The 57,671-nt window shown below is 70.1% G+C and carries 43 protein-coding genes (2 of these 43 only partly in view); 11 read left to right on the top strand and 32 right to left on the bottom strand.

The genetic code is table 11. The annotated features are described in order from the left end of the window. The 8 genes from ABZ906_RS25390 to ABZ906_RS25355 all read right to left on the bottom strand — a co-directional run. Nucleotides 1-19, bottom strand: the 5' portion of a protein-coding gene (locus tag ABZ906_RS25390; protein ID WP_361386235.1) for a response regulator transcription factor. It extends 611 nt beyond the left edge of the window; 19 of the gene's 630 nt are visible here — the first part of the coding sequence; its start codon is at nt 17-19; its stop codon lies beyond the left edge, outside the window. After that, on the bottom strand, nt 16-1,236 hold the full coding sequence (locus ABZ906_RS25385; protein ID WP_361386788.1) for a sensor histidine kinase: 1,221 nt from the start codon (nt 1,234-1,236) through the stop codon (nt 16-18). The genes ABZ906_RS25390 and ABZ906_RS25385 overlap by 4 nt, the downstream gene beginning before the upstream one ends. Nucleotides 1,237-1,268: 32 nt before the next feature. Beyond that, nucleotides 1,269-2,003, bottom strand: a complete 735-nt coding sequence (locus ABZ906_RS25380; RefSeq protein WP_361181754.1) for an ABC transporter permease — start codon at nt 2,001-2,003, stop codon at nt 1,269-1,271. After that, nucleotides 1,997-2,965: an ABC transporter ATP-binding protein gene (locus tag ABZ906_RS25375; RefSeq protein ID WP_361386232.1), complete on the bottom strand. Its 969-nt coding sequence runs from the start codon at nt 2,963-2,965 to the stop codon at nt 1,997-1,999. The genes ABZ906_RS25380 and ABZ906_RS25375 overlap by 7 nt, the downstream gene beginning before the upstream one ends. Nucleotides 2,966-3,118: 153 nt before the next feature. Further along, on the bottom strand, nt 3,119-5,332 hold the full coding sequence (locus tag ABZ906_RS25370; protein WP_361386229.1) for a hypothetical protein: 2,214 nt from the start codon (nt 5,330-5,332) through the stop codon (nt 3,119-3,121). A 170-nt stretch (nt 5,333-5,502) separates the two neighbouring features. Then, entirely contained in the window at nt 5,503-5,871 is a 369-nt protein-coding gene (locus ABZ906_RS25365; protein ID WP_361386785.1) for a DUF6113 family protein, read from the bottom strand. 113 nt (nt 5,872-5,984) lie between these two features. Beyond that, on the bottom strand, nt 5,985-6,905 hold the full coding sequence (mshB, locus tag ABZ906_RS25360) for an N-acetyl-1-D-myo-inositol-2-amino-2-deoxy-alpha-D-glucopyranoside deacetylase (RefSeq protein ID WP_361386226.1): 921 nt from the start codon (nt 6,903-6,905) through the stop codon (nt 5,985-5,987). Nucleotides 6,906-6,936: 31 nt separating this feature from the next. Further along, complete coding sequence (locus tag ABZ906_RS25355; RefSeq protein ID WP_190082113.1) at nt 6,937-7,131, bottom strand: hypothetical protein; 195 nt, start codon at nt 7,129-7,131, stop codon at nt 6,937-6,939. 150 nt (nt 7,132-7,281) lie between these two features. On the opposite strand from ABZ906_RS25355, the gene ABZ906_RS25350 reads away from it, so the two are divergent. Next, entirely contained in the window at nt 7,282-9,465 is a 2,184-nt protein-coding gene (locus ABZ906_RS25350; RefSeq protein WP_361386223.1) for a prolyl oligopeptidase family serine peptidase, read from the top strand. Between the two features lie 124 nt (nt 9,466-9,589). Here the strand turns inward: ABZ906_RS25350 and ABZ906_RS25345 are convergent, their stop codons facing one another. From ABZ906_RS25345 to ABZ906_RS25290, 12 genes are all read right to left on the bottom strand, one after another. Next, a complete protein-coding gene (locus ABZ906_RS25345) occupies nt 9,590-10,663 on the bottom strand; it encodes a dipeptide ABC transporter ATP-binding protein (RefSeq protein WP_361182472.1) in 1,074 nt (357 codons plus the stop codon). A 52-nt stretch (nt 10,664-10,715) separates the two neighbouring features. Then, nucleotides 10,716-11,762 carry an ABC transporter ATP-binding protein gene (locus ABZ906_RS25340; protein ID WP_361386220.1) on the bottom strand — a complete coding sequence of 349 codons (1,047 nt, stop codon included), beginning with the start codon at nt 11,760-11,762 and terminating at the stop codon, nt 10,716-10,718. Nucleotides 11,763-11,768: 6 nt separating this feature from the next. Next, on the bottom strand, nt 11,769-12,755 hold the full coding sequence (locus ABZ906_RS25335) for an ABC transporter permease (protein WP_361181764.1): 987 nt from the start codon (nt 12,753-12,755) through the stop codon (nt 11,769-11,771). Beyond that, nucleotides 12,748-13,671, bottom strand: coding sequence for an ABC transporter permease (locus tag ABZ906_RS25330; RefSeq protein ID WP_361181765.1), 924 nt, complete (start codon nt 13,669-13,671; stop codon nt 12,748-12,750). Before ABZ906_RS25330 ends, ABZ906_RS25335 begins: the two co-directional genes overlap by 8 nt. A gap of 72 nt (nt 13,672-13,743) precedes the next feature. After that, nucleotides 13,744-15,375: an ABC transporter substrate-binding protein gene (locus ABZ906_RS25325; RefSeq protein ID WP_361181767.1), complete on the bottom strand. Its 1,632-nt coding sequence runs from the start codon at nt 15,373-15,375 to the stop codon at nt 13,744-13,746. Between the two features lie 210 nt (nt 15,376-15,585). Continuing rightward, a complete protein-coding gene (locus ABZ906_RS25320; RefSeq protein ID WP_361181775.1) occupies nt 15,586-16,734 on the bottom strand; it encodes a dipeptide ABC transporter ATP-binding protein in 1,149 nt (382 codons plus the stop codon). Continuing rightward, nucleotides 16,727-17,788 carry an ABC transporter ATP-binding protein gene (locus ABZ906_RS25315; RefSeq protein ID WP_361181776.1) on the bottom strand — a complete coding sequence of 354 codons (1,062 nt, stop codon included), beginning with the start codon at nt 17,786-17,788 and terminating at the stop codon, nt 16,727-16,729. Before ABZ906_RS25315 ends, ABZ906_RS25320 begins: the two co-directional genes overlap by 8 nt. An 11-nt stretch (nt 17,789-17,799) precedes the next feature. After that, entirely contained in the window at nt 17,800-18,768 is a 969-nt protein-coding gene (locus tag ABZ906_RS25310) for an ABC transporter permease (RefSeq protein WP_361181778.1), read from the bottom strand. After that, nucleotides 18,761-19,690: an ABC transporter permease gene (locus ABZ906_RS25305; protein ID WP_266870514.1), complete on the bottom strand. Its 930-nt coding sequence runs from the start codon at nt 19,688-19,690 to the stop codon at nt 18,761-18,763. Before ABZ906_RS25305 ends, ABZ906_RS25310 begins: the two co-directional genes overlap by 8 nt. Nucleotides 19,691-19,771: 81 nt before the next feature. After that, a complete protein-coding gene (locus ABZ906_RS25300; protein ID WP_361181780.1) occupies nt 19,772-21,397 on the bottom strand; it encodes an ABC transporter substrate-binding protein in 1,626 nt (541 codons plus the stop codon). A gap of 573 nt (nt 21,398-21,970) precedes the next feature. After that, a complete protein-coding gene (typA, locus tag ABZ906_RS25295) occupies nt 21,971-23,845 on the bottom strand; it encodes a translational GTPase TypA (RefSeq protein WP_361181781.1) in 1,875 nt (624 codons plus the stop codon). Nucleotides 23,846-24,204: 359 nt separating this feature from the next. Continuing rightward, nucleotides 24,205-26,550, bottom strand: coding sequence for an ABC transporter family substrate-binding protein (locus ABZ906_RS25290; RefSeq protein WP_361386217.1), 2,346 nt, complete (start codon nt 26,548-26,550; stop codon nt 24,205-24,207). A gap of 377 nt (nt 26,551-26,927) precedes the next feature. Between ABZ906_RS25290 and ABZ906_RS25285 the strand changes: the two genes are divergently transcribed. The 7 genes from ABZ906_RS25285 (at nt 26,928) to ABZ906_RS25255 (ending at nt 35,280) form a co-directional block, all read left to right on the top strand. Beyond that, the gene (locus ABZ906_RS25285; RefSeq protein WP_361386214.1) at nt 26,928-27,242 is read left to right on the top strand and encodes a hypothetical protein; all 315 of its coding nucleotides are present in this window, start codon (nt 26,928-26,930) and stop codon (nt 27,240-27,242) included. A gap of 58 nt (nt 27,243-27,300) precedes the next feature. Continuing rightward, nucleotides 27,301-28,134: a hypothetical protein gene (locus ABZ906_RS25280; protein WP_361386212.1), complete on the top strand. Its 834-nt coding sequence runs from the start codon at nt 27,301-27,303 to the stop codon at nt 28,132-28,134. Further along, nucleotides 28,134-30,071, top strand: coding sequence for a fumarate reductase/succinate dehydrogenase flavoprotein subunit (locus ABZ906_RS25275; protein ID WP_361386210.1), 1,938 nt, complete (start codon nt 28,134-28,136; stop codon nt 30,069-30,071). Before ABZ906_RS25280 ends, ABZ906_RS25275 begins: the two co-directional genes overlap by 1 nt. After that, entirely contained in the window at nt 30,068-30,868 is an 801-nt protein-coding gene (locus tag ABZ906_RS25270; RefSeq protein ID WP_361181788.1) for a succinate dehydrogenase/fumarate reductase iron-sulfur subunit, read from the top strand. Before ABZ906_RS25275 ends, ABZ906_RS25270 begins: the two co-directional genes overlap by 4 nt. Before the next feature lie 107 nt (nt 30,869-30,975). After that, nucleotides 30,976-32,304: a hydrolase gene (locus ABZ906_RS25265; protein ID WP_361386207.1), complete on the top strand. Its 1,329-nt coding sequence runs from the start codon at nt 30,976-30,978 to the stop codon at nt 32,302-32,304. 127 nt (nt 32,305-32,431) lie between these two features. Beyond that, a complete protein-coding gene (locus tag ABZ906_RS25260) occupies nt 32,432-34,480 on the top strand; it encodes a TPM domain-containing protein (RefSeq protein ID WP_361386782.1) in 2,049 nt (682 codons plus the stop codon). An 86-nt stretch (nt 34,481-34,566) separates the two neighbouring features. Beyond that, nucleotides 34,567-35,280, top strand: a complete 714-nt coding sequence (locus ABZ906_RS25255; protein WP_361386204.1) for a PspA/IM30 family protein — start codon at nt 34,567-34,569, stop codon at nt 35,278-35,280. 5 nt (nt 35,281-35,285) lie between these two features. Here ABZ906_RS25255 and ABZ906_RS25250 read toward each other — a convergent pair whose 3' ends face one another. From ABZ906_RS25250 to ABZ906_RS25210, 9 genes are all read right to left on the bottom strand, one after another. Beyond that, nucleotides 35,286-37,949, bottom strand: a complete 2,664-nt coding sequence (locus ABZ906_RS25250) for a SpoIIE family protein phosphatase (protein WP_361386201.1) — start codon at nt 37,947-37,949, stop codon at nt 35,286-35,288. A gap of 166 nt (nt 37,950-38,115) precedes the next feature. Beyond that, nucleotides 38,116-38,532: an ATP-binding protein gene (locus ABZ906_RS25245; protein WP_361181795.1), complete on the bottom strand. Its 417-nt coding sequence runs from the start codon at nt 38,530-38,532 to the stop codon at nt 38,116-38,118. Nucleotides 38,533-38,751: 219 nt separating this feature from the next. Then, the gene (locus tag ABZ906_RS25240) at nt 38,752-39,138 is read right to left on the bottom strand and encodes a (deoxy)nucleoside triphosphate pyrophosphohydrolase (RefSeq protein WP_361386198.1); all 387 of its coding nucleotides are present in this window, start codon (nt 39,136-39,138) and stop codon (nt 38,752-38,754) included. A 70-nt stretch (nt 39,139-39,208) separates the two neighbouring features. Next, entirely contained in the window at nt 39,209-39,394 is a 186-nt protein-coding gene (locus tag ABZ906_RS25235; protein ID WP_361181797.1) for an SPOR domain-containing protein, read from the bottom strand. 193 nt (nt 39,395-39,587) lie between these two features. Beyond that, a complete protein-coding gene (locus ABZ906_RS25230) occupies nt 39,588-41,351 on the bottom strand; it encodes a hypothetical protein (RefSeq protein ID WP_361386195.1) in 1,764 nt (587 codons plus the stop codon). A 179-nt stretch (nt 41,352-41,530) separates the two neighbouring features. Beyond that, the gene (locus ABZ906_RS25225) at nt 41,531-42,283 is read right to left on the bottom strand and encodes a GntR family transcriptional regulator (protein WP_361386192.1); all 753 of its coding nucleotides are present in this window, start codon (nt 42,281-42,283) and stop codon (nt 41,531-41,533) included. A gap of 194 nt (nt 42,284-42,477) precedes the next feature. Continuing rightward, a complete protein-coding gene (locus ABZ906_RS25220; RefSeq protein ID WP_361386189.1) occupies nt 42,478-43,743 on the bottom strand; it encodes an alpha/beta hydrolase in 1,266 nt (421 codons plus the stop codon). A gap of 120 nt (nt 43,744-43,863) precedes the next feature. Then, nucleotides 43,864-45,183: a DUF4190 domain-containing protein gene (locus tag ABZ906_RS25215; RefSeq protein ID WP_361386187.1), complete on the bottom strand. Its 1,320-nt coding sequence runs from the start codon at nt 45,181-45,183 to the stop codon at nt 43,864-43,866. Between the two features lie 88 nt (nt 45,184-45,271). Then, nucleotides 45,272-46,846, bottom strand: coding sequence for a S8 family peptidase (locus ABZ906_RS25210; RefSeq protein WP_361386184.1), 1,575 nt, complete (start codon nt 46,844-46,846; stop codon nt 45,272-45,274). Between the two features lie 320 nt (nt 46,847-47,166). Between ABZ906_RS25210 and ABZ906_RS25205 the strand changes: the two genes are divergently transcribed. The 3 genes from ABZ906_RS25205 to fxsT all read left to right on the top strand — a co-directional run bounded on the left by ABZ906_RS25205 (nt 47,167) and on the right by fxsT (nt 54,249). Then, a complete protein-coding gene (locus ABZ906_RS25205) occupies nt 47,167-48,273 on the top strand; it encodes a threonine synthase (protein ID WP_361386181.1) in 1,107 nt (368 codons plus the stop codon). A gap of 133 nt (nt 48,274-48,406) precedes the next feature. Continuing rightward, complete coding sequence (locus tag ABZ906_RS25200) at nt 48,407-49,939, top strand: hypothetical protein (RefSeq protein WP_361181809.1); 1,533 nt, start codon at nt 48,407-48,409, stop codon at nt 49,937-49,939. 404 nt (nt 49,940-50,343) lie between these two features. Next, a complete protein-coding gene (gene fxsT, locus ABZ906_RS25195) occupies nt 50,344-54,249 on the top strand; it encodes an FxSxx-COOH system tetratricopeptide repeat protein (RefSeq protein WP_361386178.1) in 3,906 nt (1,301 codons plus the stop codon). 66 nt (nt 54,250-54,315) lie between these two features. On the opposite strand, the gene ABZ906_RS25190 is transcribed toward fxsT, so the two are convergent. The 3 genes from ABZ906_RS25190 to ABZ906_RS25180 all read right to left on the bottom strand — a co-directional run. Next, a complete protein-coding gene (locus tag ABZ906_RS25190) occupies nt 54,316-56,169 on the bottom strand; it encodes an HEXXH motif domain-containing protein (protein ID WP_361386175.1) in 1,854 nt (617 codons plus the stop codon). A 324-nt stretch (nt 56,170-56,493) separates the two neighbouring features. After that, complete coding sequence (locus ABZ906_RS25185; RefSeq protein WP_361386172.1) at nt 56,494-57,588, bottom strand: trypsin-like peptidase domain-containing protein; 1,095 nt, start codon at nt 57,586-57,588, stop codon at nt 56,494-56,496. Nucleotides 57,589-57,599: 11 nt separating this feature from the next. Continuing rightward, a protein-coding gene (locus tag ABZ906_RS25180) for a trypco2 family protein (protein ID WP_361386169.1) crosses the window boundary here: on the bottom strand, nt 57,600-57,671 show its 3' end. 228 nt of this gene lie beyond the right edge of the window; 72 of the gene's 300 nt are visible here — the last part of the coding sequence; its start codon lies off the right edge, out of view; it ends in the stop codon at nt 57,600-57,602.

Below are 57,671 nucleotides of genomic sequence, written 5' to 3'. Positions count from 1 at the left end.
CCCCACTGTTCGTACTCATGCGGAGGATCCTAGAGCCGAAGATCCCGGAGCGGTTTCGCCGTTCCCGTCCTCCGCGTCCTCGCCCTTGTCCTTGCCGTCTCCTTCGCCCAGCGGTACCCGCGCCGTGAGCCTGAAGCCGCGCCGGGTGCCGGGGCCCACGTCCAGGACGCCGCCCACCGCCTCCACGCGCTCGGTCAGGCCCGTCAGGCCGTTTCCGGGGGCCGTGGCGGAGCCGCCCCTGCCGTCGTCCTCCACGGACAGCTCGACGACCGGGCCGTCCAGGGTGTGCCGGGACGTGAACGCCACCGTGCAGCGGCGCGCACCGCTGTGCCGCACGACGTTGGTCACCGCCTCGCGCAGCGCCCAGGCAAGGGCCGTCTCGCCCTCCTCGCCGGGCAGCACCACGGGCGCCTCAAGGGGCACGTCCGCCTCGACACCGGCGGCGGTGAGCGCCGTGCGGGCGCCCGCGAGCTCCCCGGCGAGGGTGCGCCTGCGGTAGCCGGAGACCGCCTCGCGCACGTCCACCAGGGCCTGGCGGCTGACCTGCTCGATGTCCGCGACCTGCTGCGCGGCCTTGTCGGGGTGGGCCGGGAGCATCCGCCCCGCGAGCTCGCTCTTCAGCGTGATCAGGGAGAGCGAGTGGCCCAGGAGATCGTGCAGATCGCGGGCGAGCCGCAACCGCTCTTCGTTGGCGGCGAGTTGGGCGACGGTGGCCCTGGCCTGGCGCAGCTGGATCGTCGTACGGACCAGCTCCCGCACCCCGGTCATCGCGAAGCCGACCAGGACGGTGAGGACGGCGAGGCTGCCGAGCAGGTCCGCCACGCTGTCGGTGCGCAGGCCGATCAGGATCATCACGCCGGTGACGGCCGGGATGGCCCACGCCGCGTGCCGCAGCGGCAGCACGGCCCCCGCGGACACCGCCACGTACACGAAGAGCCCCAGCCAGGGCGTGCCGAAGGCGAACGAGAGGGCGACGGCGAGCGCGAGCAGCGCCCCGAACGACACGTGCACCACACGCCAGTCGAACACCTTGGAGGTGTAGCGGAAGACCAGGGTCAGGTAGCAGAACACGAAGGCCCCGAGGCCCAGCCAGCCGAACACCTTGGCCGCGTCGCCGTGGCCCTCCCCCAGCAGGTCCTGCACCGGACTGGCGAGGAAGACCAGCCAGATCCCGATCCACAGCGACTTGGTGAGCAGTTGGCGGCGGTCCGCCACCGGGCGGCCGAAACTTTTCAGGGGGTGGCCGGGTTCGGCGCGGTCGGTGTCATTCACGCCTTCGATGTGTCCTTCCGGTACAGCCATGCGGCGCCGCCCGCGAAGAGGACGAAGTACCCGACGAGGAGCGCGATGTCCTTGGCGTGCGGGGCGTCGCCCAATTCGATGGCCTGTCCGAGGGCAGCGTACGCATGGGTGGGCAGCCAGGTGGCGGCGGAGCTCAGCCAGTCGGGGAAAGTGGCCGTGGGCATCCACAGGCCGCCGAGCACCGAGAGCCCGAAGTACACGATCATCGTGATCGGGCGTACGGCGTCGCCGGTCGCGAGATAGCCGATGGCCACGCCGAGCGCGGCGAAGCAGAGGCTGCCCGCCCAGATCGCCCCGGTCAGGGCCAGCCACTGCCAGGCCTCCAGGCGTACGTCCTTGACGGCGGCGGCGACCACGAACACCACGACGATCGACGGCAGGCTGACCACGGCGGCGCTGGCGGTCTTGGCGATGACATAGCCGCGCCCCGGCAGGCTGGTGAGGCGCAACTGCCGGACCCAGCCGCTCTCGCGCTCCTTGGCGATGCGCTCGCTGTTGCCCATGAGGACGGCGGTGAGGGCGCCGAAGGAGGCCATCGACACCATGAAGAAGGCGGGCAGCGCGAGCCCCGTGTCGCCGACCATGTCCGTGCTGTCCTGGCCGCCCGCGATGATCAGGAAGAGCATCGACGGATAGATCACCGAGAAGAACAGGAACTTCTTGTTGCGCAGGGCGCGGACGATCTCCAGCTTGATCAGCATGTCCCCGCCTCCTTCCCGGCCTTCCCGGCCTTCCCGGCCTCTTCGGTCTCTTCGGCCGCGGTGATCGCCACGAAGGCCTGCTCCAGGCCGAGCCCCGCGACTTCGAGGTTGCGGGGGTAAAGACCGAGCCCGTACAGCGCGTGCACGGTGGCGTCGGCGTCCGTCGACTGGAGCCGTACGGTGCGGCCCGACACGTCGACCGCGGTGAGGAACGGCAGCGCGCGGAGCTTCTCGCCGAGTTCCGCGTCCAGCTCCCGGAGGTCGAACGAGATCTTCCGCGCCCCGGCCTTCGCCTTGATCTCGGCGGCCGTGCCGTCCGCGAGGAGACGGCCTCGGTGCAGGACGAGGACCCGGTCCGCGATCGCGTCGGCCTCCTCCAGGTAGTGCGTGGCGAACAGGACCGTGCGGCCCTGCTCCGCCTGCTCGCGCATGGTCGCCCAGAAGGCCTGGCGCACGGTGACGTCCATGCCGGTGGTCGGCTCGTCCAGGACGATCAGGTCGTTGGCTCCGGCGGTCGCGAGTGCGAAGCGGACGCGCTGTTCCTGCCCGCCGGAGAGCTTGTCGACCTTGCGGTCGGCGAGCTGGGTGAGGCCCGCGGCGGCCAGTACGTCGTCCGCGCGGTAGGGCCGGGGGTGCAGATCGCAGGCGAGCCGCACCAGTTCGCGGACGGTGACCTCCGCCATCAGGCCGCCGCTCTGCAGCATCGCGCCGACCCGGCCCGCGGTGATCGCCTCGCGCGGACTCGTGCCGAAGACCCGCACGGTGCCGCTGTCCGGGGACCGCAGGCCCAGGAGCAGGTCGAGCGCGGACGACTTGCCCGCGCCGTTCGGGCCGAGGAGCGCGACGGTCTCGCCGGGGTGGAGATCGAGCGTGAGGGAGTCCACCGCGCGGACGTCCCCGTAGCTCTTGGTCACCTTCTCGAAGCTCACCGCGGTGACGGGCGGTGCTGCGGTCGTCGTCATGCGCCCATCGTCGCCGGGGGCTGGGCTACGGCGGCAGTGTCGTGTGTGCCGGGTCCGGGATGACAGATGTCATGCCGTGCGGTCATGCCATGCAAAGGCCGGACGGTTCGAGTCACGAACCGTCCGGCCTCCGCCTTTCCGTACGTACCTGAATCAGCTGGCGTTCGTCTCGATCACGCCGACCCGCTCGGCCGGCGTCTTGCCGAGCAGCGCCTTGTTCATCGCGGCGGCCACGTCCGTCGGCTGGACGGGCGTCTTGTCGCCGTTGCCGCGCTGGATCAGGATGCCGTCGAAGACGTTGCCGTAGAGCTTCTTGAGCTCCACGAGGTTGTAGTGCGGCTGCAGCGTGCCGTTCTTGAGCACCTGCGTTTCCAGCACCTTCGGCAGCGACTTCGCCGGGCCGAACGGGATCGACGCGTTACCGGCCTTGATCGTGACGTTGGCCGACATGGCGGGCTTCGCGAAGCGCGTCATGAACTTGTCGACCTCGGCGTTCGCGACGGTCGGCTTGCGGGTCGTGACGGGGACGTCGACGGTGCCCGCGCTGCCGTTCTCGACCTGCTTCTTGTACCCCTCCGAGACGGCCTTGGTGGACGCGCCGACGTCGATGCCCTTGCCCGCCTTGCCGTACACGGCGACGGCCTTGCCGGGCACGAACTTGACCGAGCCCTCGCGGGCCGAGCCGGAGCCGCCCGCGGCGCGCTCCAGGGCGGCCGCCAGCTTCTCCTCGTCCACCGGCATCACCGGCTCGGCGACGCGGGCGCCGCCGAAGAGCGATCCGATCACCGACACGGGGTTGTAGTCGCTGCCCGCCGCCTCGCGGACGGTCGCCTGGCTGTCCAGGGTCAGGCCCGCCTGCTCCGGCTTGAGCGTGATCTCCTCGCCGTCGACCGACAGCTTCAGGTCCTTGGTGACCCGGTCGTCGAGCGCCGCGTCGAGCTTCTTCACGGCCTCGTCGCGTGTGCCGCCGCCGATGTCGACGCCGAGCGCGGTGGTGCCCTTCGGTACGTCGGCGTGGTTCATCAAGAGACCGGCGCCATAAGCCCCGCAGGCCACGACGACCACGGCGACGGCCACGAGAACGAGCTTGTTGCGCCCCTTCTTCTTGGGCGGGGCCGCGGCGACGGGCACGTTCGGCTGCACCGGCTCGGGCAGCTTGGGCGGGGTGTGCGGAACCGGTCCTTCGGCCTGCGGGCCCGCGGCGAACGGTGAGTTCTGGGCGGGCGGCACGACGGGGATGCCGCTGGTCAGGGTGTCGCCGGAGACGTTCGTGCCGGGCGTGGGCGCGCTCGGGCCGCCGGGGATGGAGCCGGGGCCGCCGTGCACCGGGCCCGCCTTCTGCGGCGTGAGGATGGCGGTGTCGTCGCTCATGACGGGCGCGCCGGTGCCTGCTCCCCGGCCCGAACGGGCAGCGGGGCCGGCCGGGTTGGGGCGCTTGCCGGGGCCACCCGGATTGCCGGGGCCACCCGGATTGCCGGGAGCGCCCGAGTTCGGCTGGGCCATGGGGTTCGCCCGGCCTGCCGGGTTGGCCTGGTTCGCCGGGTCGGCCGGGTTGGGCGTGCGGGGCGGTGCCGCCGGGTTCGGCGCCATCGGTCCATCACCGGTCGCGGGGCCGCTGGTCGGGCCCGAGGGACCCCGGCCGCCGTCGCCCCCGGCGCCCGCGGAGAAGTACGGCAGGTCCCCGCGCTGGGGGTCGCCGCCCTGCGGTGCGCCCGTGCCGAGCGGGCCGGAGGCCACGGCGCCGGACACGTCGAAGGAACCCGTTCCGGAGCTTCCCGATCCCGAACCGGAGCCGCCCGCGCCCGAACCGGCGGCGCCGCTCGCGCCGTTGCCAGCGTTGCCGCCGTTGGTGCTCGTGGGGCTCTTGCGCGGCGCGAACCAGTCGCTCGTCTTCTCCTCCGCCGGAGCGGGAGAAGGAGCGGGGGCGGGGGCGGGCGTCGGCCCGGCGCCGGGAGGCCCGGGCACGGAGCCGCGGGCGGACGTCCCGGCGGAACCGGGGCCGCCCGCGCCGTTCGCGGTACCACCCGCACCGTTCGCGGACCCCGTACGCCCCGCGCCGTCACCGGCGTCGGCCGCGTCCGCGGCGCGCCCCGCGTCCTGCGGGCGCGCGTTCAGGTCGCTCTCCGCGACGGGCGTACGCATGACGACCGGCGGAATGGGCCGCGATCCGGGGATGTTGATCCGGATGCGCGTGGTCAGCGTGGTCTCGGTCTTGGGCTCGTCGGGCCGCTCGTCGGCGGCCTGCCGCTGCGCGCCGTCCGAGGCGCCGTCCTGCGCCGGGGAGCCGTACGGCGGCGTCCCCGAGGGGTATGCGGCTCCACCGCGCCCCTGGGGCCCGGAGGACGAACTGTCAGTTTCACGACTCAAGGCAGGTTCTCCCGGTTGGCTCCGCCGCTTGTGCTCCCCGCGCGGTGGGGGTCCCCCCGGCCGAAGAGGCTGGGGGAGGCTCGGCGGCGCGCACCACCATACTGGCCGCCGTCGGCACTCATCCTGTGACCGCCTTCAAACCCGTGCGGCACACGGGCTGAAGTGGTACGTCACTTGCCAAGTCGGGCGGCGGGCCCGCCTGGTTGCGGTCGCCGGCCGAGGGTGGCACACATCACAGCGACCGCCATTCCGCCGAGCAGGAAGGCGTACGAGCCGAGTCCCGCGCCGAAGAGGAAGTCCCCCTCGGGCCGGCTGGCCGTGAGCAGCATGACGGCGACGAGCCAGCCCGCCGCCGGCGCCACCGCCCCCGCTCTGGTGCCGATCGCACGCGCCCCTCCGTAGAAGAGCCCGGCGGCTCCGAGCAGCGCGAGCAGCAACCCGCCGGGGAACCAGCCCCCTTGGACGAGCGCGCCCGCCGTGCCGATCACCGCACCGAGGACGAAAAGTCCCGCATAAGCGGCAAGTCGGCCGAAATTGATCGGCTGGGCGAGCGCGCTGCCGCCGGGCGGGGCGGCAGCGGACGACGAGCCGGAGGGCCGTCCGGAGGGACGACCAGAGGACCCGGAAGCCGATGACGCACGCGAACGAGTACTCACAGCGCCGTCACCCCTCCGCGCCCCGCACCTTCGAGCCCCGCGAACAGATCCGTCTCACGCTCGCCGTCCATCGCACCGGCTTTCCCTCGCACCAACTCGTAGTACTCCACATCGAAGATCGGCTGCGCGAGCCCGTTCGACAGGACGAAGAGCGGACCCTGCACCTCGATCTGCGTGGCGTGCGCGCGCATCGCCGCCGCCTTCGCCTGCGCGAAGGCCGTCCCGTCGATCTCCGCCGTGATCCGCTCGTCGTCCGTCACACCGGGCACGTCCGCGGGCACGCCGGGGGTGGTGAACGTCGTCTGCCCGAGGGCACCCTCCATCCACCGGAACCGCTCTTCGACGACGGAACGCGGCGCGCGGTTCCAGTAGATCTTGCCGATGGTGTGCGGTTCGCCGAGATCCGTGCGGAAGGCGCCCTCGGCCGCGAGATCCGCGGCGCGCATCGCGACCCGGTGGGCCTGGATGTGGTCGGGGTGGCCGTACCCGCCGTCCGGGTCGTACGTCACGAGGACCTGCGGACGCACCTCGCGGATCACCTCGACGAGGTGCGCGGCGGCTTCGTCGAGATCGGCTGACCAGAAGGCGCCGGTCCGGTGGTTCTGCTCGATGCCCATCATCCCGGAGTCGCGATAGCGCCCGGTGCCGCCGAGGAAGCGGTGGTCGGTGACCCCCAGCTCCTTCATCGCGGCGGCCAGCTCGCCGATGCGCTGCGGACCGAGCACGTCCTCGCGGTCGGGAGCGAGATGGGCGAGCTCGGGCGGGATGACCTCGCCCTCCTCGCCGAGCGTGCAGGTCACGAGCGTGACATGGGCGCCGTCGGCCGCGTACTTGGCCATCGTCGCGCCATTGTTGATCGACTCGTCGTCGGGGTGCGCGTGCACGAGCAGCAGACGCCGGGCGGGCAATTCCGTCATGGGACCACCCTACGAGCACCCCGCACGCCGGTCAGAACTTGATGTCGCCGATCATCCCCGCCACGTTCGTGGTCAGCTCGTTGATCGTCGGGGCGATGGAGGAACTCGCCAGATAGAACCCGAGGAGGACACAGACGATCATGTGGCCCGCCTTCAACCCTGACTTCTTGACCAGCAAGAAGACAATGATCGCCAGCAGCACCACCACCGAAATCGAGAGTGCCACGGCGGCTCACCTCCAAGTCCCAGACCCTGCACCAGTGCGGATGCCCAGCAGGTACTTACCCACTAAGCGCTACGGATCATAACTATCCGTGGGTCCGCATGACTCGGAGCACGGCAGCACAAGGGGGCGCATGCCCCATAGGCTCGGAGGATGACCACCGAGACGCCCGCCACCGCCGGGCACACCGAGAGTCAGACGCAGCGGCTCTCCTTCCCTCGTCTGCACGCCCGCACGCAACGCTTCACTCTCGGTGCGCCCCGCGCGTTCACGGTGGCGCCGGACGGGTCGCGCGTCGCCTTCCTGCGCTCGTCGTCCGGCACCGACCGGGCGAACCAACTCTGGGTCCTCGACCTGGAGGACGGCGCGGTCGAGCGTGTCGCGGCCGACCCTCAAGCGCTCCTGAAGGGCGCCGTCGAGCGCCTCTCTGCCGAGGAACGCGCCCGCCGCGAGCGCAGCCGCGAAGGCGGCGCGGGAATTGTGGGCTACGCCACGGACGCGGCGGTGGAACTCGCCGCCTTCACTCTCTCCGGCCGGCTGTTCGCCGCCGAGCTGCGCGCGGGCACGGCGCGCGAACTGCCCGCACCCGCCCCGGTGATCGACCCGCGCCCCTCCCCCGACGGCCGCCACATCGCGTACGTCGCCGGGGGCGCCCTGCGCGTGACGGGCGCCGACGGCGAGGGCGACCGGGCGCTCGCGGCGCCGGAGCCGGACTCCGCCGAGAAGGCGACCGTGACGTACGGCCTCGCGGAGTTCATCGCGGCCGAGGAGATGGCGCGTTCGCGCGGCTTCTGGTGGTCGCCCGCATCGGACCGCCTTCTGGTCGCACGCGCCGACGACGCCCCGGTGCGGCGCTGGTGGATCGCCGATCCCGCGCACCCGGAGACGGAGCCCGCAAGGGTCGCGTACCCGGCGGCGGGCACCGCCAACGCGGACGTACGGCTCTTCGTCGTGACCCTGGACGGCGCGCGCACCGAGGTCATGTGGGACCGCGCCCGCTACCCGTATCTGGCGCGCGTGCACTGGTCGTCGGCGGGGGCGCCGCTGCTCCTCGTCCAGTCCAGGGACCAGCTCAGCCAGCTCTACCTCGCGGTCGACCCGGACGACGGTTCGACCCGCATGGTGCACGCGGAAGAGGATCCGCAGTGGCTCGAACTGTTCCCCGGCGCTCCTTCCTGGTCCCCCAGCGGAAGGCTGGTGCGGATCGTGGACGAGGGCGGCGCACGGGTGCTCGCGGTGGGCGAGCGCCCGCTGACCGGGCCCCAGTTGCACGTGCGTGCCGTACTGGACGTGGCGGACGACGATGTCCTGATCTCGGCGTCGGCGGGAGAGGCCGCCGCGGCCCCCGAGACCGGTGAGGTGCACGTCTACCGGGTCAACGAACTGGGCGTCGAGCGCGTCTCGACCGAACCCGGCGTGCACTCGGCGGTGCGTTCGGGCGGCCTCACGGTCCTCGTGTCGGCCACCCTCGACCGGCCGGGCGCCCGGGTCCAGGTGCTGCGCGACGGCAAGCAGGTGGCCACGGTCGCCTCACACGCGCAGCATCCGGGGCTCACCCCGCGCGTGACTCTCACCGAGGGGGGCGCACGCAAGATCCCGTGCGCCGTGCTGCTCCCCACGGACTACGAGGAGGGCTCGGGGCCGCTGCCCGTGCTCCTTGACCCGTACGGCGGTCCGCACGGCCAGCGGGTCGTCGCCGCGCACAATCCGTACCTCACGTCCCAGTGGTTCGCCGACCAGGGCTTCGCGGTGATCGTCGCGGACGGCCGGGGCACTCCGGGGCGCTCGCCCGCCTGGGAGAAGGAGATCCGGCGGGACTTCACGCTCACCCTGGACGACCAGGTGGACGCGCTCCAAGGCCTGGCCGCGTCCTTCCCCCTGGATCTCGACCGGGTCGCCATCCGGGGCTGGTCCTACGGCGGTTACCTCGCCGGGCTCGCGGTCCTGCGCCGTCCCGACGTGTTCCACGCGGGGGTGGCGGGGGCGCCGGTGACGGACTGGCGGCTGTACGACACGCACTACACGGAGCGGTACCTGGGGAACCCCGGTGAGGACCCTGCGCCGTACGCCCAGAGCTCTCTCGTCACCGAGGAGGGCCTGGTCTCGCCCGAGGTGCCGCACCGGCCCCTGATGATCGTCCACGGCCTCGCGGACGACAACGTGGTGGTGGCGCACGCGCTGCGACTCTCCTCGGCGCTGCTTGCCGCGGGGCGGCCCCATGAGGTCCTCCCCCTCTCCGGGGTCACGCACATGACTCCGCAGGAACAGGTCGCGGAGAACTTGCTGCTGCTCCAGGTCGACTTCCTGAAGCGGTCGCTGGGCCTTTCGCGGGGCTAGCGGCACGGCGGTCGGCCGGGGCGACATGGCAAACCCCGGCCGACCTACGGCACCCGCACGGCCGTACGTTCTTCAGCCTGCGGGGCGCGTATATCGCGGGCGCGACGGGACAGTTGCCCGCGTGTTAAGGCACGACCTGCTTCTCCTCCGCGAAGTGGCACGCCGAGTCATGCGCCGCCGGTCCCGCGACCCCGCGGAACTCCGCCGGAACGGCCAGCAGCGGCACCTCCAGCGCGCACCGCTCCCGGGCCTTCCAGCACCGCGTGCGAAAGCGGCACCCCGACGGCGGGTTGGCCGGGGAAGGGACATCCCCGCTCAGGATGATCCGCTCCCGCTGCTCCCGCGCCGCGGGATCCGGCACCGGCACAGCCGAAAGCAGCGCCTGCGTGTACGGATGCGTCGGATGCTCGTAGATCTCCTCGTCGGAGCCGATCTCGACGATCCGCCCCAGGTACATCACACCCACCCGGTCGGAGATGTGCCGCACGATCGACAGGTCGTGCGCGATGAACACGTACGAGAGGTCGAACTCGTTCTGCAGCCGGTCCAGGAGGTTCACCACCTGCGCCTGCACCGAGACGTCGAGCGCCGACACCGGCTCGTCCGCCACGATGATCTCGGGGCGCAGGGCCAGGCCTCGCGCGATGCCGATGCGCTGGCGCTGACCGCCCGAGAACTGGTGCGGATAGCGGTTGATGTACTCGGGGTTGAGACCGACCACGTCGAGCAGCTCCTGCACCCGCTGCCGCCGCGACCCCTTCGGCGCGACCTCCGGATGGATCTCGTAGGGCTCCCCGATGATGTCGCCGACCGTCATACGGGGATTCAGCGAGGTGTACGGGTCCTGGAAGACCATCTGGATGTTGCGGCGGACCGCCTTCAGGGCGCGCCCCGACAGCTTGGTGATGTCCTCGCCCTTGTAGCGGATCTCCCCCGCCGTGGGCCGCTCCAGATTCACCAGCATCTTCGCGACCGTCGACTTGCCGCAGCCGGACTCCCCCACGATGCCGAGCGTCTCGCCCTGCCCGAGGTCGAAGTCGACGCCGTCGACGGCCTTGACCGCGCCGACCTGCTTGCGGATGACGATCCCCTGGGTGAGCGGGTAGTGCTTGACCAGACCCCGCACCTGGAGAATCGGCTCACGGCCGCCCGCCGAGCCGTGCGCGGCGAACTCGTGCTCCGCCCGCGCCTTGTCCATCAGCTGCCGTGCGGTCTCGCCCTCCTCCTCCAGCTGCTTCTTGCTGATGTGCTCACCGTGCGGCATCGAGCGTCTCCTTCCAGAAGTGGCAGGCGCTCCGGCGGTCCGCGGCCAGGCCCTCGTACGCCACTTCGTAGAGCGGCGGCACGTCGGTCCTGCAGACGTCCCTGGCCATCGGGCAGCGGGGGTTGAAGGCGCAGCCCGGCGGGATGTGCATGAGGTTGGGCGGCAGGCCCTTGATCGCGTAGAGCTCCTGGCCCTTCTGGTCGAGCCGGGGAATCGACTCGAGCAGACCGCGCGTGTACGGGTGCGCGGGGGCCTTGTAGATCTCGTGCACGGGGGCCTTCTCGACGATGCGGCCCGCGTACATGACGGCGATGTTGTCGGCGACGTCCGCCACGACGCCCAGGTCGTGGGTGATGAGGATCAGGCCCATGTTGAGCTCGCGCTGGAGTTCGGCGAGGAGGTCCATCACCTGGGCCTGGACGGTCACGTCCAGGGCGGTGGTCGGTTCGTCGGCGATGATCAGCGAGGGTTCCAGGGCCATCGCCATGGCGATCATGATGCGCTGGCGCATGCCGCCGCTGAACTGGTGCGGGTACTGCCCGACCCGTTCCTTCGCGGCCGGGATGCGTACCCGGTCCATCAGCTCGACGGCCTTGGCCCTGGCGTCCTTGCGGGACATCCCCTGGTGGACGACGTACATCTCGCCGAGTTGCTGGCCGACGCTGAGCACCGGGTTCAGCGACGACAGGGCGTCCTGGAAGATCATCGCCATGCCGGCGCCGCGCGTCTTGCGCCGCTCCTCCGCCTTGAGCTTCAGGAGGTCCTGGCCCTTGAAGAGGATCTCGCCGCCGGTGATCTTTCCGGGCGGCATGTCGAGGATGCCCATGATGGCCTGCGCGGTCACGGACTTGCCGGAACCGGACTCGCCGAGCACGGCGAGCGTCTCGCCCTCGGCGACGCTGTAGTCGACGCCGTTGACGGCCTTGGCGACGCCGTCCCTGGTCCGGAACTCCACGTGCAGGTCACGCACTTCGAGCAGCTTGGCCGCCCCGCCGGCGGGCGCCACGGATGCCTCGGATGCCACGGTTGCCATGGGCGTCTACCTCAGCTTGGGGTCGAGGGCGTCGCGCACCGCGTCGCCGAGCATGATGAACGCGAGCACGGTGATCGCAAGCGCTCCGGCGGGCCAGAGCAGCATGTGCGGGGCGTTGCGGATGTACTGGGAGGCGGCCGAGATGTCGATGCCCCAGCTCACCGTCGGCGGCTTCAGACCGACGCCGAGGTACGAGAGGGTCGCCTCCAGGGCGATGTACGTGCCGAGGGCGATGGTGGCGACCACGATCACCGGTGCGACGGCGTTCGGCGCGATGTGGCGGAGCAGCATCCGGGAGTTGGAGGCGCCCAGTGCCCGCGCCGCCTGGACGTAGTCGTTCTGCTTGGCGGTGATCACGGAGCCGCGGGCGATGCGCGAGAGCTGCGGCCAGCCGAGAAGGACCATGAAGCCGATCACCGGCCAGACGGTGTTGCTGGTGACGACCGAGAGGAGCACCAGGCCGCCGAGCACGACGGGGATGGCGAAGAAGACGTCGGTGATCCGGGAGAGGATCGCGTCCCAGAACCCGCCGAAGAACCCCGCGAGCCCGCCGAGCACGCTGCCCAGGATCGCGACGCCGAGCGTGGCGCAGACGCCGACGGTGACCGAGGCGCGGGCCCCGTACACGGTCCTCGTGTAGACGTCGCAGCCCTGCCCGTCGAAGCCGAAGGGGTGGCCGGACGTGGAGCTCTTCTGGGCGTTGGCGAGGTCGCAGCTGAGCGGGTTGCCGGAGGCGATCAGGGACGGCCAGATCGAGATCACGATGAGGAAGGCGATGATCAGGCCCGAGATGATGAAGATCGGGTTGCGCCGCAGCTCGCGCCAGGCGTCGGACCAGAGGCTGCGGGCCGGGGTCGAGGGTCCGGTGCCTTCGGGGCCGCCGGGGGTCTTGTCGAGCGTCGACCCCTCAGTCGCCGCGAGGTCCATCGCGCCCCCGGCACCGGTCGGGGCGATGGCTCCGTCCGGTCCGTTCGGCTCTCGGGGCTCAGGCATAGCGGATCCTCGGGTCGAGTACGGCGTACAGGAGGTCGACGATCAGGTTGGCCACCAGGAAGACCAGGACGAGGACGGTCACGAAGCCGACGACGGTCTGTGTGCTCTGGCGAAGAATCCCCTGGTAGAGCTGGAAGCCGACGCCGTGGATGTTGAAGATCCGCTCGGTGACGATGGCGCCGCCCATCAGGGCGCCGATGTCCGTGCCGATGAAGGTGACCACCGGGATGAGTGAATTGCGCAGCAGGTGCCGGGTGATGACGCGGCGCCTGGGCAGGCCCTTCGCGATGGCCGTACGGACGTAGTCCGCTCGGCGGTTCTCGGCGATGGACGTCCGGGTGAGCCGGGTGACGTAGGCCAGGGAGACCGAGGCGAGGACGAGACCCGGCACGATGAGTTCGTTGACGGGCGCATCCGAGGAGACGGAGGGTTTGATCACGCCCCATTCGACGCCGAGCAGGAGTTGGAGCAGCAGGCCGGTGACGAAGGTGGGAATGGCGATGACGACGAGCGTCAGAAGCAGCACGACGGTATCGATGGGCCGCCCGCGCCGCAGCCCGGTCACGACACCGAGCGAGATTCCGATGACGATCTCGAAGACGATCGCGACGAGCGTCAGGCGGATCGTGAGCGGGAAGGCCGTCGACATCAGCTCGGTGACCTTCTGGCCGTTGAAGGCGGTGCCGAAGTCGCCGGTGAAGACATTGCCCATATAGGTCACGTACTGCTGCCACACGGGCTTATCGAGGCCGAATTCCTTCTTCAGTTGGGTGGCCGTCGCGGGGTCGCACTTGCGGTCCCCGCACAGGCCCGCGATGGGGTCGCCCATCACGTTCACCATCAGGAAGATCAGCAGTGTGGCGCCGAAGAAGACGGGGATCATCTGCAGCAGGCGCCGGATCACATAACGTCCCATGAGGGCTCCGGAAGTAGCGGAAGCGACCGTCCGGCGCGCATTCGCTCTCGCCGGACGACCGCTCCCTGGGCCTCAGCTGACCTTGATCTCGTCGTAGACCGGGACGCTGAACTGATTCAGCGACACGTCGGAGATCTTGTCCGAGTAGCCGGCGCTGCCGTTCTGGTACCAGAGCGGAATGACCGCCATCTGCTCGGCGAGCACCTTCTCGGCGTCCTGGAAGGTGGAGACCGCCTTCTTGGTGTCGGTCTCGGCGTTGGCCTTGTCGACGAGGTCGTCGAATTTCTTGTCGGACCACTTGCCGTCGTTGGACGAGGCGTCCGTGTAGTAGAGCGGCTGGAGGAAGTTCTGGATCAGCGGGTAGTCCATCTGCCAGCCCGCGCGCCAGGCGCCGTCCAGCTTCTGCTGGGAGGCCTTGCTGCGGAAGTCGGCGAAGGTGCCGATCGGGCTCGCGACACAGGCCTTGTCGTTGCCCAGTGCCTTGTTGATGGAATTGCAGACGGCGTCGACCCATTCCTTGTGCGAGCCGGTGTCCGCGTTGTACGTGATCTTCAGGGTGCCGCCGGGGATGCCGCCGCCGTCCGCGACCATCTTCTTCGCCTTGGCCGCGTCGTACTTGCAGGGGTCGCCGCAGAGCCCGGACTTGTAGCCGCCGGCCTCGCCGAGGACCGGGGACGTCCAGTCGGTGGCGGGGGTGCGGGTCTTCTGGAAGATGGTCTCGGTGATCTGCTCACGATTGATCGCCATCGAAAGCCCCTGCCGGACCTTCTCCATCCCGTCCTTGGACCACTTGCTGTCGTAGAACGGGAAGGCGAGGGTCTGGATGATGCCCGCGGGGGTGTTGATGTAACGGTCACCCAGATCGCTCTTGGCATTCTTGAGCTGCGACGCGGGAACGTCATCGACGAGATCGAGGTTCCCCGCCATCAGATCCGTGTAGGCGGTGTTGTTGTCGGTGTAGACCTTGAGGTCCACGCCGCCGTTCTTCGCCTTGTCGTCCCCCTTGTAGCCGTCCCACTTGCGCAGGGACATCTTGGAACCCTTGTCGTACGAGTCCACGGTGTACGGACCGTTTCCGACGGGCTTCTGGAGCCACGCGTCGTGGTCGTCGTAGAAGGCCTTGGGCAGCGGCGCGAAGGCGGGATAGCCGAGGGTCTTGGGCCAGGTGGAGAACTTCTGCGTGAGCTTTACGGTGAAGGTGGTGTCGTCGACGACCTTCAATCCGGAGAGCTTGTCGGCCTTGGCGTCGCCCTTCTCCGGGTGGACGTCCTCGTACCCCTCGATATACCCGAAGAAGTAGGCGTTCTTCTGGTTGTTCTTCAGATGGGCGCCGTAATTCCAGGCGTCGACGAAGGACTTGGCGGTGACCTTCTCGCCGTTGCTGAACTTCCAGCCGTCCTTGATCTTGACGGTGAAGTTCTGCGAGTCCTTGGTGTCGATCTTGTCGGCGATCATGTTCTTGGCCTCGCCGGTCTTCGGGTCGTACCGCATCAGACCCCGGAAGATCATGTCGAGCACCTTGCCGCCCTGCACCTCATTGGTGTTGGCGGGCTCCAGCGGGTTCTGCGGGTCGCCCCAGGAGGAGCCCACGATCCCGGAGCCGTCGCCACCACCGCCGCTGTCGCCGCCTCCACCACAGGCGGTCGCCGCGAGGGCGACGGTCACCGCACATGCGGCCCACTTGGCGCGCGTGGCTCCACGCATGGAGAGCCTCCCTTTCAGGCCTAAGTCAGACTTAGGCCCAAATACACCCCAATGCGGGGTGCTGCGCATCTTTATGGGGTCTTTCCGGGTTCAGCGGACTCGGGGAACCCTCCGGATGCCGTCACATTCCTGACCGTCCAAAAAATGGGGACGCCCGGAACCGAGTGGTTCCGGGCGTCCCCATGGGTGCGGGCTGGAGCCCGCGGAGTATTACGCCGCGTGCACGACGTCCTTCTCCTCAGCGAAGTGGCACGCCGACTCGTGTGCCGCCGGAGTGTCCTGGCCCGCGAAACGCTGCGGGATTGCGAGCAGCGGGGTTTCCTCGGCGCACTTCGCCTCCGCCTTCCAGCAGCGGGTGCGGAAGCGGCAGCCCGAGGGCGGGTTCGCGGGGGACGGAACGTCACCGGTGAGGATGATCCGCTCGCGGCCCTCGCGCGCCTCCGGGTCCGGCACCGGCACGGCCGACAGGAGCGCCTGCGTGTACGGGTGCGTCGGGTGCTCGTAGATCTGCTCGTCCGAGCCGATCTCCGCCATCTTGCCGAGGTACATCACGCCCACGCGGTCCGAGATGTGCCGGACGATCGACAGGTCGTGCGCGATGAAGAGGTAGGAGAGGTTGAACTCGTCCTGGAGCTTCCCCATCAGGTTGATGACCTGGGCCTGGACGGAGACGTCCAGGGCCGAGACCGGCTCGTCGCAGATGATGATCTCGGGGTTGAGGGCCAGACCGCGCGCAATGCCGATGCGCTGGCGCTGACCGCCCGAGAACTGGTGCGGGTAGCGGTTGATGTACTCCGGGTTCAGGCCCACCACGTCCAGGAGGTCCTGGACCTTCTGGCGTCGCGAGCCCTTGGGCGCCACCTCGGGGTGGATCTCGAAGGGCTCCCCGATGATGTCGCCGACCGTCATACGCGGGTTGAGCGACGTGTACGGGTCCTGGAACACCATCTGGATGTTGCGGCGGACCGCCTTCAGGGCACGCCCCGAAAGCTTGGTGATGTCCTGGCCCTTGTAGAAGACCTCGCCGGCCGTGGCGCGCTCCAGGGTCATCAGGAGCTTGGCGACCGTGGACTTGCCACAGCCGGACTCGCCCACGATGCCCAGCGTCTCGCCCTGGTACAGGTCGAAGGAGATGCCGTCGACGGCCTTGACCGCGCCGATCTGCTTCTTGATCAGGATGCCCTGGGTGAGCGGGAAGTGCTTCACCAGGTTGCGCACCTGGAGAATCGGCTCCCCGCGCTCCACCGGCGCCTCGATGGCCGCGACGGCCTCCTCGGCGGTGGCCACGTCGACCGTTTCCACCTCGGAGACGCTCGGGGTCGTGTCCTGAGGCTCGTCGGTCTTCCTGAGCTCAGCCATGGATCGTCTCCTTCCAGAAATGGCACGCGCTGCCGCGGCCCGGCAGCTCCGCGCCGTCCTGCTCCGCCACCGGCACCAGCGGCGGGATGTCCGTACGGCAGATGTCCTGCGCCATGGGGCAGCGCGGGTTGAAGGCACAGCCGGACGGGATGTGGAGCAGGTTGGGCGGCAGTCCCTTGATCGCGTAGAGCTCCTGGCCCTTCTGGTCGAGCCGGGGAATCGACTCGAGCAGACCGCGCGTGTACGGGTGCGCGGGGCGCTTGTAGAGCTCGTGGACCGGAGCCGTCTCGACGATCCGGCCCGCGTACATCACCGCGATCTTGTCCGCGACGTCGGCGACGACGCCGAGGTCGTGGGTGATCAGGATCAGGCCCATGTTGTACTCGCGCTGAAGATCGGCCAGCAGGTCCATGACCTGCGCCTGGACCGTCACGTCGAGAGCCGTGGTGGGCTCGTCGGCGATGATCAGGTCCGGCTCCAGGGCGAGCGCCATCGCGATCATGATGCGCTGGCGCATACCGCCGGAGAACTGGTGCGGGTAGTCGTTCACCCGCTCCTTGGCGGCCGGGATCTTCACCCGCTCCATGAGCTCGATGGCCTTGGCCTTGGCCTGCTTGCGGCTGAGTCCGTCGTGCACCCGGAACATCTCGCCGAGCTGGTAGCCCACCGAGAGCACGGGGTTGAGCGACGACAGGGCGTCCTGGAAGATCATGGCGATCTTGCGACCGCGGATCTTCCTGCGCTCCTCGGGGGACATCTTGAGCATGTCCTGGCCCCGGAAGAGGATCTCGCCCTGCGGGATCTTGCCGGGCGGCATGTCGAGGATGCCCATGATGGCCTGCGCGGTCACGGACTTGCCGGAGCCCGACTCACCGAGGACGGCGAGCGTCTCGCCCGCGTCCACGCTGTAGTTGACGCCGTTGACCGCCTTGGCCACGCCCTCACGGGTGTGGAACTCGACGTGCAGGTCCTTGACGTCGAGCAGCCTGCCGCCCTTTTCCTCGCCCGAGCGGGGGGCGGGAACCGAGTCTTCCTTGATGTCGATGCTGGTCATGTACGCCTCCCTCAGCGCAGCTTCGGGTCGAGGGCTTCGCGTACGGCGTCACCCATCATGATGAACGCCAGCACCGTGATACTCAGCATTCCTGCCGGGAAGAACAGCGTGTGCGGGTTGTTCCGGATGTCCTGCGTCGCGTCGGAGATGTCGCCGCCCCAGGAGATGGCGCCGTCACCGAGACCGAGACCCAGGTACGACAGCGTCGACTCGGCGACGATGTACGTGCCGAGCGAGATGGTCGCCACGACGATCACCGGAGCCAGCGCGTTCGGCAGGATGTGGCGGAAGAGGATCCGCTTCGTCCCGGCACCGAGCGCGCGCGCCGCCACCACGTAGTCGGCGTGCTTGGTGGTGATCACCGCACCGCGCATCACGCGGGCGATCTGCGTCCAGCCCAGGAAGGCCAGCGCGCCCATGACGACCCAGACGGTGCGGTCGGTGAAGGCGTTCAGGACGACCATGGCGCCGAGCAGGAACGGGATGCCGAAGAACACGTCGGTGAGCCGGGAGATGAGGCTGTCCCAGAACCCGCCGAAGTAGCCCGCGAGCATGCCGCACAGTCCGCCGAAGAGGGTGACCAGGATGGTCACGCCGACGCCGACGAGGATCGAGTTGCGCGCGCCGTGCACGACCCGGGAGTAGATGCTGCGGCCGACCCTGTCGTACCCGAACCAGTCCGCCTGGAAGAAGTGGGTGAGCTCGGGCTTCCCCAGGAAGTGGTTGACCTGGTCGCCGCTGTCCGGGTTCGCGTCGGTGAACAGGCCGGGGAAGGCCGCCACCACGAGCAGGATCACGATCAGGAACGCGGAGATGACGAAGAGCGGATTGCGCCGCAGTTCGCGCCACGCGTCGTTCCACAGGCTGCGCGGCTTGCCCGGTGCGGGGCCTGCGGCGATCGCGTCCACGGGTGCGTCCGGCGTCACGGTCTGCTCGTCCGCGGAGGCGGACGTGGCCGTGGTCTTGGTGAGGTCAGGCATAACGGATCCTCGGGTCCAGGACCGCGTAAAGCAGGTCGACGATCAGGCTGGCTGCGAGGTACACGAGCACCAGGACGGTGACCACACCGACGATGACCGCGCCCTCACGGCGGGCGAGAGCCTGGAAGAGGAGGTTGCCGACGCCCGTCACGTTGAAGATGCCCTCGGTGATGACCGCGCCACCCATCAGGGTGCCGACGTCCGTACCGAGGTATGTGACCACGGGGATCAGGGAGTTGCGCAGCAGGTGCCGGGTGATGATGCGCTGGCGCGGCAGGCCCTTGGCCACCGCCGTGCGCATGTAGTCCGCCTGCCGGTTCTCGGCGATCGACGTACGGGTCAGTCTTGCCACGTAGGCGAGGCCGACCATGCCGAGCACGATCGCGGGAACCATCAGCTGGCCCATGTTCTCGGAGTCCTGGACCGTGGGTGTGATCCACCCCAGCTCATTGCCGAAGAACAGCTGGCACAGCAGACCGACCACGAAGATCGGAACGGAGATCACCAGGAGCGTGAAGAGCGTGACCGTGTTGTCCACGAAGCGGCCGCGCTTGATGCCGGCGAGGACGCCGAGCGTGATGCCGACGATGAGCTCGAACGTCCAGGCCATGGAGGCCAGTCGCATCGAGACCGGGAACGCCTGGGTGATCTCGTCCAGGACGGGCCGGTTGCCGGCGATCGTCTTGCCGAAGTCGCCCTGCAGCAGACCGCCCATGTAGTGCAGGTACTGCTGCCAGAGGGGCAGATCCAGACCGCGGTCGTGGCGAATCTGCGCCACCTGCGCCGGGTCCGGCGGCTTGTCGCCCCACAGCGCCCGTACCGGGTCGCCGGGGAGCACGTTGACCATAATGAAGATCAACAGGGTTGTCCCGATGAAGACCGGGATCATCTGGAGCAGTCGCCGCGCGACATATCGCCCCATTGGTGCCTCCGTCCAATCCGGAGCCGCCCGAAGCGACGCCCGGGATCGCCGGGCGTCGCTTCGGGGAAATGGCTCCGACGCCTACTTCTCGAAGACCTCGATGTCGGTGAGGACGGGGTCTCCGGCCTGGTCGAACTTGACGTCCTTCACGTTCTTGGAGTACGCGGAGAGCGTCTTGTTGTACCAGAGCGGGATGCCCGGGAACGTCTCAGCCAGGCGCTTCTCGGCCTGCTGGTAGAGCGTCGCGGACTCGTCGATGGTCTTGGCCGCATCGGCCTTCTTGGTCAGCTCGTCGAACTTCTTGTCCGAGTAGCCGCCCTTGTTGCCGTCGACGCCCGTGCCGTAGAGGTCGGCGAGGAAGTTGCCGTTGAACGGGTAGTCGAGCACCCAGCCCGACCGGTACATCGCCTTGACCTGCTTCTTGTCCCGCACCTCGGTGTCGGCCTGGAAGTCGGTCTTCGGGTCGCCGGTGCACTTCACGCCGGTCGACTTGGTGATGCTGTTGCACACCGCCGTGACCCAGCCCTTGTGCGGCTGGTCGGCGTTGTACTGGATGGTGATCGCGTTGCCGGGAACGCCGCCGCCGTCCTTGACGAACTGCTTGGCCTTCTTCGGGTCGAACTTGCAGTACTCACCACAGGCGCCGGCCTTGTAGCCCTTGACGCCCTTGGCGACCCAGCCCGTGGCGGACTCACGCGTACCGGCGAAGGTGGTCTTCGCGATGGTGTCGCGGTCGATGGCCATCGACAGGCCCTGGATGACCTTGACGTCGACGTCCTTGAACGCCTTGCTGTAGAACGCCGGGTTGACCGTGTTGATCGCCGAGAAGTCCTGCTCGATGGCGCGGTCGCCGAAGTCCTGCTTGAAGTTCGCGAGCTCGCTGTCCGGGATCAGCGGCATCGTGTCGACGTTGTCCGAGCGCAGGTCGTTGTAGGCGGCCTGCGGCGTCGTGTACGCCTTGAAGTTGATGCCGCCGTTCTTCGGCTTGTTGGCACCCTTGTAGCCGGACCACGCGGTCACCTGGACCGACTTCTTGTGGTCCCAGCTCTTGAACTTGTAGGGGCCGTTGCCGACCGGCGCCTCGCCGTACTTCTTCGGGTCCTTCAGCGCTGCCGAGGGCATCGGGAAGAAGGGCGAGTAGACGAGCTTGTACGCGTAGTACGGGATGCCCGTGTTCAGCGTGATGGTGAAGGTGTTCTCGTCGACGACCTTCAGGCCCTCCATCGTCTTCGACTTGGCCTTGCCCTTTTCGGGGTGGACCTTGTCGTAGCCGACGATGTCGCGGTACCAGCCACTGTTCTGCTGACCGTTGGCCGGGTCGGCCGCCCAGTTCCAGGCGTCGACGTACGACTTGGCGGTGACAGCCTCACCGTTGTGGAACTTCCAGCCCGACTTCAGCTTGACGGTCCACACCTTGTTCGCCTTGTCGGGGGTGACCGACTCGGCGTTCTCGTAGGTGATGTTGCCCTGCTTGTCGTAGTGGACCAGGCCCGTGAAGAGCGAGTCGATGACGACGCTGCCGTACGCCTCCATGGTGTTGGAAGGCTGCAGGGCGTTCTGCGGCTCGCCGTTGGCGTAGCTGACGATCCCCTTGGGGTCGACCTTGCCACTGCCGCCGCTGCTGTCATCGCCGCCACCACAGGCCGTTGCCGTCAGCGCCACGACACCCGCTATCGCGACCCACTTGGCGCTCTTGGCACCACGCATGGGGTTCCTCCTCATGAGTCCACTTGTTCACTACAAGAGGGGGTACGTGAATCCGCGCCGACACCCCTGACGGCGCGTAGATCGAAGTACCCCAGTGTGCTCGTGAGTCGGCGCTCCCCACAGCGCGTGACCCATTGACCCGAGCTATACGCGGTCAACTATTAGCCATGAGGTACCGCCCGACCACACTCTTTTGGTCTCGGTTCAATCACACCTGGTGCGTACAACTTCCAAAATCCGGACAAACCGATCCGAGATAGATGGTTGCGAAACGGACGTGTTACACATCTAACGGTCAACGCCGTCCGCATTCCGGACAGATGGTCCGGGAAAACCGGTTGCGGCGAACCACGCCGGAGACGACTCACGGCGACTTCGGGGGCGGCTCTGTGGACGCGCGTAGATGCGCGGAGAGTCGCGACGACAGGAATCCGTCGCCCCCGGGGCCCGGGCCAGCGTAGTGCCCCTCAGGGCCCTTCGAGGGGGTAAATCAAGCAGATGCACGGAGGCCGGTCCCCGCCACTCCCCGGAGGAAGGGCGGAAACCGGCCTCGGATGCCGAATTCGCCGGGCGTCAGCCGTGCTTGGCGCGCGAGGCGCTGCGGCCGCGCTGCTTCTGGTCCAGGACGACCTTGCGGATACGCACGGTCTCCGGGGTCACCTCGATGCACTCGTCGTCGCGGCAGAACTCCAGGGACTGCTCGAGCGAGAGCTTGCGGGCGGGCACGACGTTCTCGGTCGTGTCCGCGGAAGCCGCACGCATGTTGGTGAGCTTCTTCTCCTTGGTGATGTTCACGTCCATGTCGTCGGCGCGCGAGTTCTCGCCGACGATCATGCCCTCGTACACCTCGGTGCCGGCCTCGGTGAAGATGACACCGCGCTCCTGGAGGTTGACCATCGCGAACGGCGTGACCGAGCCGGAGCGGTCCGCGACGAGCGAGCCGTTGTGACGGGTGCGCAGGTCGCCGAACCACGGCTCGTGACCCTCGAAGATCGAGTGCGCGATGCCGGTGCCGCGGGTCTGGGTCAGGAACTCCGTACGGAAGCCGATGAGGCCACGCGACGGAACGATCCACTCCATGCGGATCCAGCCGGAGCCGTGGTTGGTCATCGTCTCCATGCGGCCCTTGCGGGTCGCCATCAGCTGCGTGATGGCGCCGAGGTGCTCCTCGGGCGAGTCGATCGTCATGCGCTCGATCGGCTCGTACGTCTTGCCGTCGATCTGCTTGGTGACGACCTCGGGCTTGCCGACGGTCAGCTCGAAGCCCTCGCGGCGCATCTGCTCGACCAGGATGGCCAGCGCGAGCTCACCGCGGCCCTGGACCTCCCAGGCGTCGGGGCGCTCGGTGTCCAGGACGCGGAGCGAGACGTTACCGATGAGCTCCTTGTCCAGACGGTCCTTCACCTGGCGGGCGGTGACCTTGTGGCCCTTGCCGCCCTTGCCGACGAGCGGCGAGGTGTTGGTGCCGATGGTCATGGAGATCGCGGGCTCGTCGACCGTGATGAGCGGGAGCGCGACCGGGTTCTCGGGGTCGGCGAGGGTTTCGCCGATCATGATGTCCGCGATACCGGCGATGGCACAGATGTCACCGGGGCCCGCCTTCTCGGCGGGCTTGCGGGTGAGCGCCTCGGTCATCATCAGCTCGGTGATGCGGACGTTCGCCATCGTGCCGTCACGCTTGATCCACGCGACGGTCTGGCCCTTCTTCAGCTCGCCCTGCTCGACACGGCACAGCGCGATACGGCCGAGGAAGTTGTCGGCGTCGAGGTTCGTGACGTGGGCCTGGAGGGGCGCGTCCTCGTCGTACTCCGGAGCCGGGACGGTGTCCAGGATCGTGGAGAAGAACGGCTCCAGGTTGTCGCTGTCGGCCGGGACGGTGCCGTCCTCCGGCTTGGTCAGCGAGGCGACGCCGTCACGGGCGCAGGCGTAGACGATCGGGAACTCGATCTGGTCCTCGTCCGCGTCCAGGTCCAGGAACAGGTCGTACGTCTCGTCGACGACCTCGGCGATACGCGAGTCGGGACGGTCCGTCTTGTTGATGCACAGGATGACCGGCATCTTCGCGGCGAGCGCCTTGCGCAGCACGAAGCGGGTCTGGGGCAGCGGGCCCTCGGAGGCGTCCACGAGGAGCACGACCGCGTCCACCATCGACAGGCCGCGCTCGACCTCGCCACCGAAGTCGGCGTGGCCGGGGGTGTCGATGATGTTGATCGTGATGACGTCGCCGCCATCCTTGGGGTGGTACTTGACGGCCGTGTTCTTGGCCAGGATCGTGATGCCCTTCTCACGCTCCAGGTCGTTCGAGTCCATCATGCGGTCGTCGAGCGACTCGGCCGCGTGCGCGGCGAAGGAGCCGGCCTGCTTGAGCATGGCGTCGACCAGGGTGGTCTTGCCGTGGTCGACGTGGGCGACGATGGCAACATTACGAATGTCATGGCGCGTGGGCATACGAGCTGCGCTTCTCCCGGGAAGAGTGGACGGCGGCGCGTACGGTCCGGTACGCGTGCCCTGCCGGGCAGACAACACGCCACGGCCTCACCCCAGTCTACGGCCCTTACGCGGAGGTGACCTCCGCGGGGGCCTTGCGGTGGGCCTGACCAGGGGTTTCGCGGTTCGTCCCGGGGGTGGATCAGGGGTGTGGGCGGGAATGCCGGGCAGGGGCGTGCGCAGAAAAGCACGCACGGGTCAACGGGGGTCAATGGGTGGGAACGACCTTGCCCGCCGGGGGTACCGGCGGGCAAGGGAGTTGAGCTGGATCTGAGTGTGACCTACGGCGTATGGCCTACGGCGTTTGACCTGCGGCGGAGCTACTTCGCCGCGGGCTTGGCCGCGGCCTTCTCGCCCGGCTTCAGGAAGCCCATGTCCTCGTAGTTCGGTGCCTGGAATCCGAAGGCGCCCGCGTTCGCGAGGTTCGTGCGGGCCGCCGTCAGCTGAGGACGCTGATAGAGGGGGATGGACCCGGCCTCGGCCCAGATGCGGGCGTCCGCCTTCTTGACCAGGGCCCGGCTCTCGTCCTCGTCCAGCTCCCCCATCGCCTGATCGAACAACTGGTCGATGTGGTCCGTGCCGACCCGCGTGTAGTTCTGCTCGACGTTCAGCGAGCCGTCCGCGGCCGGGATCGGCTTGGCGAAGATCGGGCGCGCGTCCGTGGCCGGGAAGGCCGTCGCGGGCCAGGAGTAGAGGGCGAGGTCGTACTGACCGGACGCGATGTGGTCCTTGAAGTAACTGTCGTCGGCGACCTTCGACGTCTCCGTGCTGATCCCGATCTTCTCCAGCATCCGCGAGATCCGGTCGGCCACGGTCCGCAGCGACTCCGAGCCCTCACCGGAGGGCAGGACGAAGCGCAGGGTGAGGGGCTTGCCGTCCTTGGCCATGGGGCCACTGGCCGCCGCGGAGTTCCCGGCGGGTGCCGCGGTGCCCTTGGGGGCGTACGCGCCGGGCGCGCCGCCCTTGGCCTCGTCCTGCTTCTCCGACTTCTTCGCGTGCTTCTCCGCGTGCTTCTCGGCACGCTGCTTGGCGTGCTCGCCGGGGTCCTTCTTCTTCTCCTTGTCCGCCTCGCGGTGAGCCGTGAGGGACGCGGCCTGGCGGGTCAGCGCCGCCTGCTGGTACGCGGCGGCCGGGGCGGGCGCGAGCACCGAGGTGCCGCTGTCGCCCGGCTTCTGGTCGTCCTCGCCGACGATGTACGTACCGTCGTCGCCCGAGTCGTCCCCTGAGTCCCCGGAATCGCCGGAGTCGTCGGAGCCGGAGTCCGCCTTCGCCTTCTTGGCGTCCGCCTCTCCCCCGGCCGTCTTGCCCTTCGGCTCCTTCAGCGGACCGCCCGGTGTCCACCCCGCGTCGGCGAGCAGCGCCCGCGCCTCGGTGGTGTCCTGGTCGCCCAGGGCCCCGCTGTTGTCCGCGTACGCCTGCTGCCCGGCCAGGGCCAGGTGGCTGCCGACCGGCTTGGCGGGCAGGCCGAGCGGCGAGAGAACCGCCTTGGCGAGCTCGTCGCGGTCCAGGGCGCGGGCTACCGCGCGCCGCACCCGGTCGTCGGCGAGCGGGCCCTCGGTGCCGTTGAGGGCGAGCTGGGTGTAGGCCGGTTCGAGCGACTTGCGCACGGTGTAGCTCCGCAGGCCCGTCTGCTCGGTCGCGTACTTCTTGATCGCCCGGTGGCTCTTGGCGCGGGCCTGCTGCTCGGTGTCGGCCGCCTCCTCGTCGGAGCCGTTGGCGATCGCCCAGGAGCGCAGCGCCTTGGCGGGGGTCAGCCGTGCCTCGGGGCCGTGGCTCAGCGGACCCTGCGCGCCCTGGTCGCGGGTCGCGTTCGCGATGCGCCGCGCCTCGGGGGCGTCGATCTCGGCGAGGTCGATCTTCCCCGCCGCGAGCGCCGCGGCCCGCGAACTGCGCGGCACCTCGCGCAGGACCAGCTTGGAGAGCTTGGCGGGCCTGCCCCACCAGCGCGGATTGCGGGTGAGCGTGACCTCTTCCGCCTTGCTGTCGAACTCCTGTACGGCGAAGGGACCCGCGCTCACCTTGAGCTTGCGCCGTGCGCCGTCGTTGAAGGCGTCGGGCGTGCCCATGACCTCCTTCGGGTACAGCGGCGAGAAGAGCGAACGCCAGTCCGCGTACGGCTTGTTGAAGGTGACCCGCACCTCCAGGTTGTTCTCGCCCCGCTCGATCTTCTCGATGCGGTCGTAGCCCGCGTTGCGCGCCGTCCAGTACGCACTGTCCTTGCCGGACAGGGCGCGCTGCTGCGCCGCGAAGTCATCGGCGCCGACCTCACGGCCGTCGCTCCACACCGCCTGCTGGTTGAGCTTGTAGAGCACGACCTGCTTGGGCTCGCGCTCGACGACCTCCGCGGACTCCAGGAAGTCGGCGTTCCGCTGCGGCCTGCCCTTCGCGTCGAGCCGGAACATCGAGGGCAGGACCGCGCCCGCGATGCGCGAGGTGCCCGCGTCGGCGTCCGACTGGAAGGAGTTGAGGGTCTCCGGCATCGCGTCGACGGCCCAGTTCATGGTCCCGCCGTCGGCGACGCGGTCGCGGGCCGCGGGGGCGACGTCCTGACCGGCCGTCGGGGCGCCGGCCTCGTCCTGGGAGCTGCAGGCGGCGAGGGCGGGCAGAGCCAGCACGCCCGTGGCGAGGAACACGGCAGATCTCAGTCTGGCGCGGTCTGGGGTCATGGCGGGTACCTCCGGGGCTCGCCCGGCCGCCCGCTACCAGGACCGGGGCCGGGTTTGATCACGTTTGGCGGTATATGGAGCTGATCACATCTATCGATCCACTGAAGGGGACGGGAACCGGCCCGCGGGAGCGACACGGCGCGGGGGCCCCGGATGTCACTCGTGCGGCCCAACCGACCCCGCCCCGGCGTGACCGAGCGTGACGACCGCCTCGGCGTGCGCCCCGAAGCGCGGCCGGAGTCAGGGCGTACACCCCGGCGCGTTTCGGCCAGTGCGAGCCGGGAATCCCGGCAGATCCCTTCACAAGCCGGGATGTGACGCGCGACACTCGCAGGCGCATGAACGTTGCCGCCGCACCCCTGAAGTGAGGGCAAGTCATGGCTCTGCAGGATGATCTGACGGCTGTTCAGCGCTGCGTCGACGATCTGGTCCGCACCGTCGGCAAGCTGGAGCAGCAGGTCGGCGAGGGATCCGGGGGCGGTCCGGCGGGGCTCGACGTCCGCCGCGTCCGTACGGACGCCGACCACCTGCGCGAGAGCGTCGCGCTCCTTCGCGCCGCGGTATCCGGTCCGGGCGCCGCCCCGCAGAAGCGGCCCGACCTGGTCACCATTCCCGATACGCCGTACGACAGCTCTCTGTGGACGGACTCGGACGACGAGGGCCTGGGCGCGCGCGACCGGCGTGCCCCCTGAGACACCCCCGCCCTGAGCACTGCCGTCCCCGACCTCAGGACTAAGGAGTCGAGCCTCGTTGGCCACTGGCACGGAACCTCATCTGAAAAGCGGTCAGGATTCCGGCGGCGTGAGAGCGGCGACGCGCGCCGCGATCGGCGCTGCCCATCTGCGGACCGACCGCTGGTGGCTCGCGCCCGCCGCGACCGCCGCCGGGCTCTTCGCCTTCGTCGTCTACTCGACGTGGCGGGCCTTCGCGAACGCCGACTACTACGCGGCGCCCTACGTATCGCCGTTCTACTCGCCGTGCCTCGCCGAGAACTGCGAGCCGATGCGGTCGGGACCCAACTGGGAGATCTTCGGCAGCTGGTGGGGCCTGTCCCCCGCCCTGCTGATCCTGATCTTCCCGCTCGGCTTCCGGCTGACCTGCTACTACTACCGCAAGGCCTACTACCGCGGCTTCTGGGCCTCACCGCCCGCCTGCGCGGTGGCCGAGCCGCACAAGAAGTACTCCGGAGAGACCCGCTTCCCGCTGATCCTGCAGAACATCCACCGCTACTTCTTCTACGCGGCGGTTCCGGTGGCGTGCATCCTCACGTACGACACCGTGCTCTCGTTCCGTGACGAGCACTACGAGTGGGGCCACATGGGCCTGGGCACCCTCGTCTTCCTGGTCAACATCACGCTGATCTGGGCGTACACACTCTCCTGTCACTCCTGCCGGCACATCGTCGGCGGCAAGCTCAAGCACTTCTCCAAGCACCCCGTGCGGTACCGCATGTGGCAGTGGGTCGGAAAGCTCAACGCACGGCACATGCTGCTCGCCTGGGCCTCCTTGGTGAGCGTGGCGCTCGCCGACTTCTACGTGTATCTGATCGCGTCCGGCGTCTTCGACGATCCGAGGTTGTTCTGATGTCTCAAGTGGAGCGGCAGCAGTGGGATGTTGTCGTGGTGGGAGCCGGCGGCGCGGGCCTCCGGGCCGCGATCGAGGCACGTGAGCAAGGCGCGCGTACCGCCGTGATCTGCAAGTCCCTCTTCGGCAAGGCCCATACGGTGATGGCCGAGGGCGGCATCGCGGCCTCCATGGGCAACGTGAACTCCGGCGACAACTGGCAGGTCCACTTCCGCGACACCCTGCGCGGCGGCAAGTTCCTCAACCAGTGGCGGATGGCCGAGCTGCACGCGCGCGAGGCACCCGATCGCGTCTGGGAGCTGGAGACCTGGGGCGCCCTGTTCGACCGCACGGCGGACGGCCGGATCTCCCAGCGCAACTTCGGAGGGCACGAATACCCCCGCCTCGCGCACGTGGGCGACCGGACCGGCCTCGAACTGATCCGCACGCTCCAGCAGAAGATCGTCTCCCTCCAGCAGGAGGACGAGCGCGAATTCGGTGACTACGAAGCGCGTCTGAAGGTCTTCCAGGAGTGCACGGTCACCCGTGTCCTCAAGGACGGCGAGCGGGTGAGCGGCACGTTCTGCTACGACCGCGAGTCCGGCCGCTTCTTCGTGCTCGAAGCCCCGAGCGTCGTCCTGGCGACCGGCGGCATCGGCAAGTCCTTCAAGGTGACGTCGAACTCGTGGGAGTACACGGGCGACGGTCACGCGCTCGCGCTGCTCGCCGGAGCCCCGCTGCTCAACATGGAGTTCGTGCAGTTCCACCCCACGGGGATGGTCTGGCCGCCTTCGGTGAAGGGCATCCTGGTCACCGAGTCGGTGCGCGGCGACGGCGGGGTACTGCGCAACTCCGAAGGCAAGCGGTTCATGTTCGACTACGTACCGGACGTCTTCAAGGAGAAGTACGCCCAGTCGGAGGACGAGGGCGACCGCTGGTACGAGGATCCGGACAACAACCGGCGTCCCCCGGAGCTCCTGCCGCGCGACGAGGTGGCGCGCGCGATCAACTCCGAGGTGAAGGCGGGCCGCGGCTCGCCGCACGGCGGGGTCTTCCTCGACGTGTCGACGCGCATGCCCGCCGAGGTCATCCGGCGCAGGCTGCCGTCCATGTACCACCAGTTCAAGGAGCTGGCGGACGTCGACATCACGGCCGAGGCGATGGAGGTCGGGCCGACCTGCCACTACGTGATGGGCGGTATCGCGGTCGAGTCGGACACGGCGGCGGCGCAGCGCGTGCCGGGTCTCTTCGCGGCGGGCGAGGTCGCGGGCGGCATGCACGGATCCAACCGGCTCGGCGGCAACTCGCTGTCCGACCTGCTCGTCTTCGGGCGGCGAGCGGGGTTGCACGCGGCGGGGTACGCGGCGGGGTTCGCCGATGCCAAAGCGCGGCCTCTGGTGGACGACGTCCAGGTGGACACGGCGGCGGCCGAGGCGCTGCGGCCGTTCAGCGCGGAAGGCCCCGAGGACGGGGCGACGCCGGAGAATCCGTACACCCTCCACCAGGAACTCCAGCAGACGATGAACGACCTGGTCGGCATCATCCGCCGGGAGGGCGAGATGGAGCAGGCCCTGGAGAAGCTGGCGGAGCTGCGGGTGCGGGCACGGCGGGCCGGTGTCGAGGGGCACCGCCAGTTCAACCCCGGCTGGCACCTCGCGCTCGACCTGCGCAACATGCTGCTGGTCAGCGAATGCGTGGCGCGGGCGGCCCTGGAGCGCACGGAGAGCCGGGGCGGGCACACCCGCGAGGACCATCCGGGCATGAACCGCGAGTGGCGCCGCGTGAATCTGCTGTGCCAGCTCACGGACCCCTCGGGCGGCCTCGCGGCCACGGACCCCGTGCGCGGCCAGATCGATCTGGTGCGGGTCACCACCGAGCCCATCCGTTCCGACCTGCTTGCTCTCTTCGAGAAGGAGGAGCTGGTCAAGTACCTGGCCGAAGAGGAGCTTTACGAGTGAGTACCGCTACGCCGAGTCCTTCGAGTACGTCGTACGACGCGCGGTTCCGGGTCTGGCGCGGGGACGTCGAGGGCGGCGATCTGGAGGACTTCACGGTCGAGGTCAACGAAGGCGAGGTCGTCCTCGACATCATCCACCGGCTTCAGGCGACCCAGACACCCGATCTGGCGGTGCGCTGGAACTGCAAGGCGGGCAAGTGCGGTTCGTGCTCTGCGGAGATCAACGGCCGCCCGCGGCTGATGTGCATGACGCGCATGTCGGTGTTCGACCGCGAGGACGTCATCACGGTGACACCGCTGCGCGCCTTCCCCGTGGTGCGGGACCTGGTGACGGACGTCGGCTTCAACTACACGAAGGCCAGGGAAGTGCCGGCCTTCGTGCCGCCGCCTGACCTGGGCCCCGGCGAGTACCGCATGCAGCAGACGGACGTGGACCGCTCGCAGGAGTTCCGCAAGTGCATCGAGTGCTTCCTGTGCCAGGACACGTGCCATGTGGTGCGCGACCACGAGGAGAACAAGCCCGCCTTCGCGGGGCCGCGCTTCCTGATGCGGGTGGCCGAGCTGGACATGCACCCGCTGGACGCGGCGTCGGAGAGCGGCCTCGACCGCAAGAAGACCGCCCAGGACGAGCACGGTCTCGGCTACTGCAACATCACGAAGTGCTGTACGGAAGTGTGCCCGGAGGGCATCAAGATCACGGACAACGCGCTGATTCCCCTGAAGGAACGGGCGGTTGACCGTAAGTACGATCCGCTGGTCTGGCTCGGGAACAAGATCCGGCGGCGGGGAGAGCAGTAGCGCCGCGAGCGTCGAGCGCCGCTTGTGGGCCCGGGGGTAATCCCCCGGGCCGAAGACTCAAGATTTCCCCCATGGTCACGAGGGCGGGGCGAGACCAGCATTGAGGCATGAAATCTTCCTCGGATGTGACTCGTTCGGTGTCGGCGCGGGCTCCTCGTCCGGCGTCGGCACAGGCTCCCCGTTCGGCGTCGGCGCGGGCCCCTCGTCCGGCTCTGGCCCGGCGCTCGGTGCTCGCCCTCGCGGCGGCCGGACTGACGGCGACGATGCTGGCCGCCCCGGCCCCCGCGCAGGCGGAGCCCATGGGCGTCGCGGCGAAGCTCCCCGCACCCACGGGACCGCACCGGATCGGCACGGTGTCGACGCGCCTGGTCGACACGTCCCGGCGCGACCCGTGGGTGAAGTCCGTGCCGTATCGAGAGCTGATGATCAGCGTCTGGTATCCGGCGGCGGGAGGGACAGACGGCGCGTCCGCCGCGGCGACCCACCGCCTCGCTCCGTACATGGCGCCGGGCGCGGCGGAGCGCTGGAACGCGATGTCACCCCACGGCATCCCCAAGGACGCGATCGACTTCGCGGCCATGCGCACCCATGCGCGGGAGGGAGCCCCGGCCGACAGGAGCGGGGGCCGACGACCGGTCCTGCTGTACGCGTCGGGGGCCAACGACCCGCGCACGTGGGGCACGTCGGCGGTCGAGGAGCTGGCGAGCCACGGCTATGTGGTGGTCACGATCGACCACACCTATGAGTCGCCGGGGGTGCAGTTCCCCGACGGCTCGGTCAAGGGCGACGCCCCGCTCCGCAAGGTGCTGGAAGAGACCGGGCAGAGCGAGATGCCGGCGCTGCTCAAGAAGGTCCTCGACGTCCGCGTGGCCGACTCGAAGTTCGTCCTCGACCGCCTCGGCTCCCTGCCGAACGGCCTCTCCGGGGTCGTGGACCGGCGGCGGGTGGGCATGTTCGGCCAGTCGGCGGGCGGCATCGCGGCCGCCGAGACGATGTACGAGGACCGCCGGGTCACGGCAGGCCTGAACATGGACGGCACCCTGGAGAACAACCCCGAGCCGAACGGCACGAACCTCACGCCGGTGGCCCGGCACGGCCTGACCCGCCCGTTCCTCCTCATGGGCAGCCAGGGCAATGACCGCACGACGGAGCCGTCGTGGCGCGCGTTCTGGTCCCACTCGACGGGCTGGAAGCGGAATCTGACCGTGCGCGGCTCGAAGCACCAGACGTACACGGACCTCTCCGCGCTGCTCCCGCAGGCCGGGGTGGGCCGCGAGGTCGTCGAGGAGCACATAGGCACGGTCGAGCCAGACCGCGCGGTGGCCGCGGAGCGGGCCTACGCGACCGCGTTCTTCGACCGCTGGCTCCGGGGCCGCGACAACCACCTGCTGGACGGCCCTTCGGGGAAGTATCCGGAGGTGGAGTTCGCGGGGTGAGCCGCACCGGCGTCCGGCCACGCGTTCCCGGGCCGCCGGGTCGCGCACCCCCCAAGACGGTCATACGCTCCCAAATGTGACGCCGCCCCCGCACCTGGCCGTGCGGGCGACAGCGGCAGCCACCGCACTGCTCACGTGGTGCCTGCTGCTCCTGTCCGCCCCCGCAGCACTCGCCGCCCCGGCCGACGACCCGGTCACGCTCTCCCGCGACGGTCAGATCACTGACAGGGTGGGAGCGCTCGGCGACCGCGAGAAGGCCACGGAGCGGGCGCTCGACCAGCTCTACGAGGACGCCGGACTGCAGCTCTTCGTCGTCTACGTAAGAGACTTCTCCGGACGCGGCGGCCAGGAGTGGGCGGACGCCACCGCCGAGCGCAACGGACTCGGCCTCGACGACGCGCTGCTCGCCGTCGCCACGCACGACCGGCAGTACGCCTACTCCGTGGACGTCGATTCCCGGCTGACCGAGGCCCAGCTCCAGGACGTCGCGACCACCGCGATCAAGCCCGCCCTGCGGCAGAACGACTGGGCAGGGGCGGCCATCGGCGCCGCGAACGGCTACCGCGCGGTCCTCTCCGGGCGGCCCGTCCCCACCCCGACGCCCACTCCGGGGAACCCCGATCCGGGCGGCGGCAGCAGTAGCGGTGACGACGCGGCCGCCGGTGACCTGGTCCTGCCCGTGGTGGTGGTCGGCGGTGCGGGCGCTCTCGCAGCGGTCGCGTACAGCCGCCGCAAGCGGCGCACCCACACGCGTACGACACCCGGAGGCGGCGGCTGGGGCAAGGGGGCGGCGGGCGGAGGGGCAACCCCGCTCCCGGAGCTCGACAAGCGGAGCAAGCAGCTCCTGGTGGAGACCGACGACGCGGTCCGCACCAGCGCGGAGGAACTCGGCTTCGCCACGGCGCAGTTCGGCGACGAGGCGGTACGGCCGTTCACGGACGCCCTCGCGTACGCGCGCTCCGAGCTGACCAAGGCCTTCAAGCTGCGCCAGCAGCTCGACGACGCCTATCCGGAGGACGACGCGACCAGGCGCACCATGCTGGAGGAGATCCTCGCGCGCTGCACCGATGCGGGCAGGCGCCTGGACGCGGAAGCCGCCGGGTTCGACCAGCTGCGCGCCCTCGAACGCGACGCGGCGCGGGCCCTGGAGCACGCAGAAGCGGCGTTCGGGCAGGTCACCGGGCGTACCACCGCCGCGGAGAGCACCCTGGAGACGATCCGGGAGCGGTACGCGCCGTCCGCGTCCGCGCATGTCGTGGGCCATGTGAAGCAGGCCAGGGACCGGCTCGCCTTCGCGACGACGCACCTCGACGAGGCCCGGAAGGCCGTCGACGCGGGCGACAACGGCAAGGCCGCCGTCCATCTGCGTGCCGCCGAAGGCGCCGTGGACCAGGCGGGCACCTTCGTGGACGCCGTGGACCGCCTCGCCGACGAGCTGGCCCTCGCCGCGCAGAAGCTGCCCGCCGCGCTCACCGAGACGGAGACCGACCTCGCCGAGGCGCGCGGTCTCCTCCAGGGCACGACGGCGGGAGGCTCGACGGCCGACCTGCACGGCCGTATCGCCCGTGCGCAGACGGTGGTCGACGAGGTGCGCAAGGAGATGGCGGCGGGCCCGCACGACCCGATCGACGCGCTGCGCCGGGTCGAGGAGGCCGACACGGTCCTCGACGAGTCCCTCGCGGGCGCCCGCGAGGGCGAGGTCAGCCGGCAGCGCGCCGCCACCCTCCTCGGCCAGGCCCTGCTCACCGCGCGCAGCGCCGTGGGAGCGGCGGCGGACTTCATCGGCACCCACCGGGGCGGGGTGGGCAGCGAGGCGAGGACCCGTCTCGCCGAGGCCCAGCGGCACCTCTCGGGCGCGGAGGCCGCCCGGGACGCCGACGCCACGGCGGCGCTCGCGCAGGCCCAGCAGGCGGACGCCCTGGCCCGCCAGGCGCAGCAGCTGGCCGAGCGGGACGTACGCGGCTACGGCACCCCCTACGGAGGCGGCGGGCGCGGCGGCGGCATGGGCGGCGCGGTACTGGGCGGCATCATCCTCGGCGAGCTCTTCGGGGGCAGGGGGCGCGGACCGGGCGGCGGAGGCGGCGGCTTCGGAGGAGGCGGTTTCGGCGGAGGGGGCCCAGGGAGCTTCGGCGGCGGGGGCACCCGGGGCCGGATGGGCGGGGGCGGGAGGTTCTGACCCACCGTTTCCCGGCTCTCCCGACCTCCTGTCGCCCCGACTCCCGTCGCCCCGACTCCTGTCACCCCACACAGAAGGAACCCGACATGGCTAAGCAGACGATCCTCGGACGCGTGGCCCAGCTCGCCAAGGCCAACATCAACTCCCTGCTCGACCAGGCCGAGGACCCGCAGAAGATGCTCGACCAGCTGATCCGCGACTACACGAACAACATCCGGGAGGCCGAGGAGGCGGTCGCGACCACCATCGGCAATCTGCGGATGCTGGAACTGGACCACAAGGAGGACCAGGACGCGGCTGCCGGTTGGGGCACCAAGGCGGTCGCCGCCAGCAAGAAGGCGGACGAGCTGCGGTCCGCGGGGAGCGCCGCGGAGGCCGACAGGTTCGACGGCCTCGCCAAGGTCGCGCTGCAGCGCCAGCTCCAGTCCGAGCGGGAGGCCAAGGACGCCGAGCCCACGATCGCCTCGCAGACCGAGGTCGTCGACAAGCTGAAGTCGGGGCTCGACCAGATGAAGATCAAGCTGACCCAGCTCACGTCGAAGCGCGATCAGCTGGTCGCCCGTGCCAAGACCGCGCAGGCGCAGAACCAGATGATGGACGCCGCCCAGAGCATCGACGTGCTCGACCCGGCCAGTGAGTTGGGCCGTTTCGAGGACAAGGTGCGCCGCGAGGAGGCCAGGGCGCTGGGCAAGCAGGAGCTCGCCGCGTCCTCCCTGGACGCGCAGTTCGAGCAGCTGGACAGCCTGGGCGACGAGGCGGAGGTCGCGGCCCGTCTCGCCGCCCTGAAAGCCACTACGTAGCAGGCTCAGAACAGGCTGAGCAGCGCCTCCGCCGCGTCCATCGGCTCCACGCCGCTCTCGGGCAGCGGCATCTCGAACCACACCGTCTTGCCCCGCGGCGTCCTGCGCGAGCCCCAGGCGGCGCTCAGCAGGCCGACGAGCTGGAGCCCGCGCCCGCCCTCGTCCGTGTCGCGCGCCCGGCGGCGGCGCGGCTGGACGAGGCCCCCGTCCCACACCTCGCACACCAGGGTGCGATCGAGCAGGAGCCGCACCCGGATGTCGCCCTCGCCGTACCGCAGGGCGTTGGTGACCAGCTCGCTGACCAGCAGTTCGGTCGTGTCGCAGAGCGGTTCCAGGTCCCAGCTGCGCAGCTGTTCGCAGGCCAGTTCGCGTGCGCGGCCCACCGACTTCGGGTCGCGCGCCAGCGTCCAGTCGCCGACGTTCTCGGCGGGCAGACCCTGGATGCGGGCCATGAGCAGCGCGATGTCGTCCTCTCCGTGGTGGGTGTCGAGGGTGTTCAGTACGTGGTCGCAGACGTCCTCGAGCGCGGGCGCGGGGTCGTCCAGGGCGCGTACGAAGGCCTTCAGTCCCTCGTCGAGGGGGTGGTCGCGGGATTCGACGAGGCCGTCCGTGTAGAGCGCGAGCAGGCCGCCCTCGGGCAGCTCGACCTCGACCTCCTCGAAGGGCTCGCCGCCGACTCCCAGGGGCATGCCGGGCGGCACGTCGAGCATCAGCGGTGTCTCGCCGGGCTCGACGAGCACCGGCGGCAGGTGGCCGGCGTTGGCGAACGTGCAGCGGCGCGTGACGGCGTCGTAGACCGCGTAGACGCAGGTGGCGAGGTAGACCTCGGAGAGGTCCGTCTCGTTCGCGGAACGCGTCTGACGGGCCGCTCGCGTGGCCTGCTGGGTGCCCGAGGGGTCGCCGAGGCCGCGCGCGATCTCGTCGAGCGCGGAGAGGACCTCGGCGGGCTCCAGGTCCAGGAGCGCCAGGGTGCGCACGGCGGTGCGCAGCTCTCCCATGGCGACGGCGGCGCGCAGGCCGCGGCCCATGACGTCGCCGACGACCAGGGCGGTGCGGTGGCCCGGCAGTTCGATGACGTCGAACCAGTCGCCGCCGACCTCAGTGGCCGCGTTGCCGGGGAGATAGCGGCAGGCGATGTCCAGGCCGGAGGCCTCGGGGTCGTCGGGCGGCAGCAGGGAGCGCTGCAGGATCAGCGCGCGTTCGTGTTCGCGGCGGTAGAGGCGGGCGTTGTCGATACAGACCGCGGCGCGTGCGGCGAGCTCGACGGCGAGGGCGCGGTCACGCTCCCCGAAGGGCTCGCTGCCCTTCGTGCGGGAGAACTGGGCGAGGCCGACGACCGTGTCGTGGGCGACCATCGGCACGGCGAGCGTCGACTGGATGAGCCCGCCGGTGAGCCTGCTCGCGGACCCGTCGTCGGCCGCGGAGACGATCCGGGGGCGTGCGGCGCGCAGGGCGTCGGCGCAGGGCGAGGTGAAGGGGAAGCGGTGCACGGCGCCGACGTCTATGGGCTGGCCGCCGTCCGGGAAGGGCGCGTCCGCGACGGCGCTCGCGAAGGCGACGCGGCGCAGTTCGGCGCTTCCGTCGGCGAGGCCCGGAGGGGTCTCGTCGCCGTCGAGCAGCCCTTGGTAGAGGTCCACGGATGCGAGGTCGCAGAAGCCGGGGACGGCGACGTCGAGCAGCTCGCGCGCGGTCGTCTCCAGGTCGAGGGAGTTGCCGATGCGGGCGCCCGCCTCGTTGAGCAGGGCGAGGTTGCGGCGGGCGTGGGCGGCCTCGCGGGCGGCGGCGTGCCGCCGGGTGACGTCCGTGCCGAGTCCCGCGATGCCGATGGGGCGGCCCGAACCGCTGTGCACGCGGTAGAGGTTGATCGACCAGTGACGGCGTTCGTTGCTGCCGGGGGCGGGGCCGACTATCTGCATGTCCGTGACCGAGTCTCCGGTCTCCAGGACGCGCTTGAGGGCGGCGGCCATGCGGTCGGCCTCGTGCCGGGGCAGATAGTCGTGGACGGTGCGGCCGCGGTGTTCGTCGACGCCGCCCCCGAAGACGGCGGCGAAGCGGCGGTTGGCCCGCTGCACCTTCAGATCCGTGCCGAACAGCAGGAAGCCGAAGGGAGATTGGCCGAAAATGGCCTGCGACGCGGCGAGGTCGGTCTCGATCTGCCGGAGCACCCGTACGTCGACGACGATGCAGACGGCGGCCCGCTCACCGGCCTCCGTCTCGGTCGGCATCACATAGACCTCGGCGATGCCTTCGGAGCCCTCGAAGGACCCCGCCGGCCCCTCGGCATCCGCCGGCTCCGCGGACCCCGCCGACCCCGCGCCGGGCTCCCCGGACCGCGCCGGCGCCCGGAACGGAACGGACCCGGTCCACTCCCTGCCGTCCAGGATCTCCGCCATCTTGCGGTGCCCGCTGCTGCGCAGCCCGGGCGCGACGAAGGCCTCGATGGGGTCCTTGCCCACGGCATCCTCGGCGGACACCCCGAAGAGCCGCTCGGCCCGCAGGCTCCACTGGTCGATGAGACCGTCGGGGCCGATCGAGAACGAGGCCACTCTGATGTAGTCATAGATCGAACCGGGTGGACTGCTCTGCCACATCACGTCATCCGCAGCTTCGCCCCTAGCGTCACCCGACGGCCCGTCCTGCTCCGTCGCCTTCGCTGGTATCTCGCTCACGCGAACCGTCCCCTCCAGCTCACCACGTCCGGCACCGGTCACCGGATGCAGCTGCCCGCAGTATCCAGCACTACGGAGCCACGCCACACGGCGTTCACGATCACAGCACGGACTCAACCCTTTTTGGCCCGTGACTGTCTTGTGTCCGTCCTACGCTGCCAGTCTTCTAACCCGGCAGCACCAGCTCGAACCACACCGTCTTCCCCGTCTTCCCCGTACTGCCCTGTCGTGTCCCCCAGCGCCGCGATGCCCGGGCCACCAGCTGGATACCCCTGCCCCCCTCGTCATCAGGGGCGGCGTCGCGCTCCAGGGGCGGGTCGGGCAGCGGATCGGAGACCTCTACGAGGAGGATGCCCGAAGGCCCGGCAGGACGTACGAGTCGTACACCGATAGGGCCCGAGGCGTGCCGCAGGGAGTTGGTCACCAGCTCGCTCACGAGGAGGGCGGTGAGGTCGCCCAGGGCTCCGAGTCCCCAGGCGCCGAGCTGCTTGCGGACGGCCGCACGGGCCGTGCGCACGGCGCCCGGATCTGCGGGAAAATCCCACTCGGCGCAGTCGCCTTCGGTGTCGATCACGCCGATCACATCCAGACCAGCAACAACGGACCCGTGTCCGGTTTCACGGGGTTAATGGGCACATACCCGATATCCTGCCGGAATTACCGCTTACCAAGGCGCACTGTGGCACGAACGGCGCAGGTGAGGCTCAAGCGCCGGAAGACAAGACCTCGCACGCTCCCCCACACGAGGGGCCCGTCCACCCACATAAGCGGCCCGCCCCCGGCACGGACCCGGCGCAGAGGGCTAGCGGCACTCGATCGCGGCCGCCACCGCGGGGACGTCCGCGTCGAGCCACTCCACCGACCAGATGTCGTCGGGCGAGAGCCAGCGCAGTTCGTCGTGGTCCTCCAGGGGCTCGGGGGCTCCCGAGCGGAGCTTCGCCGTCCACACCCACAGGACGTATCCCGGCTTGAGCGGCCACTGTCCCGGCACTCTCGCGACCGGTTCGGCGTCGACGCCCAGTTCTTCGCGCAACTCCCGGACCAGGGCTTCCTCGGGACGCTCGCCGGGCTCGACCTTTCCGCCGGGCAGTTCCCAGCGGCCCGCGAGCTCGGGGGGTGCGCTGCGCCGCGCGGCCAGCAGGCGTCCGTCGTCGTACAGGGCGGCGCCCACCACGATCCGTTCCGTCATGCGCCGGAGCCTATGCGCTCAGCGCGTGCGGTCGGCGCGAGCAGTCAGTGCGAGCAGTCGGCGCGAGCAGTCAGCGCGCGCTGCTGTTCTCGCTCAGCTTCTCGACCCAGTAGAGCTGCTTGTGGCCGTTCTCGTCGAGGCTGTTCGCGATCTTCTCGGCCTCGGCCTTCGTCGCGTACCGGCCCACGCGGTAGCGGCTGCCGTTGTCGTCCTGACGTATCACGAGCCAGGGAAGTACGACCGTTCCGTCATTCATCGCGTCCCTCCGCTCGCCGCTCCCGGCGCGCGCCACGCCTCGATCAGTAAGGAAACCGCATTCCGCATATGCCCGAGCCTACGCCCGACCTTTACGCAGCGGATACGACTTTGCACAAAGAGATACGCAATGAGCCAACGCCAAGGGGGCGCACTTTATCGAGTGCGCCCCCTTGGGCTCCGCCGCCGTCGCGTCAGTCCCCGCGCACCGCCTGCACAGAGGGCAGAGGCGGCGCGGAGGGCGCAGAGGGCGCAGTCAGCACGGACGGTACGGACGGCACAGTCGGCACCGGCATGAGCACCGGCACGGACGACGGCGACGTACGGCACACGTCCTTGCATTCCGCGTCCAGCGAGCAGCACAGGGAGCAGATCGGTCCGGACTGCACCGGGCAGTCCGCGATGTCCGGGAGCTCGTACGCCGTCTCGCAGACGCTGCACGCGTGCGTGGCCGTCACGTCGGGGACCTCGACGTGCGGGCCGTTCACCGGGTTCGGGCGCGCCAGGTAGTACTTGCCCTTCGTCGCCCACGCGATCAACGGGCAGAGGACGACGGCGAGTCCGGCCGCGATGAACGTCGAGAAGGCTTCCGCGTACCCTCCGAAGAGGCCGAAGAAGGCCAGGATCGACACCACGGAGGCGATCACCATCGAGCCGAAGCCCGCCGGGTTCACCGCGTACAGGTAGGCCCTCTTGAACTCGATGTACGGGGGGCTCCAGCCCATCCTCTTGTTGATGACCAGGTCGGCGGCGACCGCCACGATCCACGCGATGCCGACGTTCGAGTAGAAGCCGAGCAGCTTGTTGAGGGCCGCGAACATGTTCATCTCCATCAGCGTCAGCGCGATGGCGAGGTTCAGGAAGATGTACCAGACCCGGCCGGGGTGCCTGTGCGTGATGCGGGAGAAGAAGTTCGACCAGGACAGCGAGCCGCTGTAGGCGTTGGTCACGTTGATCTTGATCTGGGAGACGATCACGAAGAGGGCCGCCGCGGGCAGCGCGAAGGAGCCGAGCCAGGGTTTGAGGGCCTCGATCTGCGGGGCGATCGGCTCCAGGGCGTGCGTCTTGCCGACGGCTTCGAGGGCCACGAACGCGAGGAGCGCGCCGCCCAGTTGTTTGGCGGCGCCGATGATGACCCAGCCGGGTCCCGCCGCGAGAACGGCCAGATTCCAGCGCCGCTTGTTCTCCTCCGTCTTGGCCGGCATGAAGCGCAGGTAGTCCGCCTGCTCGCCGATCTGGGCGATGAGCGAGAGCGCGACACCCGTGCCGAGACCGAAGGCGACCCAGGAGAAGCCGCTCCCGGCGCCCTCGGTGCCCCCGAAGGAGCCGAAGGCCCCCCAGGCGTCCGGCGCCTCGAAGGCGAGCACCAGGAAGGGCAGCACCATGCCGATGAGCCAGATCGGCTGCGTCCAGGCCTGCACCTTGGCGAGGGCGCCCATGCCCCGGAAGACGATCGGGATCACGATGAGGGTCGTGATCAGATAGCCGATCTCCACCGGGAGCCCGACGGCCTGGTGCATGGCCTGGGCCATGATCGAGCCTTCGAGCGCGAAGAAGATGAACGTGAAGGAGGCGTAGATCAGCGACGTCAGCGTCGAGCCGAAGTACCCGAAGCCCGCGCCCCGAGTTACCAGGTCCATGTCAAGGCCGTACTTGGCGCAGGCCCGCGCGATCGGGATGCCGGTGACGAAGATGATCGTCGCGGCGCACAGGATCGAGGCGAGCCCGCTGGTGAAGCCGTACGTGAAGACGATGGACGCGCCGATCGCGAAGTCGGCGAGGTAGGCGATGCCGCCGAGCGCGGTCGATGCCACCATCGTCGGCGACCAGCGCCGGAAGGAGTGCGGCGCGTACCGCAGCGAGTAGTCCTCGCGGCTCTCGTCGGCCGCCATCTTCGCGTAGCTGCGCTTGGGCGGGCCTGCGGCGGCGCTGGTGTCGCGGGTGGCCGTATCCGTCATGTGGGTTCCTGTCGTCCGACCGGATTGCGGGTACGGGCGACGAAGTTAGGAGCCGTACATGACAAGTTGCCGCAGGACGCGATTGCTCGCGCGTTACGGAAGCGCGGCCGGTGTTAACTCGCGATCACGGCGGGCGGACGGGCCCGTCCGGATTCCGGGCGTACGCCGGAGCACTGCGGTCACCTCACCGGCAGGTGGTATGCGATCCGATACCGGTCGGCGGGCACCACGACGTCGGCCGTCTCGACCGGCTTGCCCGACGCGAAGTACGTGCGCTGCACGACGATCACCACGTGTCCGGGGACCCCGCCGAGCGACATGAGCTCCTCCGCAAGCCCCGGCCGCGCGCCGACCTCCTCCGCGACGTTGTCCACGACCACGTCGATGGCCGCCATGCGCTCGACCACTCCGCAGCCGCCGAGCGGCCCCTCCTCGGGGAGCATCACCGGGGTGCGTCCGGTGACGGCCAGGGGCTCCCAGGATGTGGAGAGCATCATGACCTCGCCCGCGTCGCGGTAGACGTACTTCGTGCACATCACGCGGTCGCCCGTGCGGATGCCGAGACGCTCGGCAATCGTGCCGTTCGCCTCCGCCTGTTCGCTGCGGGACTCCCAGGTGCCGCGCGCGCCGTCCGCCGCCTGCTCCTGACGGAAGGGCGTCGAGCCGCCGGACGCCCGGAAGCCCGTGCGTGCCACGCGGCGGGGCACCGGTCGCTCGCGCACATAGGTGCCTGATCCGGAACGCCCCTCGACCAGGCCTTCGGCCATCAGGACCTTGCGCGCCTCCAGGGCGACCGTGTCCGAAACTCCGTACTCCTCGCGGATCCTGGCCTGGGAGGGGAGCCGGGTGTGCGGGGGCAGCGAACCGTCGACGATCTTCTTGCGGAGATCACCCGCGACACGCAGATACGCCGGCTGCTCACCGAAAGTCACTGGCCACTCCCATCAGGTTGACAGACAGCAACAGCCTGGCAACCGTCGGTTGTTGGCCGCAAGCCAAGGCCAAGGAATCACCCGAAGTGATGATTTCTCCCCGTGCAGGGCTTTACGCAGCAGCTTTCCGCAGCTATGGCGATCACGTCCGCGCGGCGGCCCAGGTACCCCCAGGAGATCGCGCATAACGATGATCAGATACTCGTACCACGGATGTCGAGGAATCGGGAGATCGCCGTCCGCGCGATCTGACTTCCCCAACCACCCCAGTTCACGTCGAAACAGTGGTCGGCCCAGGGGAGTTCGACGTACGTCGCGGGCGCCCCCGCCGCGTCCAGGCGCCGCGCCAGTTCCCGCGCCTGCGCCACCGGCACCGCCCGGTCCGCGCTGCCGTGCAGCAGGAGCGTGGGCGGCACATCGGTCCGTACGAGCTTCGCGGGCGATCCCAGCAGGTAGCGGGCCGGAACGGCCTTCGCCGAACCGCCCATCAGACGCGGGATCATGGGGTCGCCGCGCAGCGCGGTCCCGGCGATGAGGCGCCCCATGTCGGTCGGCCCGTAGAGGGAGATCACCCCGGCGACCGAACTGTCACGCACCGCACAGGACGCCGGGACGCGGTCATCACCCTCCGTATAGGCGGCCGAGAGCGCGAGATTGCCGCCCGCCGAACTCCCCGCGAGGACAAGGCGGTCGGGATCGATGCCGTACACGCGCGCGTGCCGCCGCACCCAGCCCACGGCGCACTTCACGTCGCCGATCTGGTCGAGCTGGGTCACGCGGGGCGCGAGACGGTAGTCGATGTCGAAGACCGACCAGCCGCGTGCGTTGAACCAGCGGTTCCACGCTGGGCTCTGACTCCGGTGCCCCTTGTTCCAGCCGCCGCCGTGCACCCAGACCACGGCCGGGTGCCGCACCCCGTCGCGCTTCGGCAGGGTCCACAGGTCCAGCTTTCCGCGCCGCTCGCCGATGCGGGCGTAGCGGCGCGTGCGCTCGCCGTCGGGAGCCTTGGCGTAGTTGACGCCCGTGAAGTAGGCGGCGGGAGCGAGAGGTTGTCCGTTCTCCTCGGCGGTGCGGTACGCGACGGCGTACGGCATGACGCCGTACACGAGTGCGATGAACGCGGTGAGGACGGCGAGTCCGGCGCACCAGGGGTGGCGCCGCCCCGCGAGCACGCCCGCCACCAGACCGATGACCGCGGAGGGTACGAGCACCAGGCCCCAGGAGGTGACCGCCGCCGCGACGAGCACCAGGAGCGGGATGCGGGGCAGCGGGGACGCGACGAGGACGACGAGGGCGGCGTTCAGGAGGGCGACGAAGGCGAGGAGCCCGCGGGAGAGGTGCGCGACGCACGAAACCCCGGACCGTTTCCTGTCGTTGCGGCTGCCCCTTCGGCGAGAGTCCGATGGCGCGGAACCTGGAGATCGCTGGGCCGCGATGGTCGGCGTCATGACGGTCGTCACGCCGAAGAAATATCACAGAACCGGACAAAAAGCCCTTAAGGTGAGCGCCCCGCACCCCCTTGGGACCGCCGGGCCGCGCCACGCACCGCCGGGCCCCGCCCCACGCCCCCGGACCCCGCCTCACACCGCCGCGTCCGCCTCGCCCCCGCCGTCCTCGTGGCTCCCGCCCCCGCCGCCGGGAGCCGCGTCGCGAGGTGAAGTGGTCCCCAGGCCCAGGGGTTTGCGGGCCGCGGCCTCGCGCTCGCCGCCGATGTGCCGCTGCGCTTGTACGTAGTGCTCGGAGAACGCGTCGGCGTCCTCGGCGGTGGACGCCTTCTTCCAGTGCTCGCGGTTCTGCTCGATCGCGCCGACGAGAGCGGTGACATCGGCGTCCGCCTTCGCGGGCCAGCCGTGCGCGCGCAGCAGCCGCGCCTGCTCGGCGAGGCCCTTCTCCACGCGGCCCGCCCACTCCTTGTGGCCCGGCAGGTCGTCCTCGAAGCGCTCGGTGTCCGGAGCGGCGCCGTACACGTCGTAGAGGGCCTTGTCCGCCTTCAGATAGGCGAGCTGGTGGGCGTCGAGGTTCGTCGCGTCGCGGCGCAGCGAGCCCTTCAGGGAGCGCCGCTCCTCCGCGTCACCGAAGAGGCAGGTGACGTGCCGGTCTCCCTGGCGCCAGGTGTCCCTGTCGGGCACGAAGTAGTTGATGTCGGCGTCGCCCCAGTCGGTCCAGGTGTCCAGGACGTAGGTGAACTGGAGATCGACGCACTTCTTCTCGGCGAGGGACGTGAGCCCCGAGTCGCCCGGGTAGCTCTCGTCGTTCACCCGGAACGAGGCGAAGACCTCCCCGTCGTGCCGCGAGGCGCAGGGCACCTCGTCGACCTGGAAGGCGTACCGCGCCCCTTCGAGATCGCTGCCGGGAACGTTGAAGCACTCCCCCTTGCCGACCGGAAACCCCGCGCGGCTCCGGGAGGCCGCGTCCCTGAAGCCGTCCATGAAGTCACGCGCGCCCCCGGTGGCGACGGCGAGCACGAGAAGCACGACACCGACGACGGAGAGGATGCTCCCCGCGATCGCCAGCCCCTTGCCGCGCTCCCCCTTCTTCGAGATCTGCGCGAGCGCGACGAGACCGAGGATCAGGCCGACGGCGGGCAGGAAGCAGAGGATGCCGAGCACGAGCGAGGCGATCGCGAAGCCGTTGACCGGGGGACGCGAGTACGGGGAGTACGCGCCGGGCCAGCGCTGGTACGGAACCTGCGCCCCGGGCCCGCCCGGATACGGCGGCTGCGCGGGCGGCCCGTAGGGAGCCTGCCCGTAAGGGGCCTGCCCGTGCGACTGCTGGGGGCGGCCGCCGAGGTCGGGCGGCGGGGGTATGTCCACGGGTTCCGTGCTCCTGGTCCGTACGGGGCGGTCGACGCGATCGATGCAGTCGATGCGGTCGATGCAGTCGATGCGGGAGCTTCGCATCGTATGCGGGAGCACGGACAGGGCGCCCATGGAGAAGCCCGCCCCCGCGGCGGGCGGCAGCCGTGCCGCGGGGGCGGGCCGTCACCGCTCAGAACTGCAGACCCCAGGAGTCGATCTTCCCGACGTCCTGCGCCGCGTTGTCGCTCACCCGCAGCTTCCACGTTCCATTGGCCGTCTCGGAGGACGCGTTCACCGTGTACGTGGTGTTGATGTCGTCCGAACTGCCGCCGGTGCCGTAGTTCTTCAGCGTGTACGCGGTGCCGTCGGGCGCGATCAGCTGCACCCGGAGGTCGCCCACGTAGGTGTGCTTGATCGCGACCGGCACGCTCAGCGCGGCCGGAGCGGAACCGGGGACCCCGCTCACGGTGATCGGCGATTCGACCGTGGCGTTGTCGCCGATCGCGAAGTCGGTCGTGTTCTCGAACTTGCTGCCCGGCGGATTCGTCGAGCCGGTGCCCACGTTCAGGAGCCGGTTGGGCGAGCCCGTTCCGGGGCTGGTGACGACGCCCGTGGAGGCCGCGGCGACCAGTGCGTCGGACACCTGGGCCGGGGTCGCCGTGCGGTTGTCCGCGAGGTACAGCGCCGCCGCGCCCGCGGTGTGCGGGGACGCCATCGACGTACCGGAGATGGTGTTCGTCGCGGTGTCGCTCGTGTTCCAGGACGAGGTGATGGACGAGCCCGGCGCGAACAGGTCCAGGACGCTGCCGAAGTTGGAGTAGCTGGCCTTGGCGTCGGTGTTCGTGGTGGCGCCGACCGTGATGGCCTCGGTCACGCGGGCGGGAGAGCGCGTGGAGGCGTTGACGGATTCGTTGCCGGCGGCGACCGCGAAGGTGATGCCGGAGGCGACGGCGTTGCGTACGGCCGCGTCCAGGGCGCTGTCGGCGCCGCCGCCGAGCGACATGTTCGCGACGGCGGGCTTGACCGCGTTCTGGGTGACCCAGTCGATGCCGGCGACGACCTGCGCGGTGGTGCCGGAGCCCTGGTTGTTCAGGACGCGGACGCCGACGATCTTGGCCTTCTTGGCGACGCCGTGCAGGGTTCCGCCGACAGTGCCCGCGACGTGCGTGCCGTGGCCGTGGCCGTCCTGCGCGGTGTTGTCGTTGTCGATGGCGTCATAGCCGTACGAGGCGCGTCCGCCGAAGTCGCTGTGGCTGATGCGCACCCCGGTGTCGATGACGTACGCCGTGACGCCCTCACCGGCGGAGTCCGGATAGGTGTACGAGTTGTTCAGCGGGAGCGTCTTCTGGTCGATGCGGTCCAACCCCCAGGACGGAGGATTCGGCTGGGTGGCGTCGACCGTGAACGTCCGGTTCTGCACGACGGAGTCGACCGCCGGGTCCGCGGCGAACTTCCTGGCCTCGGCCGCGGAGAGTTCGACCGCGTAGCCGTTGAGGGCCTTCATGTACGTGCGCTTGATCTCGGCGCCGTACTCCTCGGCCAGCGCCTTGCCCTCCTTGGAGCCGGCCTTCGCGGCGTCCTCGTCGAGGGTGACTATGTAGCTGCCGGGTATCGCGCCGGGGACTTCGGCGTTCTCGACCGTGCCTTCCGCTTGTCGCGGCTGCGCGGTCGCGGGAAGCGCGGATACGACGCCGAGGGCGAGGGCCGCGACCGCTGTCGCGCTGATCCCGGCCACTCTTCGGCGGGTATGACGCATCACTGCCATCTGAGGGGTCCTCCTCAATAGGTGGTGCGCTGGTGGGGGGTGGTGCCTGTGGTGCCCGCACGCTGTAGCGGCGGCACTCGCACACATGCTGGTGGTGCCCGCGCACTGTGCCCGCGGAACCCGTACACGCTGCGGGTGGCGGCCGTACACGCGGACACAAATCAGGTACATGTCAAGCGACATGCCCGGTTCTTGCCTTCTTCGCGACGAAAGATTGGCGGATCCATAGGAATCCCACAAGGGTCAGTACCGGACGTAACATGACCGCCACGCACCCGTCATGACACTTCCGCCCCAACTGCCGCAACTAGCCTGCGGACATGACAGCCTTGCCGGATTGTTTCTGCCCCACCGACGGAACCCGGGTCCCCGCGGGCACCCTCACCTGGTGCTGCCCCGTCTGCCGCGGCCCGCTCGACCTGGACTTCTCCCCCAATCCCGCATCGCTGAAGTCCCTCGGCGGAAGGGTCAATTCCCTGTGGCGGTACGCGGAGACCCTGCCGCTGCCCGCCCCCGCGTTCTCGCTCGGCGAGGGCCGCACACCGCTCGTGCCGCTGGATGGCGCGATCTCGGCCAAGCTCGACTTCCTGATGCCGACGCTCTCCTTCAAGGACCGCGGCGCGGTCATGCTCGCCGCGCTCGCGCTGCGCCTTGCCCCCGAGCGGGTGATCGCCGACAGCAGCGGCAACGCGGGCACGGCGGTCGCCGCGTACTGCGCGCGGGCGGGTCTGCCCTGCACGGTGTACGTCCCCGAGGGCACGTCACCGAAGAAGCTGGAGCAGATCGGCGCGCACGGGGCGCGGCTCGAAGTCGTCCCCGGCGACCGCGAGCGGACGGCGAAGGCGGCCCGGGCGGCGGCAGACGAACCCGGCACCTTCTATGCGTCACACGTCCACAACCCCTACTTCCTCCAGGGCACCAAGACCTACGTCCACGAGCTCTGGGAGGACCTGGGCGGCCGACTGCCGGACGCCCTCGTCGTCCCCGTGGGCAACGGCACCCTGCTGCTCGGCGCGGCCCTCGCGGTACGTGAGCTGCACGCGGCGGGCCTGATCGCGAAGGCACCCGCGCTCTACGCCGTGCAGGCCGCGGCAGTGGCCCCGCTGGCCGAGGCATGGCGCACGGGCGCCGACGAACCCCTGGACACCACCCCGCCGGCGCCCACCCTCGCGGAGGGCATCGCGATCCCCCGCCCGCCCCGCGCCCGGCAGATCCTGCGGGCGGTACGCGGATCGGGCGGCGGCTTCCTGACCGTGACGGATGACCAGATCCGGCACGCCCAAATGGACCTGGCCGGACGCGGGTTGTACGTAGAGACAACCGCAGCCGCGTCCTGGGCCGCCGTACGCAACGGCACCCTCGGCGACCGCACGGCTGTGGTACCTCTGAGCGGAGCGGGTCCGAAGTCCGGCCTCGCGGCGAACTGAGCGTTGAACTGAGCTTTGGTGCCGGGGAGTTGACGATGTACGACCAATGGTCACAGCTCTGCTCTGCTCATGGCCGGAGGCCTGCCCCGGGCCGGTCTGTGGCCGTACGCTTGTCGGCACCATCGATACGCGAGTGCTGACTGCTGAACTGCTGGTGGCGATCGGGGAGGTCACGGGGGTGGAAGGGCGCAGCCCGGCGAGGGTTCGACACGAACTGGTCGCCGACATCGTCGACGTACTGCAGGACTCGGGCACGGTACGACAGGAGAACAGCGCCGACATATGGGTGCGCATGCTGGGCGACGAGCTGGGATGCCCCGTGCAGCCACTGCGCAACGCGGCGCTGCGGCCCTGGCTGCTCGACCTGGTGGAACGCTGCACGGAGGTCCCCGACGGGCTGCCGTGTCTGGTGCGCTGCCTGAAGTATCTGGAGCAGCAGTCTTCCGCCATTCTCGCGCTGATGCGGCTCGTGGACGAATGGGAGGCCGTGGAGTTCTTCGACGGCGCCGACCTGTATCCCCTGCAGCCGATCCTGCGGGACATGCACTCGTCGGCCCTGCTCGCCACGCTCGCCCGGCGCGCCAGCCGCTCGCGCACCCAGGAATTGCCCGCGTGGTGCGACACGGGATGGGCAGTCTTCCTACGACTGGCCGGCGACAACACCGCCGCGAGGGAACTCCCCGTGAGCATGGCGTTCCTGGCCCTGGCCGCCGAACGGCTCGTGGAGGACGGACAGATGGAGGCAGCGGAGACCCTGCGTCGCTGGAACCGTCAGCAGGCCAGGGCGTGGGGCCTTGAGGAGCAGATCGTCGACTGGCAGCGCAGCGGCCTGGCCCAGCAGGCCCCGCCGCCCATGGTGCCCGCGTATCTGATGATCCAGTTCGAGCCCGACGGAGTGGAACCGGACCGCTATTTCCTCTCCCACTGGCGGCAGTCGGACGCCGAGGGCTGGCATCCCGTACCGGGCGAGACGGTCCATCTGCACCGCGACGAACTGCCCGCCGAGGTCGAGGTCCTGATCGAGCAGACCGAGGAGCGCTGGGCGGATCTTCGGCAACCGGTCGTTCTGGAATTCATTCTCCCGTGGGAATTGCTCGGCGAGCCCGTGGAGTGGTGGCACAAGGAGTCCTCCTCCCTGTCGCCCACCCCTCTGGTCATGGACTACTCGGTCCTGATCCGCAGTTTCGAGCGCCTGCGCAAAGCCGCCTGGCACCGCCCCTGGCACAAGAAGTGGCGGCAGCTCAAGGAGCAGCCCGCCGACAGCCATTCGTACTTCAACCCTCCCGGCCAGTCGCACTTCCACCTGGAGCGCGAGCTGAAGGAGGACGACCACGCGGTCTGTCTGGTCCTGAGCCAGCCGCCGGGGACCGACTCGCCGACCGGCCAGCAGGAGTTCATGGCCGGCCTGCGTGCGGGGGTGCCCGCGATGATCTGGCACCGCGGCGACTGCGGCGATCCGGCCTTCAAGGAAGCGGTCGCCGAGATGGTCCAGGACCGCGGCCTGGCCAGTCTCGTCTCGCGCGCCGGAAATTGGCGCAAGGAGGCTCTGGCGCTCGGCCCCGAGGGCTGGGACAACCACGTGGGACGCCATCTGGCGATCCTGGTCGACGATCCGGAACGCAGACCCGGACCGCCCGGCCCCGACCGTGCGACGGTGACGAGTTGACCGGGCCCGCAGGCCGTCAGACCGTGACCGTGAACCTCCCGCACACGGCGACAGGAGGTGCCGCGCCGTGAACCAGCCGGCCTCCGCTGCCGTGCGGCCTTCACCCGCCGGGCGCACGAGGTTTCCCGCCGGGGGTTTCGCGCTCCCCGCCGGGGGCATCGTCCTCCCCGCCGGGGGCACCCAGTTTTCCGGCGGAGGTACCCGGCTTCCCGTCTCAGCCGCGACATTTCCTGCCGGGGCGCCGACTTCTAGCACGATTTCCGCGCTCTTGGGCCCATGCCTCCGTACCCCCTTGCTTGCAGTGCGGGCGCACTGTCACGCTGCGCCTGTGGATGTCACGCATGCCCGCGCTCTGCGGGACTCCGCACAACTGTCCTGGCCGCCACGACGCCTTGAGGGCGCATATGCATGACGACGGAGGACAGCGGCAAGGTCCGGCCACGCGGGCACGACGTGAGGCCGCGTCCGTTCTCGGCCGCCTCGGACAGACGGACCCGGCCCGGTCGGGCAGGCAGGCCCGCGCCGAAGCCGTTCTGGTCATCGACGACCACCTGACGATGAAGGTGTGGGACCAGGCGGTCGACGACCTGATCGACGAGCTGAACCGCCAGGGCGACTTCGCGCGCGTGCGCGTGCTGCGCCTGCGCGGCACCGACGAGACCGACCCCGCGCGCCTCGGCCCCGAGGAACCGCTCGGCACCCCCGGGGACGCGCGCCGCGTGATCCTCGTGCTCACCGACGGCCTCGCGGCCGGCTGGCGGTCCGGGGCGGTCATGCCGCTGCTGCGCGCCTGGGGGCGCGGCAGCCCCGTCGCCGTGGTGCATGTGCTCCCCCAGCAGCTGTGGTTCCGCACGGGCCTCGACGTCTGCCGGGTGCGGCTGCGCGCCGCCCACGCCTGGGCGGCCAACAGGCAGCTCGACTGGGAGCTGCGCGAGGCCCCGGTGGAGACCCACGACCCGGACGAGCCCGAGCCCGAGGGGGACGCCGTCCTCGTACCGGTCCTCGCGCTGACCAACCGCTGGGCCGAGGCCTGGACCCAGCTCGTCATGGGACCCGAGCCGCAGTGGCTCGAAATGTCCGCCATCCGGGCCCGCGAATGGAAACGCCGCCCCGACGCGGCGCGCGCCCTGCCCTGGACGGACGACGTGCCCGACCCGCTGAGCACGGTGCCCGCGGCGGAGCGCGTGTCGGACTTCCGCGCCGGAGCCTCGCCCACGGCCTTCACCCTGGCGACCCGCTTATCCGCCGTCCCCTTGAGCCTCCCCCTGATCCGCAAGGTCCTGGAGACCACACCGGGAGCGGGCCCGGTGCACGCCTCGGAGCTCCTGATGAGCGGCCTCGTCCGGCCCAGCGGGGCGCAGGGAGAGGACATCGCGGACGTGGCGTTCTCCTTCGCCCCCGACATCCGCGAGGAGCTGCTCGCGCTGGGCCGCCGCAGCGACACCGCACGCATCCTGCACGACGTACGCGCGCTTCTGGCAAGCGGCGGCACAGAAACCGCCTCGCTGCTCCCCTCCCCCGCGGAACCCCTGGACACCCTGGCCATGCCCCGGGTGAACAGTCGCAATATCAGTTTCCTCCGCGTGGAGCTCGCCGCGCTGAGGGCACTCTCCGGACGTTTCATGCAGCGCGCCGCCCTGCTGGCAGGGGTACTTGGCTGGCACGATCGTCGGTACGCAGTCAGCCTCGAGAAAAGCGGTGTGGTCACCGCCGCCTCTCGGTCCGATCGTGAAGGAGCATCGGTGATGTCGACTACGCCCCAGCAAACGGTGGAGGGGGACCGCACATCACAGCCGCGCGTCTGGGGAAACCTACCGCCCAGGAACCCCAATTTCACCGGCCGCACCGAGCTCCTCGAACTCCTCGGCGAACGTCTGCGTGAAGGCACGACCACGGTCCTGCCCGAGGCGATCCACGGCATGGGCGGCGTGGGCAAGACCCAGCTCGCCATCGAATACGCCTACCGGCACCAGGGCGAGTACGACATCGTCTGGTGGATCCCCTCCGAGCGGCCGGGCCAGATCGGCCAGGCCCTGGTGGAACTGGCCGGGCGCCTGGGCCTGGAGACCAGCACCGAGGCGAACATCGCGGGACCCGCGGTGCGCGAGGCGCTGCGCGAGGGCCGCCCCTTCTCGCGCTGGCTGCTGATCTTCGACAACGCCGACAACCCCGAGCAGGTACGCCACTACTTCCCCACCGGAGGCAACGGCACGATCCTGGTCACCTCCCGCAACCGGCGGTGGGGCCTGGTCGGCGGCTCGCTCGAAGTGGACGTCTTCACCCGCGAGGAGAGCAAGGAACTCCTGCGCCACTCCGGGCCGCCCCTCCAGGAGGAGGAGGCCGACCGGCTCGCCGAGGCCCTGGGAGACCTGCCACTCGCCCTCGAGCAGGCCGCCGCGTGGCGTGCGGAGACGGGTATGCCCGCGTCGGAGTATCTGCGCCTGTTCGAGAACAAGCGCACCGAACTCCTGGAGACGTCTCCGCCCCCGGACTACCAACTGCCGGTCGCGGCCGCCTGGAACGTCTCCCTGGACCACCTGGAGACCCGCAGCCCCTCGGCCCTGCGCCTGCTCCAGCTGTGCTCGTACTTCGCGCCGGACCCGATCTCGCGGTCCATCTTCTCCGGCCTCGGGAACAGCAGCATCTTCCCCGAGCTCGACGCGACGCTGAACGACCCGATGCGGCTCGCGCGCGCCATAAGGGAAGTGAACCGCTACTCCCTGGCCCGCATCGACCACCGCACGAACTCCATCGAGATGCACCGCCTCGTCCAACTCGTCCTGAACAACCGCATGTCCCCGGAGGAACAATCCCGGATGCGCCACGGCGCCCACACCCTGCTTGCGGCGGCGGATCCGAAGGCGCCGACCACGGCGGCGAACTGGCCGCGCTACGCAGAGCTCTACGGCCACGTCATCGCCTCCGACGCCATCAAGTCGGACCAGCCCTGGGTGCGTCAGCTCGTCATGAACGTCGCCCGGTACCTCTACCACTGGGGCGACCACGAGGTGTCGCTCGACTTCTCCGAACAGGCCTGGGAGACGTGGCAGAGCGTCTTCGGCGAGGAGGACCAGCAGACGCTGCTCATGGGGCAGTGGCTCTGCTACATCTACTGGGTCCTCGGCCGGCACGGCGAAGCCGTCGAACTGGTGGCCAAGCTCAAAGAGATCTACGAGCGCACGGCGCCCGGCAGCGGCGAGGACGTCCGTGAGGACGCGCTGGCCGCGATCGGCCTGGAAGCCGCGGTGCGCCGCGTCGAAGGCGAGTTCGCTCTCGGGGCCCAGCTGGACGCGACGGTCTACGAACGGGCGCGCAGGGCCTTCGGCGAGGAGGACCCCACGACGCTCGACGCCGCCCACAACCTCGGCACGAGCCTGCGTATGGTCGGGGACTTCCGCAAGGCACTCGAACTCGACGAGAGCACCCTCGCGCTGCGTCTGCGCGTCCTCGGCCAGGATCACTCGCGAACCCTGATGACGGAGAACAACGTCGCCATCGACGTCCGCGAGACGGGTGACTACGTGGGCGCCCGCGCCCGCCAGCAGGCCGTACTGAACGCCTACCGCGACGTGTTCGGGTCCGGCAACCCCTCGACCATCCACACCATGCGCCAGCTCAGCGAGGCCTCCCGCAAGGCCGGCGACCACACGCAGTCCCTGGAACTCGCCACGGAGGCGTACTCGAAGTTCTCCCGCCGGTACGGCGACGCCCACCCCTCGTCGCTGTCCGCCGCCCTGACCCTGTCGATCGCCCTGCGCCAGAACGGCGACCTGGACGCGGCACGCGAGCGCGGCATCAAGGCCTGCCAGGAGTACCGCAACATCTTCTCCCCGCAGCATCCGCATGTCCTGTCCGCGGACGTCGACCTCGCCGTCACCCTGCGCCTGCTCGGCCGGCCGGGCGAGGCGAAGCGCCTCGACGAGGCCGCACTGGCCTCGCTGACCGAACGCCTGGGCGCGGCCCACCCGATCGTCCTGACCACCGCCATCAACCTGGCCAGTGACCTGGCCGCCCTGGACGACCACGGCGCGGCCCACGAGCTCGGCCGGCGGACGCTGGAACTCTGCCGAACCACCTTCGGCGACGACCACCCCACCACGCTGGCGTGCGCGGGGAACCTCGCGATGGACCTGATCGAGCTGGGCGAGGAAGCCGAGGGCGCCGCGCTGCGCGCCGACACCCTGGCCCGCATGGAACGCGTGCTCGACGCTCCCCGGCTCATCGTGGAGTCCGGCACGCCGCACCCGGCCACGCTCCAGGCCAAGGCAGGCCAGCGGGCCAACTGCGACATCGACCCGGTGCCGCTGTAGCAGGCGGGCGGGGCGGGTGACACACACCCGCCCCGCCCGGCACCCGACCATCCGGTCACTTCAGCGTCAGCCGCGCAACTCCCGTGCGCCGCGTGCCACCCACTGCGCGAGAAGCACCGGATCCGCTCCCTGTCCCGTCGCCTTCTCCAGTGCGTGCTGCACGGCGCACACCCGCTCCGGGAAGCCCCGCAACAGCCGTGCGGCGTCCTCGTGCGCCTCCTCACCGGCGAGAGCCCGGCCCAGTCCGGCCCAGGCGCCGAGCGGCGCCCCCTTGCCGGAAAGCAGCGCGACGAAGGCGTCCCTCGCCCCGGCACGGTCGCCGTGCGCCGCCAGCAGCACGTCGGCGCCCTCCGCGCCCTCGGCGTCCCGCGCGTCCCCGCCGGCGCCGGTGAGGCGGTAGCGGGCGAGGACCGCCTCGATGTCCAGGAAGCGGGCCTCCGAGTCCGGCACGAGCACGGGCTCGGCGGCGAGACCGGGCGGGGGACGCTCGTCCCCGCGCCGCCAGGCCAGCACCGCGGCGTCCACCGCCGCGGCGGGGGGCCGCAGATGGTGGGCGCGCCAACGTGCCCGGTGGCCCGCCGCCACCTGCCGGGCGAGCCGCAGCTCCGCGTCCGGCACCGGCTCGTCCAGCCACGCGGCGCAGCGCTCGCGCAGGGTCTCCAGGAGGCGCCGCCCCAAGGGCGTCAGCCGCTCGTGCCCGCGCACGAGGTTGACCGTCGACCACACCTGCGTGCGCCACAGCGCGAACTCGAAGTGCGCGAGTGAAGCGTGCGTGCCACCGGCGGAGTGCCGGTGGGCGCGCCAGAAGCGGGCGACCCCGGCGAAGGCGTATATCCCTTGCAGCAGGCCGCCCAGCGGACGCGGATCATCGCGCCACGGCGCATAGAACAGTTCCTCGAAGCCGGGGGCGGAATCGCGGACGTTCAGGGGGCTCAGCCTCATCAGGCCGCCCAGCTTGATGTGCTGGAACTCGTGCACCAGGGTGGCGGCCAGCTGTGCGGCGTCGTCCGGCCGGGAGGCCATGACACCTCCGAAGGCGTCGCCCGCGGTCACGCTGTGCGGCCGGAACCTCTCCCGCGCGGGAGTGGGGGTCACCGACATGAGCCCGGCGCGCATCGCCTCGGCGCTTACCGGTTCGTCGCGCAGCAGGATCTCCCACGCGTCGGTGAGCAGGTCCTGCCACGTCTGTGCGTCCTGCGCGGACAGGGGCAGGGGTTCGCTCGGGCGCGGGAACGTGCGGTACGGGTCCAACTCCTCGAGGGCGATGCGCAGGTGCGGCACTTCGGTCCCCAGGGTGACCCGCCGCACCGCGTGCCATCCGGGCGCGCTGCGTTCGATCCCCGGTCCTATCAGCGCCGTGCCCTGTTCCCCGGTGATCCGGAGCTGCCCGTCCCGTGCCTCGACGCGCGCGGTGCTCCACGGCTGCGCCGCCTCGATCCGCGCACAGCCCAACGTCGGCAGGAACACAATGCCCCGGCTCACGGGCACGGCGATCGAGAAGTCGAGCCCTGCCCGCACGCCCGCCGACGCGGCGAGCGCCGCCACATGGCCCGCCATCACCCACAGCGGCTGGTCCTCGAAGGAGACGCCCCTGAGCCGCCGCATCGTGAGGGACAGCCACATCCCCGTGTTCGGTGACATCAGTACGTCGTCGAAGACCTCCGGAGCCGTCCGCTGGGCGCGCTCGAGGAGGGACCAGGCCTCCCCGTACGACACCCCCGCTCCGGCCCGGTGGGGCACGCCGTTGCCAGAGAGGCCGTCGTGCAGCGCCCGCAACAACAGCATGCGGCGGCTGCGCTCGGCGGCGAGGAGCTCCTCCACCACCGCCCGGCCGCCTTCACCCCGCGCCAGATCACGGAATCCGGCGACGGACAGCCGGTGCAGCGGCAGTGCCACCGACCCCGTGGGCCTAGCCGCCATGGGCTGCCTGCCACGGAGCCGCGGCGGTCCCGTCAGTCAAAACGGGACGGCCCTCCGTACGTATTCGTAATCGCCTGGGCATCATCGATGTGGTCCAGAAGGGGCTCCAACGCCCCCGCAATGGCACTGCCGTCCATGGAAAGCAGCGCTTCAAGAGAAACCCCCGAGAGATCTACGAGATCGGACTCGACGGCAGGCATCGATCGCTCCACGGCTGCCAAGTCCCCTCCCGTGATTCCGTGCATGCGCAGTCCCTTTCCCCCTCATGATGACCCAGCACGGCACGCTGCGAAACCCCGCATCCGAGCCCTGCTCGACATCAAGTCAGCAGTATCGCTTGGCCAGTTGAGCTGCTTCACGGTCGACGCGGGCCACTTCCGCCGACTTCCCCTCCAGGAGCCGGACGGTCTCCAGGAGCTGGTCGAGCGTGCCGCGGTAGCGCAGGCAGGTGCGCACGATGCCGTAGATGTCCATCTTCAGGCGGGTGTCCCTCGGCCGGTTCGCGGCGATCTCCGCGTCGATGCTGGAGAGCACCAGGCCCAGGCCGTTCGCGTCCCCGAGCACCGGGATGTCCACCAAGGCGTCGACCAGTCCGAGGAGTTCGCGTAACGGCAGGTCAGACGGGAGGTCGGCCAGGCTCGCGGGGGCCGCGGGGCCCGCCGGATCCACGGCGGAACCGAGCCCTTCACGCGGTGGCAGACCCGCGTCCCGGCGGAGGCGTTCGAGATCGGCGGCGGGCAGTACGTCGTACCAGTGCTCCACCCTGGAGGCCGCGAGCCGGCCGAGGCCGTCCGAGCGGTGGTGGGCGCTGATCACGCCGATGACCGCGCCGCCGGACCAGACCACCGCACCGGACATCCCCTCCCAGGGAGAACGCCGCGATTCGGGGTCCGCGCGCGGCGCGAGAACGGCCAGTTCGAGTGTGCCCTCGCGGCGGTTGGACAGCACGGAGACGGTCCCCGAGGCGTGACAGGAGTCGCGGTACTGCCCGGGAGCGCCGTCGTCCAGGAGGCGCATGCTGTCGTCACGCAGCTTGAACCGGGGAAAGCCCACCGCGCTGACGGGCAGCACCACGTCGCTCTCGGGCACGGCCGCGTAGCGAGGGCTCTCGACGTCCCCGACGCCGGGCGGCAGTTCCGTGATCTCCAGGAGTGCGACGTCCGCCGCCTCGGAGAGCAGCACAACGCGTGCGTCCGCGCTCCACTCCCCCGGCAGATCGGCGTCGAAGCGCACCCGCACCGACGTCACCGGGTCCGCGACCACGTGGGCGGCGGTCAGCACGGACCTGGTCCCCGTGCGGTAGCCGGACCCGCGCCGCCCGCGGTCTCCGCCCGGCCGCTCCACCAGCACTTCGGCGACCCGTGCCGCCTCGATCCCCCGTGGCCCCTGTGGCCTCTCTGGACCCCCTGGCACCGTCATGGCGGCGGCGCTCAGCGCTCGCGCTCGGACCGGTCACCGCTGACCCATGGCGACTGATCGGAGTCGCCGACGCGCGGGGTCAG

It is taken from the genome of Streptomyces sp. NPDC046925 (genome assembly GCF_040644915.1).
In the GTDB taxonomy this organism is placed as follows: domain Bacteria; phylum Actinomycetota; class Actinomycetes; order Streptomycetales; family Streptomycetaceae; genus Streptomyces.
The sequence above is the reverse complement of the archived record's forward strand: the minus strand, read 5'-3'. Positions and strand labels throughout refer to the sequence as shown.

What these genes read in the sequence shown, in the direction of transcription:
- ABZ906_RS25235 (WP_361181797.1), bottom strand. Translation starts at nt 39,394, where the DNA reads ATGAATGACGGAACGGTCGTACTTCCCTGGCTCGTGATACGTCAGGAC.
- ABZ906_RS25330 (WP_361181765.1), bottom strand. Translation starts at nt 13,671, where the DNA reads ATGGGACGTTATGTGATCCGGCGCCTGCTGCAGATGATCCCCGTCTTC.
- mshB (WP_361386226.1), bottom strand. Translation starts at nt 6,905, where the DNA reads ATGACGGAATTGCCCGCCCGGCGTCTGCTGCTCGTGCACGCGCACCCC.
- ABZ906_RS25255 (WP_361386204.1), top strand. Translation starts at nt 34,567, where the DNA reads ATGGCTAAGCAGACGATCCTCGGACGCGTGGCCCAGCTCGCCAAGGCC.
- ABZ906_RS25350 (WP_361386223.1), top strand. Translation starts at nt 7,282, where the DNA reads ATGACCACCGAGACGCCCGCCACCGCCGGGCACACCGAGAGTCAGACG.
- ABZ906_RS25300 (WP_361181780.1), bottom strand. Translation starts at nt 21,397, where the DNA reads ATGCGTGGTGCCAAGAGCGCCAAGTGGGTCGCGATAGCGGGTGTCGTG.
- ABZ906_RS25325 (WP_361181767.1), bottom strand. Translation starts at nt 15,375, where the DNA reads ATGCGTGGAGCCACGCGCGCCAAGTGGGCCGCATGTGCGGTGACCGTC.
- ABZ906_RS25315 (WP_361181776.1), bottom strand. Translation starts at nt 17,788, where the DNA reads ATGACCAGCATCGACATCAAGGAAGACTCGGTTCCCGCCCCCCGCTCG.
- fxsT (WP_361386178.1), top strand. Translation starts at nt 50,344, where the DNA reads ATGCATGACGACGGAGGACAGCGGCAAGGTCCGGCCACGCGGGCACGA.
- ABZ906_RS25375 (WP_361386232.1), bottom strand. Translation starts at nt 2,965, where the DNA reads ATGACGACGACCGCAGCACCGCCCGTCACCGCGGTGAGCTTCGAGAAG.
- ABZ906_RS25380 (WP_361181754.1), bottom strand. Translation starts at nt 2,003, where the DNA reads ATGCTGATCAAGCTGGAGATCGTCCGCGCCCTGCGCAACAAGAAGTTC.
- ABZ906_RS25340 (WP_361386220.1), bottom strand. Translation starts at nt 11,762, where the DNA reads ATGGCAACCGTGGCATCCGAGGCATCCGTGGCGCCCGCCGGCGGGGCG.
- ABZ906_RS25210 (WP_361386184.1), bottom strand. Translation starts at nt 46,846, where the DNA reads ATGGCAGTGATGCGTCATACCCGCCGAAGAGTGGCCGGGATCAGCGCG.
- ABZ906_RS25345 (WP_361182472.1), bottom strand. Translation starts at nt 10,663, where the DNA reads ATGGACAAGGCGCGGGCGGAGCACGAGTTCGCCGCGCACGGCTCGGCG.
- ABZ906_RS25310 (WP_361181778.1), bottom strand. Translation starts at nt 18,768, where the DNA reads ATGCCTGACCTCACCAAGACCACGGCCACGTCCGCCTCCGCGGACGAG.
- ABZ906_RS25190 (WP_361386175.1), bottom strand. Translation starts at nt 56,169, where the DNA reads ATGGCGGCTAGGCCCACGGGGTCGGTGGCACTGCCGCTGCACCGGCTG.
- ABZ906_RS25240 (WP_361386198.1), bottom strand. Translation starts at nt 39,138, where the DNA reads ATGACGGAACGGATCGTGGTGGGCGCCGCCCTGTACGACGACGGACGC.
- ABZ906_RS25230 (WP_361386195.1), bottom strand. Translation starts at nt 41,351, where the DNA reads ATGACGGATACGGCCACCCGCGACACCAGCGCCGCCGCAGGCCCGCCC.
- ABZ906_RS25265 (WP_361386207.1), top strand. Translation starts at nt 30,976, where the DNA reads ATGAAATCTTCCTCGGATGTGACTCGTTCGGTGTCGGCGCGGGCTCCT.
- ABZ906_RS25335 (WP_361181764.1), bottom strand. Translation starts at nt 12,755, where the DNA reads ATGCCTGAGCCCCGAGAGCCGAACGGACCGGACGGAGCCATCGCCCCG.
- ABZ906_RS25305 (WP_266870514.1), bottom strand. Translation starts at nt 19,690, where the DNA reads ATGGGGCGATATGTCGCGCGGCGACTGCTCCAGATGATCCCGGTCTTC.
- ABZ906_RS25285 (WP_361386214.1), top strand. Translation starts at nt 26,928, where the DNA reads ATGGCTCTGCAGGATGATCTGACGGCTGTTCAGCGCTGCGTCGACGAT.
- ABZ906_RS25185 (WP_361386172.1), bottom strand. Translation starts at nt 57,588, where the DNA reads ATGACGGTGCCAGGGGGTCCAGAGAGGCCACAGGGGCCACGGGGGATC.
- ABZ906_RS25320 (WP_361181775.1), bottom strand. Translation starts at nt 16,734, where the DNA reads ATGGCTGAGCTCAGGAAGACCGACGAGCCTCAGGACACGACCCCGAGC.
- ABZ906_RS25275 (WP_361386210.1), top strand. Translation starts at nt 28,134, where the DNA reads ATGTCTCAAGTGGAGCGGCAGCAGTGGGATGTTGTCGTGGTGGGAGCC.
- typA (WP_361181781.1), bottom strand. Translation starts at nt 23,845, where the DNA reads ATGCCCACGCGCCATGACATTCGTAATGTTGCCATCGTCGCCCACGTC.
- ABZ906_RS25290 (WP_361386217.1), bottom strand. Translation starts at nt 26,550, where the DNA reads ATGACCCCAGACCGCGCCAGACTGAGATCTGCCGTGTTCCTCGCCACG.
- ABZ906_RS25215 (WP_361386187.1), bottom strand. Translation starts at nt 45,183, where the DNA reads ATGCGAAGCTCCCGCATCGACTGCATCGACCGCATCGACTGCATCGAT.
- ABZ906_RS25205 (WP_361386181.1), top strand. Translation starts at nt 47,167, where the DNA reads ATGACAGCCTTGCCGGATTGTTTCTGCCCCACCGACGGAACCCGGGTC.